This is a genomic window from Streptomyces sp. B8-7 (genome assembly GCF_058833805.1).
Map to the genome: position 1 here is coordinate 974668 of NZ_JBYRRL010000002.1, position 57296 is coordinate 1031963.

Below are 57296 nucleotides of genomic sequence, written 5' to 3' on the forward strand. Positions count from 1 at the left end.
ATCCGCGCGGCGTGCTGCCCGCGGACCACCCGGCAGGCGGCCCGCGCGGTGGCTCCGGTCGCCACGCCGTCGTCCACCACCACGACCGTCCGCCCGGCGAGCGGGACCGGCGGCCGGCCGGCCCGGTAGGCGCGCACCCGGCGCTCCAGCTCGGCCCGTTCGGCCTGCTCGACCTCCGCCTGCTCGGCGGGGCTGACACCGGTCGCGGCCACGACGTCGTCGTTGAGGACCCGCACCCCGTGTTCGCCGATCGCGCCGAACCCCAGCTCCGGCTGCCACGGCACCCCCAGCTTCCGCACCACCAGCACGTCCAGTGGAGCGCCGAGGCCGCGGGCCACCTGGTGGGCGACCGGCACACCGCCGCGCGGCAGCCCCAGTACGACGGTGTGCTCGCCGCTCCTGCCGCTCCCGCCGCTTCTGCGGCCTCTGCCGGTCCCGCCGTTCCTGCCGCTGTCGCCGCTCAGCCCCCGCAGCGCCTCGGCCAGGCGGCGTCCGGCGTCCACCCGGTCCTCGAAAGCCATGGGTCACCTCCTGTGCGTGCCCCGGGGGCCGTGCCCCCGCGTTCCGGGCCGCCCGGCCGGCCCCGCGCTGCACCGCGCGCGGCCGGCGGCGGGCCCGGCCGGCCGGCCCGCCGCGGTCGGCGCCGTCAGCCCGTCCGGTGACCGCCCCAGCGCGGGCCGACGAGTTCCCACTCACGGCTCCACAGCTTCAGACGGTGCCGGTCGAGCACCCATCGCGCGACGGCCCCGGCGCCCACCACGGCTCCGGCGAAGGCGACCGCCGCGGCGACGCCCAGCATCGCCGCCTCCACGGAGGCCTCGGCGGCGGTCGGCGGCTGCGTCGCGAGGGCGCCGTCGGGATCCTGCCAGACCACCACGTCGGAACCGGCCTTCAGCCCGCCGGCCACCATCGTGGTGCCGGTGCGGATCGCGCCGTCCGACGCCGTCCAGCGGACCTCCGCCCGGACCTCGTCGGCCACCGAGCCGGCCCGCGGCCCGTCCGACGGCAGGATCGCGACGACCTCCGCCGTGACCGGCGCGCGCTCGGCGCGCTGCTGGGCGAACGAGCCCTCGGCGGCGTGCGAGGCCACCAGCCCCACGAGAATGCCGCCGACCAGCACCACGAGCCACACCGCCAGCACGATCCAGGCCTCGACGATGTCGTCACGCCGCCGTAGCGGGTTGTGCCGCCACCGCCAGAACCTGCGCTTGGGATATCCGCTGCCGTGCATGGATCCGTACCTCTTCACCAGGGTCACACTCCGACGGTGACGGCGTCGAGTCCTGGGCGGCAGGGGCCGACCATCGGCAGTCGGGGGACCGTCCGGCCCCGGCCGGGGGACCATCGGCCCGTACGGCGGCGAGGAACCGCGTGCCCCTGCGGCGCGGGCCGGGTCAGGCCGTGACGGGGCCCGCCAGCTCCACGATGTCGTCGGCGGCCACGTCGTGCAGCCGGATGGCCAGGTCCTCCAGGGCCCGGCTCGCCGCGAGTTCGTCGCCGATCTCCGGCACCGGCCGGTCGGTGGGGTTGCGCCGGGCCCGGCCACGGCCGGTGATCTCCTCGGCGCCGTCCGTGACCAGCACGGCACGTGCCTGCGTGTCGTCGCCGTCCTCCGTGAGGTGGATCTGCACGGTCCACTGCTTCGCTCGCATCGTGATCACTTCCGTACGCGTGTCTCCGGCCGCGGTCTCTACGTGCCAGCCTGCGCCTCGACGGCCGAAGGGGCCAGCCGGTCCACCCTGCCGGAACGCCGGAACGCCGGAACGCCGGAACGCCGGAACGCCGGAACGCCGGAACGCCGGAACGCCGGAACGCCGGGGCGCCGGGGCGCCGGAACGTCGGGGCGCACGGACGTCCCGGGCTGCCGTGTGGCCGCCGCACCGCGCTCTCCGCCGGACGTGCCGCGGTACGACGCGCCGGCCGGCCGCGGCGCCGTCGCGGCCGGCCGCGCGGTTCCCCGCGCCCCTTCGGGGCGCTGCCGGACCGCCGCGGGCTCCGCCACGCCCTAGACTCCCGGTGCCGGACGCGGCCCGAGCGGCCGCGGCGGCGGAGGGGCTGCACTGCCACCGGGTACGGCATCCCCGACGGCGACCGCGGGGGCGGCCCGCTCCGGCGCCGCAGACCGGGGGGACGTTCCGCTCCGGTGCCGAAGGGAGTCCGCCCGTGACGGCCACCGCCCCGCCCGTGACCCTCGACGACGTCCGCGCCGCCGCGGCACGCCTCGCGGGCGTCGCCCACCGCACCCCCGTCCAGCACTCACGCACCCTCGACGCGCTGACCGGCCGCGAGGCCCTCCTCAAGTGCGAGAACTTCCAGCGGGTGGGCGCGTTCAAGTTCCGTGGCGCCTACCACGCGGCCTCCCGGCTCACCCCCGAGCGGCTCGCCCGCGGCATCGCGGCCTACTCCTCCGGAAACCACGCCCAGGCCGTCGCCCTCGCCGCCCGCGAACTGGGCACCCGCGCGGTGATCGTGATGCCCGAGGACGCTCCCCGGGCCAAGCGCGCGGCGACCGAGGGCTACGGCGCCGAGATCGTCACCTACGACCGCTACACCGGCGACCGGGTCGCGCTGGCCGAGGCGCTGGCCGCGGAGCGCGGCCTGACCCTGATCCCGCCGTACGAGCACCCCGACGTCATGGCCGGACAGGGCACCGCCGCGCTCGAACTGTTCGCCGAGGCGGGAGAACTCGGTGAACTGGTGGTGCCGGTCGGCGGCGGCGGGCTGATGGCGGGCAGCGCCACCGTCGCCAAGGGACTGCACCCCCGGATCCGGGTCGTGGGGGTGGAGCCGGAGGACGGGGACGACACCTTGCGCTCCCTGGCGGCGGGCCGGCGCGTCACCGTCCCGGTGCCGCGCACCATCGCCGACGGGCAGGCCCTGTCCACGCCCGGTGAGTTGACGTTCTCCGTCAACCGGCGGCTGGTCGACGAGATCGTCCTGGTCGGCGACGACGAGATCCGGGCGGCGATGCGGTTCGCCTTCGAGCGGCTGAAGATCGTGCTGGAGCCCAGCGGGGCCACTGCGCTGGCCGCCCTGCTGTCCGGCCGGTGCGGCACCGCGGCCCGCCGCACCGGGGTGATCCTGTCCGGCGGGAACATCGACACGGCCCGCTTCACGGAGCTGACCGCCGCGGGCGGGTGAGCCCCGCCCGAATGGCGGGGCGCCGCCCCCCGGGCGGACGATGGGAGCAAGGGCCCGGCCCCCGCCGAGGCACGTTCCCGGCCGGGGAACGGCGGACGGGAACCGGACCCGGCCGTCCCCGGCGGCCGGACCAGCGGTCGTCCCCGGCGGCCCCGAAAGGAGGGCGTCATGCTGGAAGTGAAGGCGCTCGACAGGGCGGACGATCAACGGGACTTCCCCCACGGGCACATGACCGCGGTGCACCTGCCGGGCTGCGACTTCGCCCTGGCCACCTTCGAACCGGGCTGGCGCTGGTCGGAGTCGGTCGGACCGATCGCCGGCACGGAGACCTGCCAGATGAACCACAACGGCTACGTCGTCCAGGGCCGGCTCCACATCCACATGGACGACGGCACCGAGAACGAGATCGGCCCCGGCGACGTGTTCGTGTGCTCGCCGGGCCACGACGCGTGGGTCGTCGGCGACGAGCCCTGCATCACCTTCGACTTCGAGGGCCAGACGGCGAAGGAGTACGCGAAGGACGCGGAGAGGCAGAAGTAGGGAAGGCGGGGGGAGCGGACCGGGGTGCGGGGGAGCGGCGGAGGACGGCCGGCGGCGCACGCCGCCGCTCACACCGGCAGCAGCCTGCCCACGATGTCGCCCAGCTGCCGGGCGTTGCGGCACTCGTGCATCTCCACCAGCTCCGCGTACTGCGGTGCGACCGAGTCGCCGGTGCCCCACTGTGCGCGCGGCTCGGGGTTCAGCCAGTACACCCGCCGGGCCAGCCCCGCCAGCCGCCGCAGCGCGGGCAGGTTCGGGTCGGCCTGGTTCGTGCGCGCGTCACCCAGCACGAACACGGTGGTACGGGGCCCGACCGCGTCCCCGTGCAGCTCGCCGAACTCGCCCAGCGCCAGGCCGTAGTCGCTGCTGTCGTGCCAGCCGGTGACGCGGGCCTCGCCGCCGATGCGGGCGCCCAGTCCCTCCGGATCGGCGTGCCCGTGCACCAGCAGGCCGGTCACCTCGTCGACCCGGTTGACGAAGGCGAACACCCGCACCTTGCTGAACTGGTCGTGCAGCGCCTGCACCAGCAGCATCGTGAAGTCGGAGAAGCCGGACACCGAGCCGGACACGTCGCACAGCAGCACCAGTTCGGGCCGGGCCGGGCGGCGGCGCCGCAGCACCGGGCGCATCGGCACCCCGCCGGTGGACAGCGAGCCGCGCAGGGTGCGCCGCAGGTCGATGGTGCCCCGCTGGGCGCGCCGCCGCCGCGCGGCCAGCCGGGTGGCCAGCTTGCGTGCCAACGGCCGTACGGTCCTGCGCAGTTCGGCGAGCCGGTCCTTGCCGGCGTAGAGGAAGTCGACCCGGTCGGCGGTCGGGGCGACGGCCCTTTTGGCGATCTGCTCCCGGCCGCGCCGCTCGGCGACCCGGCGCCGGGCCTCGGCCGCCACCTGCCGGCGGAAGTCCTCGATGCCGCGCCGGATCTCGTCCTCCAGCAGCCGGTCGGCGAACCCGGTGCGGCCGCCGCGGGCCCGTACCTCGTCGCGGACCCGGGCCAGCAGCGTCTGCGGGCGGATCCGGTCCAGCGCCTGGTACGAGGACCAGCCGTCCGAGCCCGCCGTGCCGCCGTAGCCGCCGAAGCCGTCGACCGCCTCCACCGCGAGCCGGGCCAGGGCGGCCCCGTCGCCGGCGGCGAGGGCGTCGGCCAGCCGGTCGCGCAGCTGCTCCCGGTCCGCCGTCGCGCCCTCGGGGCCGCCGACCGCGCGCGGGAAGTACAGGTCGAAGACCGGGTCGAACACCTGCCGCTGGGCGGGGGTGTGCAGCAGGGTCGCGGCCAGGCCCTCGCGCAGCAGCTCGCGGTCGGTGAAGCCGAGTTCGGCGGCGGCGCGCGCGGCGTCCACGGTCTCGCCGGTGCCGATCCGCAGCCCGTGCGCGCGCAGCGCGCCGACGAGGCCGGTCAGCCGGGCGGTGACGGGCGACGGGGCCGTCAGTCGGCGTCCGGACGGGGCCGTCACACGGCGTCCAGGTCGAGCTTGGCGGCCGCCTTGAGGACGTCGTCGTGGTGCTTGAGGACGACCCCCAGGGTGTCCCGCACGACGCTCTCGTCGAGGGTGTCCACGCCCAGCGCGAGCAGGGTCCGGGCCCAGTCGACGGTCTCCGCGACCGACGGCACCTTCCGCAGGTCCATGGCGCGCAGCGCGCCCGCCACCCGCACCACGGACGCCGTCAGCGCCTCGTCCAGCTCGGGCACTCTCAGCCGGACGATGCGCCGCTCCAGTTCCTCCTCGGGGAAGCCGATGTGCAGGAACAGGCAGCGGCGGCGCAGCGCCTCCGACAGCTCCCGGCTGGCGTTGGAGGTGAGCACGACGAACGGGCGCCGGGTCGCGGTGACCGTGCCCAGCTCGGGGACGGTGACCTGGAAGTCGCTGAGCACCTCCAGCAGCAGGCCCTCCACCTCGACGTCGGCCTTGTCGGTCTCGTCGATCAGCAGCACCTTGGGGTCGTCGCCGCGGATGGCGGTGAGCAGCGGCCGGGGGAGCAGGAACTCCTCGCTGAAGACGTCGGTGCGGGTCTCGTCCCAGCTCTCGTCGCGGCCGGCACTGATCCGCAGCAGCTGCTTGGCGTGGTTCCACTCGTACAGGGCGCGGGACTCGTCCACGCCCTCGTAGCACTGGAGCCGCACCAGCCGGGCTCCCGCCACCGTCGCCACCGCCTTGGCCAGCTCGGTCTTGCCGACACCGGCCGGGCCCTCCACGAGCAGGGGTTTGCCGAGCCGGTCGGCGAGGAAGACGGTCGTGGCCACGGCCGGGGAGGCGAGGTAGCCCGCCTCGGCGAGGCGGGTGGAGACGTCGTCGACGGAAGTGAACAACCGGGCCTCCGGCGGTCATGGGCGTGCGCGATCCTGGCCCCTCTATCTAAGCGCTTGTTCAGCACCTGTGTCACCTGCCGGCCGGCCCGAAGCGCGGGCCCGCACCGTCGGACCGCACCGCGGGCCGGAGCCCGACCGGGCGGCGGCGCGGTGACCCCCCGGGGGCGCCGCGGGGACGCCGTCGGCCTCAGCCGCCCGCCAGGACCACCTCCAGCGTGCGCGGCCCGTGCACGCCCTCGACGCGGTCCAGCTCGATGTCGCTGGTGGCGGACGGGCCGGAGATCCAGGTCAGCGGGCGCCGCGGATCGAGGCGTCCGAGGGCCTGCGGGACGGACGCCACGACCTGGTCCGGCACGCGGACGACGCAGACGTGGTGGTCGGGGACGAGGGTGATCCGGCGGCGGCCCTGGTCGGGGGAGCCGTCCAGGACGACGGTGCCGGTCTCGGCGATCGCCACCGCGCACCCGGTCACCACACTGTCGACGCGGTCCAGTGCGTACGGGGTGCTGTCCGCGCGGTCGGCGACCTGCTCCACCTCGCTCTCGGCGAGCCAGCCGGGGTCCAGGCCGGGCGGCACCAGCACCGAGCGCGCCGCACGGGCGGCCAGCAACCGCGCGACGAGGGCGGGCAGTCCGGCGGCCGTGCAGCGGTGCACCACCGCCCGGTAGTCGGCGAGGTGGTCCGCGAGGAGCTCCACCGTCGCGTCGGCGTCACGATGCCCGTGCTCGCGCGCGTAGTCGCGCGGCACCGCCCGCTCGTACGCCACCGCCCGCTCGTACGCCGACGCCTGTTCGTGCGGCACCGCCTGCTCGTACGACGGTGGCTGTTCGTGCGGCACCGCCTGTTCGTACGCGGGCCCCTGCCCCGTCCGCGCGGTGTTCTCGTCCCGGCGTACGTCGGCCAGGGCCCGCCGCACCCGGCCCAGGACGCGCTCCCGGTCGCTCACCGCGCCGTGTCCTTCCCGCCGTCCCTGCCGCTGTCCTCGTCGCCGTCCCTGCCACTGTCCGTGCCGCTGTCCGTGATGCGGTCCGTGCCGCTGTCCGTGACGCGGTCCGTGCTGCTGTCCTTCCCGCCACCGGTCCGCCGCCACCAGTCGCGGAACGGTTCCGGCGGCGCCTGGGGCAGGTCGCGGGCGTCGGTCCAGGCCCGGCCGGGGCCGGGCAGCGTCCGCGGGTGCAGATGCCGGGTCCGGGACGCCAGGCGCTGCCCGGCGCGCAGGGCGCCGGGCCGGGTCAGCGCCCAGCGGGCGGCCCGCATCACCACGCGCTCGGCGGACCGGTCCCGGGCCGGCCGGAGGACGACCTTGTTCCCGGCCCGCACGGCCGGACCGCCCTGGACGACCCGCTCCCGCAGGTGCACCAGCACCTCGGGGATGTCGATCGCGACCGGGCACACGTCGTAGCACGCGCCGCACAGGGTGGAGGCGAACGGCAGGGAGGCGTCGAGACCGCTCGCCGTGCCCCGCAGCTGCGGGCCGAGGACGGCGCCGATGGGTCCGGGGTAGACGGAGCCGTAGGCGTGGCCGCCGGCCCGCTCGTAGACGGGGCACACGTTCAGACACGCCGAGCAGCGGATGCAGCGCAGCACCTGCCGCCCGACCTCGTCGGCGAGCGTGTCGGTGCGGCCGTTGTCCAGCAGCACCAGGTGGAACTCGCGCGGCCCGTCCTCCCCGGTGGTGCCGGTCCACATCGAGGTGTACGGGTTCATGCGCTCCGCCGTCGAGGAACGGGGCAGGGTCTGCAGGAAGACCTCCAGGTCACGCCAGGCGGGCACCACCTTCTCGATGCCGACGACCGAGATGAGCGTCTCGGGCAGCGTCAGGCACATCCGCCCGTTGCCCTCCGACTCCACGACCACCAGCGTCCCGGTCTCGGCGACCATGAAGTTCGCCCCGGACACGCCGACCCTGGCGCGCAGGAACTTCTCCCGCAGATGCAGCCGCGCGGCCTCGGCCAGGTCGGACGGCGTGTCGGTGAGTCCCTCCGGTGCCGGGCGGCCCCACCGTCCCATCTCGGTCCGGAACACCTCCCGGATCTCGCCCCGGTTGCGATGGATGGCCGGGACCAGGATGTGCGAGGGCCGGTCCCGGCCCAGCTGCACGATCAGCTCGGCGAGATCGGTCTCGTACGCCCGGATGCCCGCGGCCTCCAGCGCCTCGTTCAGGCCGATCTCCTGCGTGGTCATCGACTTGACCTTCACGACCTCCCTCTCGCCGGTCGCCCGCACCAGACCGGTGACGATCCGGCCCGCCTCGGCGGCGTCGGCCGCCCAGTGCACGGTGCCGCCCGCCGCCGTGACCGACTCCTCCAACTGCACCAGGTAGTGGTCCAGATGACGCAGTGTGTGGTCCTTGATCCGCCGGCCGGCCTCGCGCAGCTCCGCCCAGTCGGACACCTCCGCCACCGCCGCGGCCCGCCGGGCGCGGATGGTGTGCGTGGCGTGCCGCAGATTGGCCCGCAGCGTGGTGTCGGCGAGTGCGGCCCGCGCGGCCCGCGGAAAGGCCGGCATGCCCACGAACGTCCCGCTCATGCCCCGGACGCCTCCTCCGCGCCGGCCAGGATCTCCGCCAGGTGCACCGGCCGCATCCCGGTGCCCAGCCGGGACATCGTGCCGCCCAGGTGCATCAGGCAGGAGTTGTCGGCCGCGCACAGCACCTCCGCGCCCGTCGCCGCGGCCGCCCGCACCTTGTCCTCGCCCATCGCCGCGGACACGTCGGCGTTCTTCAGCGCGAACGTGCCGCCGAACCCGCAGCACTCCTCGGCCCCCGGCAGCTCCACCAGCTCCAGGCCCCGCACCGCCGCCAGCAGCCGCCGGGGGCGGTCGGCGAGGCGGAGGCCGCGCAGCCCGTGGCAGGTCGGGTGGTAGGCCACCCGGTGCGGGTAGCTCGCCCCGACGTCGGTCACACCGAGCACGTCGACCAGGAACTCCGTCAGCTCGTACGTCCGCGGCACCACCGGCGCCAGCGTCGCCGCGAGGGCGGAGCCGCGCCCCTCGGCCCGCGCCCGCTCGCCGAGGCGCGGGTACAGCTCCCGCACCATCGCCCCGCACGAGGCGGACGGCGTCACGACCGCCTCGTAGCCGCCGAAGACCTCGGCGAAGTGCCGGGCCAGCGGTTCCGTCTCGTGCCGGTGGCCGCTGTTGTAGTGCGCCTGCCCACAGCAGGTCTGGCGGGCCGGGAAGTCGACGTCCACGCCCAGCCGGGTCAGCAGCCGCACCACCGCGCGCCCGGTGCCGGGATACAGCGTGTCGTTGACGCACGTCAGGAACAGGGCGACCCGCATCGCGGCTCCTCGTGATCGGCCGTGGGACGGTTGCAGCGTAGAGCCTGCCCGCCCGAGCCGTCCGCAGAGCCGGACCGGACACGCCCTCCCCGGTCCGGCCCCGGGCCCCGGGCGCCGCTGAGCGACGGTTCAGTAGAGCCTGGTGATCCCCGGGGTCGGCAGGCACGTTCCCATGTGCTGGACTGGGACATGATCAGCCCTCCGACCGCACCGGGAGCACCGTTGACCGTCAGCTACCGCCAGCCCGGCGTCGTCCTCACCGACCGCCGCTTCACCGTGCCGCTCGACCACGGCGACCCGCAGGGGGAGACGATCGAGCTGTACGCCCGCGAGGTCGTGGCGAGCGACAAGGCCCGGCAGGACCTCCCGTGGCTGGTCTACCTCCAGGGCGGCCCCGGCTTCGGCGCGAACCGCTTCGTCGGCCGGGCCGCCTGGCTCGGGCGCGCCCTGAAGGAGTTCCGGGTGCTGCTGCTCGACCAGCGCGGCACCGGCCACTCCACGCCCGCCAACCGCCAGACCCTTCCGCTGCGCGGCGGCCCCGCAGAGCAGGCCGCGTACCTCACCCGGTTCCGCGCCGACTCCATCGTCCGCGACTGCGAGGCGATCCGCGCCCAGGTGACCGGCGGGGCCACCTGGACCGTCCTCGGGCAGAGCTTCGGCGGCTTCTGCGCCGTGCACTACCTGTCGGCCGCGCCCGAGGGCCTGACCGCCGCCCTGATCACCGGCGGCCTGCCCTCGCTGGACGCCCACGCCGACGACGTGTACCGGGCCGCGTACCCGCGCGTCGAGCGCAAGGTCGCCGCGCACTACGCCCGCTACCCGCAGGACGTCGAGCGCGCCCGCCGCATCGCCGACCACCTGCTCCGGCACGAGGTGCGCCTGCCCAACGGCCACCACCTCACCGCGGAGGCCTTCCAGTCGCTCGGCATCCTCCTCGGCAGCGGCGACGGCACCCACCGCCTGCACTTCATGCTGGAGCACGCCTTCGTGCCCACCCCGCAGGGCCCGGCCCTGTCCGACGCCTTCCAGGAGGAGGTGCAGGGCCTGCTCTCCTACGCCGGACACCCGCTGTACGCCCTCGTCCACGAGGCGATCTACGGCCAGGACGCCCGTCCCACCGACTGGTCGGCCGAGCGGGTCCGCCAGGAGTTCCCGCAGTTCGACGCCGCCAAGACGCTCACCGGCGACGGCCCCCTGCTCTTCACCGGGGAGAGCGTCCACCCGTGGATGTTCGACTGCGACCCCGCCCTGCGCCCGCTCCGCGAGACGGCCGGTCTGCTCGCCGCGCACACCGGCTGGCAGCCGCTCTACGACCCGGCCCGCCTGGCCGCGAACGAGGTCCCGGTGGCGGCCGCGGTCTACCACGACGACCTGTACGTCGACACGGCCCACTCCCTCCGGACGGCGCGGTCAATCCGGGGCCTGCGCACCTGGGTGACCGACGAGTTCGAGCACGACGGCGTACGCGCCGGCGGCCCGCGCGTCCTGGACCGCCTGCTGTCCCTCGTCCGCGACGAGGCCTGACCCCACGGCGCACGGGCCGGCTCGCCGGCGGTCGCGGGGCGAGCACGGACTCACGGTCGGTGATCTCCGTGGCCGGCGCCCTCCGGCCGCGCCCCGCGGTCGTCGCGCAGCAGTGAAGCGGTGGCCAGAAGCAGATCGAGGTCCGTCGGCCCCGGGGCCTCCCGGCGGGTGGCCGGGTGCCCCTGGGGCCGTGTGCGCAGCTCGGCCCAGACGGTCTTGCCCGGGGCTGTGAGCCGGGGGCTGACGCCCCAGTCGTCCGCCAGGGCGCCGACGAGGAGCAGGCCCCGGCCGGACTCGGACAGCGAGTCGGTCGCCGGGGCACTGGCCGCAGGCCGCTTCTCGGCGCGGGTGTCGGTCACTTCGATGCGGAGGGTGTTCCCGGCCAGGGTGAGGCGGACGTGGAAGTCCCGGCCGGGGACGTGGCCGTGCCGCACGGCGTTGGCGGTGAGCTCCGCGGTGATGAGGGTGAGCGTCTCGTTGGCCGGGGTCGTGTGGGGGTGGCCCCAGTCGTGCAGGCGGTGCGAGACGAGCCGGCGGGCGAGGCGGGCACCGCGCGGCGTCGAGGTGAAGCGCATGGTGAACTCGTGTTCGGGTGCGGGGTGTTGTGGCATATGCCCGTTCGGGGGAGTTGCTGACTTCATGGGGTCGACCATTGCGGACTCTGCGTAGCGTTGAACAGGAGTGATCCGCGGACGGGTGCGGGCTGTACCCGTCGGCGGTGCGCCTGTACGTGGTGTCGGGCGTGACCGGTTTCCGGGCTGCGGGTTGGCCGGGTGGAGTCCGGTGGCTGTGGTGGTGGTACGGGAGGAGTCGTGGCGTGGACGACGGGGTTCAGCAGCCGGAGCACGAGGTCGGGACGGGCATCCTGTGCGTGTTCGGGCGGCAGTTGAAGCTGTTCCGGGAGCGGGCGGGGATGGACCGCGCCGGGCTCGGGTCGCTGACCGGGTACTCGGCCTCGACGATCGCGTCGTTCGAGCAGGGCAGACGCATCCCGCCGCCCAGGTTCATCGACCAGGTGGACGAACTGGTCGGGGCGGGAGGCGTGTTGAGCGCGGGCAAGGAGGAGGTGGCTCGCGCCCAGTACCCGGCGTTCTTCCGGGACGCGGCCAAGTTGGAGTCCGAGGCGGTCGAGCTGCACGTGTACGCCAACCAAGCGGTGCCTGGACTCCTTCAGACGGAAGAGTATGCCCGGGCTGTCTTCATGATGATGCGGCCGCCGATGGATGACGAATTGGTCGAACAGCGGGTGGGCGCAAGGCTGTCGCGGCAGGAGATCTTGTCCAGCCGTGATGCCCTGCTGGCCAGTTTTGTCATCGATGAGGCTGTCCTGAGGCGTCCCATTGGAGGACGAGGCGTGCTGCGCGGTCAGCTTGAGCACCTGCTTCTGACGGGGGAGCGGCGGAACGTCGAGATCCAGGTGATGCCGCTCGACCGTGAGGAGAACGCCGGTATGGCTGGTCCCTTCACCTTGATCGAAACGAAGGAAGGGCGCAGGATCGCGTACGCCGAGGTGCAGAACGTGAGCCGCCTGCAGACGGAGCGGGCACGGGTCCGTGTGCTGGAGGCCAAGTACGGGATCATCCGGGCTCAGGCCCTGACGCCCCGTGAATCGTTGGCGTACGTAGAGAAGTTGCTGGGAGACCCATGAATGCGCACGTACATCAGCCGCCCATAGACCAGTTGGTATGGCGCAGGAGCAGCTACAGCAGCGAGGAGGGCGGCGAATGCGTCGAGGTCGCCATCCGTCCCGGCCGGGTCCACGTCCGCGACTCGAAGGACACGACCCGTGCCGCACTGGCCGTGGAACCCACGGCCTGGGCCGCGTTCGTCGGGTTCGCGGCGCTCTGACGGGGCGGGGTCCTCGGCAGCCGTGTGGCTGCCGAGGACCCCGCACTCGCATGACGCCGCCGGGCCGGGTCGACGGGGTCCCTGCCGACCCATGGCGAAGCGGCTGAAGAAGCACCTCTCCGACGCAGGCGCCGGGGACGTCCGTACGCGTCCGTACGGCTCGTGGGCCCGCTCGCACGGCACACCGGAGGCGTCGATTCACCTGGCCCGTACGCCCCTGCGGGCCAGGTGTGCCACCCGGGGCGAGTCGCGCACGGGGTGACCCGGCCCGGAGCTGCCTGCGCAGGTGCCGGTCGGTGCTCTGATCACCGGGGGCCGGGCGCGCACGCCCAGGTGTTCGGGACTCTTGGCGGTTCGAGCGGGAGGATTTCCCGGTCGAAGAACGCGTGGAACCCCTCGGCGCGCTCGTAGAGCGCGTCGAAGCCACGGGACGTTTCCCGGATCAGTTCCCGGTCGGTGAAGCGGTTGGCGCCCGCCGCGTTCCCGTCGTCGTAAACGACTTCGTACATGACGACATCTCCGAGGATGACGACCTCGGGGGCCGGACGGTCCTTCTCGATGTCTCTGATATTCCGGGCGTCGAGTACTTTGATGCTGTCGCCCTGATCGACTCTCACGCGAAGCACGAACATCTCCCACTGCACGTACGGCGTGACGGGGAGTTCCACGATGCGAAGGCGACGGTGTGAGATCCCCAGGCGTTCCGCGTTCCGGAGTTCCTGTGCGTAGTCGTCGCGCCTCTCCTCGGCCAGGGACAGCGCTCGCGTCCAGTCGCCGGCGGCGAAGGCCTCCCAGCTGGCGAAGCCGCGTTCCTTGAAGCGCTGTCCGCGTTCGAGCTTGTTGAGGAAGCCGATGCCGCTGGTGTAGTTCCGGCCGAAGTCCCGGTGGTATGCGGGGCGGTCCATCCGCTCGGAGACGCCGTCGGGGAAGGAGTCAAACACTGGGGATATCCGGCTTCGCCGCGACGAGCATGTTCCGTGGGATGACGACGAGGCGTTCGTCCGAGCCGATCGAGACGCCGTCGGGCAGGTTCCTGCCGAGTGACCGGGTGAGATCCCGGCCGATCACGGCGATGTCGCCGTTGGTGAGTTCCCAGATGTCGGGGCAGTCGGGAGTTCCGGTTGTATCCCCGAGTTCCTGGGCTGATTTCCCTAAACGCTGTTTGAAACCGGCTTCCGGATCGGCTTCCCATGGTCTGGCCATCTTCTTCGCCCCCTCGGTCGGCTCGGATTGCGCCACTGTAGCCTGCATCAGGAGTGTTTGACCATGTGTTGCACGCGGGTGAAGGGGGTATTGGCGTGGATTGGTTGCTCCTTGTCCGGCGCCGTTCGTGAGTGCGGCGATATTGATCGGGAAGAAAATCATGTAAACGCCTGGCAGCTGGGACGTTTTTTCTGTGCTGTAGGGAAAAATGCGAATGGAGGGGTACAAGTGGACCCGGAAGTGACGTCGCTCGCACAGAGCGCGGGAACCACCTTGGTCACGTTGATGGCGGCCGACGCCTGGCACCGCACGCGGGACGGGCTCGTCCGGCTCTGGCTCCGTGTGCAACCCGAGCGGGCCGAGACCGTGGCCGCCGAGTTGGAGGTGGCTCGCGAGGACGTTCTGGCCGCCACGGCCGCCGACGACCGGGAAACCCTGGAGGAGCTGCGAGCGCAGTGGCAGGGGCTGGTGCGGCGTCTGCTCGTCGCCCGGCCCGACGCCCGAGAGGAATTACGCAGACTGCTGAACGAACTCGATCCCGGTGTCCCGGCCGCCCGGCCGACCACCCAGCACGCCACGGCGTCCGGTCAGGGCCGGGTCTACCAGGCCGGCCGGGACCAGCACATCACCGAGCGATGACGGGCGGGACGGACGGCCACGCCGAGGACCAGGGGCGTGTCTACCAGGCATCGGGCGATCAGCACATCAATGAGCACCACCACTACGGCGGTGACGGGCCGGGATCCGGTGGCCCCGACTCGGTGCGCCGCCCGGCGGTGGGCCGGCCACCCCTGGTCCTGCGCGACCGCAGCGAAGTGATGGAACGCCTGCGAGCGAGCGTCCGGGCGGAGCGCGGTGGCGAGGTCTACGTGCTCTACGGCATGGGCGGATCGGGCAAGACGGCGGTCGCGTGCACCCTCTTCCAGGAGATCGCCGACGCACCGGGCCGGGTCGCCCTGTGGGTCAACGCCGCCGACCGCGCGAGCCTGCGCGGCGGCATGCTGGCCGTGGCCGCCGACCGGGGGGCGGGCGACGGCGAACTGCTCGCCGCCCGCAACGGCCTCCGCCCCGCGGCCGATCTCGTCTGGCGGTATCTCGACCGCTCCGCCGAGCCCTGGCTGCTGGTCCTCGACAACACCGACGAGCCGGAGATCCTGCGGGACGGCAGCTGGCTGCGCACGAGCCCCCGCGGTGTCGTCCTGGTGACCACGCGGCGCGCCGCAGCCCGCTGGTGGCCGGGCGCCGAACTGCAGCACATCGGCGTACTGCCGCGTGAGGACGCGGCGCTGGTGCTGTGCGACCTCGCCCCGGCCAGTGGTACGCGCGAGCAGGCGGCACAGATCGCGGACCGGCTCGGGCGGCTCCCTCTCGCCCTCACCCTGGCCGGCGGCTTCCTCTCCCACCAGGTGCTCGACCCCTGGACGATGGACGCCTACGGGCACCACCTCGACGGAGACGAAGGGGTTCGGCTGATCGACCGGGGAGCGGACGCGCTGTCCGGACCGGACCCACGCCATCTGGTCGGCCTGACCTGGCAGCTGACGCTCGACACCTTCGAGGCACGCGGCTTGCCTGAAGCGGCCACGCTGCTCAGGCTACTGGCCCGGTTCGCCGCCGAACCCCTGCCGATCAGCCTGCTCCACCACGCCGGCATCGACGGCGTCCTTCCCCGGGCCCGTACCGAGACAGCCCTGAGAGCCCTTCTCGACCAGTCGCTGTCCGAACTGGTCGACGTCGTCGGAGCGCGCTGCGTGCAGAGCCATGGAGTGCTGCTCGACAGCGTCCGGGCAGCGACCCCGGCAGACCTGCTGCCCGTCCTCGACACCACGGCCGTACGGCTGCTCGACGCGGCAGTTCCCCTCGTGCCCGACGCCGGCCCGCACGATCCGCGGTGGCGACTGCTGGTGCCTCATGCGCTCGCCCTGGTGCGACGTACCGGCGAGCCCCCGGCCGCCGCCCACGCCCTGGCCGTCGCGACGCGCCTATCGGTCGCCCTGCACCGCACCGGGGACTACCTTTCCGCCTGGGAGACCTCCCGTACCGCGGCGGACCTCGCACAGCGACGGCTCGGCCGGGACGACCGGCTGGTCCTGGCCGCCCGTTCCAGAACCGGCCGGGCCCTGTTCCGGCTCGGCAGGTACGCCGAGGCCGAGTCGGTGCTCCGCACCGTCCGCACCGCGCAGGAAGGCCTGTTCGGGGCCGACGACCCCGACACCCTGGACACCTCCTACGGGCTCCAGCTCGTGCTGGCGAACCTCGGCAGGCGGGAGGAGTCGGTCGCGCTGCTGCGCGCCACCGTGGCCGGCCGGCAGGCGCAGTTGGGTCCGGCCCATCCGCTGACCCTGCGCGCCCGTGCCGGCCTGCTGGAGATGCTGCCCTCCGCCGAAGCGGCCGTCGAGGAAGGCGGCGCGCTGCTCTCCCTGCCTGCGGAGTGCGACCGGCTTCTCGGCCCCGACCACACCGTGACCCTGGGCGCCGGGCACAACCACGCATGGGCGCTCTACCAGCTGGGCCGGTTCGCCGAGGCCGACCGTGAGATCAGGCTGGTCGCCGACGGGTATGTGCGGCGCTTCGGTCCGGAGTACCCGATCGTGCTCGCGGCCGGGCAGCTGCTGTCCCGGACCCGGGCCGCGCTCGGCCATGTCGACGAGGCGATCGAGCTCATGGCCGACGTCGTCGCACGGCGGGAACGCGGACTGGGCCCCGAGCACCCCTTCACGGTCGCGGGCCGCCGGCTCCTGGACGAGTACCGGTCGGGCCGGTGGCGCCCGCCGCAACCGCACCCCGTCTAGAAGATCACTGAAAATCTTCGGTTCTGGCCCCGCGTGTGCTGACGCGGGGCCAGACTGTTGTGTGTGCAGGGGGAATGGGCCGGGGAGCCGGTCGGGCCGGATGTATGGGAGACCTGCCGGGAGCTGATCCCGGCGGGGAGTGTGTTCGCGTTCCTGGCCGAGCACCGCGAGCGGTTGCTGCCGCCGGAGATGTTCGCGGACATGTACCCCTCGGCCAACGGCCGGCCGTCGTTGCCGCCGCAGGTGCTGGCGGCGGCGGTGGTGCTGCAGAGCCTGTAGGGACCTCGGACGTGGAGACTGTGCTGGAGCTGCGGTGCGACCTGCGGTGGAAGGCGGCATGCGGGCTGGGCCTGTACGACACCGCGTTCGACCCCTCGCTGCTGACCTACTTCCGGCGCCGTCTGCAGCGCTCGGCGGACCCGGGGCGGATCTTCACCCGGGTCAAGGAGGTCGTGGCCGCCACCGGCATCCTGCGCGGGAAGCGGCGCCGCGCGCTGGACTCCACGGTGTTCGACGACGCGGTGGCCACCCAGGACACGGTCACCCAGCTGATCTCGGCCATCCGCCGGGTGATCCACGAGGTGCCCGGCGCCGGCCAGGTCGCCGCCACGTACTTAGCCGCGCACGACTACGCCGATGCGGGCAAGCCGAGGATCGCCTGGGACGATGAGCAGGCCCGCGCCGAGCTGGTCGACGCGCTGGTGAGCGACGCGCTCAACCTGCTGGGCCGTCTGCCTGAGCAGGAGCTGGGCGAGCGGGCGGCGAACGCGGTCGGCCTGCTGGCACTGGTCGCCGGCCAGGATGTCGAGCCCGCCGAGGACTCCGACGGCCGCGACGGCCGCTGGCGCATCACCCGCGGCACCGCCCCTGACCGGGTGGTCTCCACCGTGGACCCCGAGGCCAGACACATCCACAAGAACCGCACCCGCCACCAGGAGGGCTTCAAGGGCCACGCTGCCGTGGAGCCGGAGACCGGCCTGTTCACCGAGGTCGCCCTGGCCCCCGGCAGCGGGCCCGCCAACCACGAGGCGAGAGTCGCCGAGGACCTCCTGGCAGACGAGACCGAACCGGTCGAAGTGCTCGGCGATTCCGCCTACGGCACCGCCGGCCTGCGCGAACACCTCGAACAGGCCGGCCACGACGCGATCCTCAAACCGCCGCCGCTCCGGATGGCGGTCCCCGGCGGCTTCACCAGCGACGACTTCCACATCGACACCGAGACCAGCCAGGTCACCTGCCCGGCAGGGCACACCCTCCCGCTCGGCAAGCCCCTGAAGGGAGGGTTCCGTCAGGCCCAGTTCAAGACGCTGTGCACCGGATGCCCGCTGCGCGAACGCTGCACCACCTCCAAGACCGGCCGCGTCCTGCGGGTCCACCCCCAGCACCGGCGCCTGGCCGACGCCCGTGCCCAGGCCGCCGACCCCGTCTGGAAGGACACCTACCGCCGCTGGCGGCCACCCGTCGAACGCGGCATCGCCTGGCTGACCGCCAAAGGCAACCGCAGACTCCGCTACCTCGGCACCCTCAAGAACGACACCTGGCTCCGCAACCGAGCCGCCGCCCTCAACCTCCGCCGACTCATCAACCTCGGCCTCGAACCCGCCAACGACGGCACGTGGACCCTGACCCCGGCCACACCATGAAGCACGGAGGGCGGCCCCGCCACCGGCGGAACCACCCTCACAGCAAGATTTTCAGTGATCTTCTAGGGCGTGTTTCGAAAGTAGCGTCGTCTGCCCGAAGGGCAGGCCTGGCGGCGTCTGGTGCGTGCGATCGCAAGGCGGAGGGTCGCCCCGATACTGGATGTATCGGGGCGAGCCCGACAACGCGGCGAGCGTGCGTGCCAGACGCCGCCAGGCAGGCGGGACTTTCGAAACACGCCCTAGTCCGACCCGGTGCTGACCCCACAACACCTCGCAGCCGAACGCGAGTTCACCAGGCGCTTCACCGGTCGCAACCTGTGGCGCGAGACGCGGCGCGGCTCCGGCTGCCCGCTGGGGACTTCTCGACGTTCATATGCCCGTTCGGGGGAGTTGCTGACGTCATGGGGTCGACCGTCGCGGACTCTGCGTAGCGTTGAACAGGAGTGATCCGCGGACGGGTGCGGGCTGTACCCGTCGGCGGTGCGCCTGTACGTGGTGTCGGGCGTGACCGGTTTCCGGGCTGCGGGTTGGCCGGGTGGAGTCCGGTGGCTGTGGTGGTGGTACGGGAGGAGTCGTGGCGTGGACGACGGGGTTCAGCAGCCGGAGCACGAGGTCGGGACGGGCATCCTGGGCGTGTTCGGGCGGCAGTTGAAGCTGTTCCGGGAGCGGGCGGGGATGGACCGCGCCGGGCTCGGGTCGCTGACCGGGTACTCGGCCTCGACGATCGCGTCGTTCGAGCAGGGCAGACGCATCCCGCCGCCCAGGTTCATCGACCAGGTGGACGAACTGGTCGGGGCGGGAGGCGTGTTGAGCGCGGGCAAGGAGGAGGTGGCTCGCGCCCAGTACCCGGCGTTCTTCCGGGACGCGGCACGGTTGGAGACCAAGGCGGCGGCCCTGCATGTGTATGCGACCAAGGCCGTACCGGGGCTCTTGCAGACGGAAGAGTACGCGTGGGCGGTGTTCTCCATGTGGCGTCCGCTGCTGGACGAGGAGACCATCAATCAGCGGGTCGCGGCTCGCCTTGCACGCCAGGAGATCTTCGCCCGGCCCTTGTTGCCCACCGTCAGCTTTGTCGCCGAGGAGTTCGTTCTGCGACGTCCCCTGGGTGGATGGACGGTGATGCAGGGCCAGTTGGAGCAGATGCTGTTGCACGGGCACCGGCGCAACGTGGAAGTCCAGGTGATGCCGATCGAGCGGGACGAGCATGCTGGGTTGGAAGGCCCTTTCACCTTGATCGAGACGCACGAAGGACAGAGGATCGCCTACGTGGAGGCGTACAAGGACAGCCGCCTCTACACGGAGCGGAGGCAGGTACGGGAGATCGAGGAGCAGTACGGCATCCTTCGGGCCCAGGCCCTCACTCCGCGTGAGTCGCTGACCCTCATCGAGAAGTTGCTTGGAGAGAGATGAACGCCCGACAGCTCATACATCCGGTACCTGAATCGGCCTGGTTCAAGAGCAGTTACAGCACGGGCTCGGGCGGCGAATGCGTCGAGGTCGCCCCCCGCCCCGGCCGGGTCCACGTCCGCGACTCGAAGGACACGAATCGTGCCGCACTGGCCGTGACACCGACGGCCTGGACCGCGTTCGTCGAGTTCGCGGCACTCTGACGACGGGGCCCTGGGCGGGCGGGTGCTCGCCGAGGACGTCAGGTGTGTTGCCGGCGCGTCCTCCATGAGGGGACCGCCCCCGCGCGCGGAGTGCGACCGCCGGCAGAGTGTCGTACTCCGCGCACCACCTGCCCGGCGGCTCGCTGACTGCGTGCCCGCTCGCGAGGCGCTGTGCCCCAGGCGCATGCTCGTACCCTCGTCAACGCGCGTTCAGGGTCCGGCGGACCGAGTGGATGACGTTGTGGGCCTCGGCCCCGTGCACCGCCGACCGGCTGAGGGCCCTCCGGGCCGTCTGGTGCAAGGCGATGCTGTCGGCGTCGTCCAGCGGCGGCTCCGCATGCCGGTCCTCGGCGCTGGCGAGCGTCGTCAGGAGTTGGCCGGCCGCCGGCATCCCTGTCCCGGCCGTTGAGCCGGGGCCCGCTTCGACCGGTCACAGGCCGGCGACGTCGCGGGTCTTCCTGAGCGCGGAGTCGAGTACGTCCACCACGCCGTCGAGCCGCTTCGCCCGCGCCGCGCGGTCCGCCGGCACCAGCCGCTCAGCGGCCTGCACGGCGTAGGCGTCCGGGTCGCCGAAGGCGTCCCGCGGGTGCTCTCCCGTGTCCGCGCAGTGCCCCGTGACCTCCTTGACCGCCCAGAGCACGACTGCCCGGTCCACCCCCGGCTGCATGGCCAGCCGTACCTGGAAACGCGCCATCCACTTCTCGCGGTCCCTCTCCCCCGTCGCGTCCGTCGTCCGGCCCTTCCTCGTCATGTGCTCTCCCGGTGATCGGCAGTCGTCCGTCATGGAGTTGGACGCAGGGGCGTCGAAGTAGGTTGCGCAGGCGCGAATCTGACGAGGCTTCGCGAGCATGCGGGGGCGGCGGAACACGTCCACTGCCGAGGCGGTCGTGCGGGCGGAGCCGCGGACCGTCGCGAACGACCTGGGCTGCACCGGAGACCCGCTGTTCGTCGACATCGACGGTGCCGGCGACGAGGACCTCCTCGCGGAAGGGAAGGCTCAATTAGGTCACGGTGGACGGTTCGCTGTCGGACAGCCGGAGTTTCAGCCATACGTGAGGAGGCCGGCCCCGCGATGGGGGGCCGGGCTCCGGTGACGGTGGGTCCGGACGTCCGCAGCTTCCGGGGCCAGTGGCAGTGGCCGCCGGGGGAGCAGGGCGAGCGCTGAGCGCGTCCTTCTCCCCCGGAGGCCAGTCGGTCGCGGAGCCGTCGCTCTCGATGGCTCGCGCGGTGCGCATGACGGGGCCGTTTTTCCTGCGGCCGATCTCAGGGGTGTGGTGGAGGAGCCGACCGGCGATGTGCCTGGTGCAGAAGCCGGCGTGGTCGCGGGTGGCGAGGATGAGAGCGGGACACGCGGGCGGTGCCCGGAGACGACCGCCGGTTCCGGGCGCCGGCGGCCTCCTCGGAAGTCCCGGGGGCGCGCGCTGGGCGTATCGCGGGAGCTTGTGCTTCCTTTTCGTCCTATTCGGGCATGTGCGCGTGTAAGTGGTGTTCTGGGCATATGCGTGGGGCAGGGTGGCGGTCGTGGACGAGGTCCCGGTCGTCGGGGCTTTGCCGGACATGAAGGAGCAGAATGCGAGGCTTGAAGGTTCTCGGGGCGGGTGCGCTGGCGGTGGCACTGGTGTCGGGCGTGGGCTGGGCGGCGCAGGCGTCCGGCAGTCAGCCGGCCCCGCAGAGCGGGCAGGTGTCCCGGGCCGCGGCGGTCGACGGATACCAGCTGGTGAAGCTGCCGAACGCGAACGTTCCGAACTTCCAGCGGCGGACGGTGTACTGCCCGGCGGGCAAGGTCGCCATCGGCGGGGGCGCGGAGGCGCAGGGCAACGACGCCATGCTGGTCGGGTCGTTCCCGACGGACGACGGGCGGGGCTGGATCGGCCTGGGACGTCAGAACGCCTACAGCAGCGTGGGCATCTCGGTGTACGCGATCTGCGCGAACGCCTGATCCTCCGCTCACCGCTGCGCCCCGCTCTGCTCCGGGAGCGGGGCGCGGCGCCGCCCGGCGGCCGCCGGCCGTTCCGGCTGGGCCCGCAGCGCGGGCCACTCGGGCGGGTGCGGACCGCCCGGCCCGGGTACCGCGCGCCGTCGGGGCGTCGCGGCAGGGGCCCGAGCACTGCCGGGAACCCGAGCACCGCCGGGAGCATGCCGCCGACGGCCGGGAGGCGCGGCCGCACCGCGTGTGCGGCCCGTGACACACGCGTCGACGGCGCCCGTACCCGGACGGTGCCGGGCCGAAGGCAGCGTGCACCGCTCGTGAGGCCGCGCCCGGCGGCGTCCGGCCGGGGAAGCGGGGCGGGCACTACGCTGCCCCCATGGACGAGACCACTGCGCTGCAGCCCATGCCCGAGGACTGGACGCGCGCCCTCGCGGTCGTCGCGCACCCCGACGACCTGGAGTACGGCTGCGCGGCCGCGGTCGCGGGATGGACGGCGCAGGGCCGCGAGGTCGGCTATGTGCTCGCGACCCGCGGTGAGGCGGGCATCGACACCCTCGACCCGGCCGAGTGCGCTCCGCTGCGGGAAAGGGAGCAGCGGGCGAGTGCGGCCGTGGTCGGCGTGCGCAGTGTGGAGTTCCTCGACCACCGGGACGGCGTGATCGAGTACACCCCTGCCCTGCGCCGTGACATCGCGGCCGCCGTGCGCCGCCACCGGCCCGAGCTGGTGATCACCCTCAACCACCGGGACACCTGGGGCGGCGTCGCCTGGAACACGCCCGACCATGTGGCCGTCGGCCGGGCCGTGCTGGACGCCGCCGCCGACGCGGGCAACCGCTGGATCTTCCCCGAGCTCCGCGCCGAGGGCCTGGAGCCCTGGGACGGCGTGCGCTGGGTGGCGGTGGCCGGCTCCTCCCGGCCCACCCACGCGGTGGAGGCCGGACCGGGCATGGACCAGGCGGTGCGCTCGCTGCTGGAACACCGCACCTACATCGAGGCGCTGACCGACCGGGACCCGGAGACCTACGTACGCGAGTTCCTCACCGGCAGCGCCGAACGGAACGCCGGCCGCTTCGGCGGACGCCCCGCGGTGGCCTTCGAGGTGTTCCCCCGGGGGTGAGCAGGGCCGTCCGGCGGCTCAGGAGCGGGTGCGGATCCCGGTGGGGGCGCCGCCCGGGGCGGGAGCGGTCCTGCGGCGCAGGTGCAGCCGCAGCCCCTCCGGCATCAGGGTCAGCCGCTCGGTGACCCGGAGCCGGTAGCCGGGGTCGGGCAGCAGTTCGTAGCGGCGCAGCAGCAGGCCGAGCACCAGGGTGGCCTCGTGCAGGGCGAACTGCCGGCCGATGCAGGCCCGCGCACCGGTGCCGAACGGCTTGAAGGCGTGCGGCGGCCGGGACCGTACGGCGGCCGCGTCGAAGCGGTCCGGGTCGAACCGCTCGGGGTCCGGGCCCCACACCTGCGGGTCGCGGTGCAGGGACGCGGTCAGGACCAGTGCCCACGCGCCGCGCCGCATCGGGTGGGTCCCGGCGAGCACGGTGTCCTGGCGGGCCTCGCGGGCGAATGCGGGTGCGGTCGGCCACAGCCGGAGCGACTCGTCGAGCACCCGCCGTACGTAGCGCAGCCTGGCCACCTGCTCGTAGCCCGGGGTGTCCGCGTCCCCCCAGACGCGGTCCGCCTCGGCGCGGGCCCGGGCGGCGATCTCGGGGTGCAGGGCCAGGTAGTGCAGGGCGAAGGAGAGCGCGCCCGAGGTGGTCTCGTGGCCGGCGACGAGAAAGGTGATGACCTGCCGGCGGACGTTCTGTGCCGACAGCCGCTCACCGGTCCGGGGGTGCGTGGTGCGCAGCATCAGGTCCAGCAGGTCACCGCCGCCGCCCGCCGCGCCGCCCGCCCCGCCGCCCGCCGCGCCGCCCGCCGCGCCGCCCGCCCTGCCGCCCGCCCCGCCGTGCGCGCGCCGTGCCTCGACGAGGCCGTCCACCGTGCGGTCGAGGAAGGCGATGTCGGCGCGGTTGCGGCGCGCCGCGCGCCGCAGCAGCAGCGCCGTGGGCACGGTGTTGAGGCGCTGGGCGTGGCTCAGGGTGCCCACCATGGCGGTGACGAAGGGGTGCGGGCGGCTGCGTTCGAAGGAGCCGAAGTCATGGCCGAAGCCGGTCCGGGCGATCGTCTCCAGAGTCAGCTTCGTCATGTCCCCGGGCACGTCGACGGAGTGGCCGGCGGCCGCCGCGGCGTCCCAGTGACCGGTCAGCCGCGCGGCCACGTCCAGCATCATCGGGTGATAGCCCGCCATCGCCTCGCGGCTGAACCCGGGCGCCAGCACGTCGTGCGCCAGCTGCCAGTTGGGCTCGTGGTTGTACGCCGTGAACAGCCCGTCCCCGGCGACCGGCCGCAGATTGGCCACGCCGAGCCCGACGTGCTTGGCGAACCGCGTCTCGTCGGCCAGGTCGGCGACGAGGTCCGCGCCCGACACGAAGACGAACTCCCGGCCGAAGATCCGCCGCCGGAAGATCGGGCCCAGCTCGCGGGCGTGGCGCAGCGAGTCCTGGATCGGGCTGGAGCGGCTCGCCCCCAGCACGTCGCCCAGCAGGGGCAGACGGCGCGGCGGGTGGGGGATGCGGTGCAGCTCGGGCCAGCCCTCGGCCGCACTGCGGAAGCCCTTCGGCGGCCCGGCTTCCGCGGCCGGGGTCGCGGCGGCGACCGTGGCCGCCGCTGCGGCCGACGCCGCCGCCCTTCCGGTACCCGCTGTCTCCGCCATGGCGTGATCCCCCTTGGTGCACCGCCGGACCGACCGGTGTTGTACGTGGGTTCAACAACCGTCCCAGTCTCGGCCCGCTGCTGAATCCACGTCAAGTACCATGCGCGCATGGCCTCGGACCACGGGGGGCGTACGCGCCGCCGGCTCAGCACGGAGGAGCGCCGCGCGCAGCTCCTGTCGGTCGGGGCGCGGCTGTTCTCGGAAAGTCCCTACGACGAGGTGTGGATCGAGCAGGTCGCCGAGATCGCCGGGGTCTCCCGCGGTCTGCTGTACCACTACTTCCCGACCAAGCGGGACTTCTTCGCGGCGGTCGTCGAGCGGGAGAGCGAGCACATGCTGCGGATGACCGCGGCCGTGCCGGGCGTCCCGGTGCGCGAGCAGCTCACCGCGGGCCTCGACGCGTTCCTCGCGTACGTGGAGTCCCACGCCCATGGCTACCGGGCGTTCCACCGCGCCGACGCGGCCGGCGACGAGGTCGTGCAACGCGTCTACCGGCGCGCGCTCGACGCCCATGAGCGGCAGATCCTCGCCGCTCTGGCCGCCGACCCCGAGTTCGGGCCGGCCTTCGCCGGCAGGCCCGAACTGACCCTCGCCGTCCGCGGCTGGCTCGCCTTCACCACCGCGGTCTGCCTGGAGTGGCTGCGCGGCCCCGGCCCGAGCCGGGAGCAGGTGCGGGACCTGTGCGCGCGGGCGCTGCTGGGAGCGGTGCCGCCGCCGGACCGCCGCTGAGCGCGCACCGCGCGACCCGGCCCGCCGCACAGCTGCGGCGGGCCGGGTCGCGCTCCGGCGGGCCGGTCAGCCCAGCGCGGCCGGCCGGGTCCACTCCGTGCCCTCGCCGGCCTCGTCGATCACCTTCCGGGGGCTGCCGTGGGCGGCGCGGCCGCCGGGGTAGACGTAGACGTTGCCGCTCTTGAACATCACCCAGATGTCGGGGATGTCGTCGCCGTCCGAGTCCGGTGTGCCGACCAGCAGCGGGATGTTCCCGGGTTCCCAGGCCGACGCGCCGTAGACGGCGTCGGCGCCGGTGCGGGACGTGGAGGCCAGCCCCAGGGAGAGGATGTCGGTCCCGGTGCCGTCACCGTCCGGCTTGCCCTCCCGCAGGTAGAGACGGCCCGACCCGTAGGTGCGGAAGACCAGGTCCGCGGTGCCGTCCCCGGTGACGTCGTCGACGAGCACGAGGTCGCGGCCGTCCCAGGCGCTGTTGGTCATCTTGTGGGCGGTGGCGAAGCTGCTTCCGCTGTAGCCGGTGAAGATCCACAGCTGGGCGCCGTAGTTGGCGAACAGGTCGGGGCGGCCGTCCCCGTCGACGTCGCCCACGGAGAGGATCTGGGTGAGCTGGTCGGGGGAGGGAGCGTTGTCGGGCAGCAGGACCTGCTGGCGCCGGGTGACGTCGAAGCCGCTGTAGCCGTCGCCCGGGTACACGTACAGCCCGCCGTCGCTCGTCCGGGCCACCAGGTCCTGGACGCCGTCGCCGCCGAACCAGTCGCCGTTGTGGGTGATCAGAGCATCGGTCCAGTACCCGTCCGGCGTCGGCGAGGTGGTGCCGTAGTCGGTGGCGTACGAGGCGTCCATGCCGGAGTGCAGGTCGCCGCGGTCGCTTCCCGGGTAGGCGCGCAGTCGTCCGGTGCCGGTGACGACCAGCAGGTCGGGATGCCCGTCGCCGGTGGTGTCGCCCGCGGTGTCCAGCTCGCTGCGGGGTGACACGTAGAAGCGGTAGGCGGTGGGCTTCGAGGTGTTCGAGACGCCGTCCACCGCGCGGACGTAGAGGATGTTGGGGCCCGCCTGCGGCGGGGTGACCGTCAGGGTCGCCGAGCCGTCGGAGCCCGCGGTGGCGGTGGAGCCGTACCCGGTCCAGTTGAAGCTGTACTCGTACTTCTTGACGTCGCCGGAGGAGGCCAGGCGGAAGGAGCCGGAGGTGCCGAACCGGACCGTCGACCACGTGCTGTCCGTGCCGTCGGCGGCGGGGAAGTCGGTGGAGGTCACCGTCGGCGACGGGGGTGCCTTCTGGTCGACGGTGAAGCGGCAGGGCTCACTGCCGTCCGGGGCGAAGTAGGACACGGCCCCCTCGGCGTCCTTGGAGCGGACGTCCCAGGCGTAGACCTTGCCGTCGGTGAGCTTCTCCCAGGGCACGGGGGCGGTGTTGGCGTAGCCGTTGCTGTCGGTGGTGAGGTAGGTGTCGAGCAGCCGGTGTGCGAAGTCGCCGTCCGGCCACAGGCGGAAGTGCAGGTACTTGAGGTTGCCGTCGGGGTCCGAACCGCGGGCCCGGAACACCAGGTCGGACTTGCCGACCGAGGAGTACGGCGCGTTCAGGTCGCAGTCCGGGCCCGGGGTCATGGTCTGTCCGGTGGGCTGTGCGGGCTTGCGGTTGTACGTCGTCTCGATGTACGGGGAGTTCTCGCCGTTGGCGCGGAACTTCTTCCAGGAGTTGCTGTCGGACTCGTTGTCCGCGCGCAGCCCGAGCGTGATGCTGCCCCACTCCTTGTCGGCCGCCTCCTGGGCCGCCGACTTGATGTCCATCTTGACCCAGCTGTCCGGGCAGCTGCCGGACTTGTAGCCGTGGCCGTTGGTCGCGCTGGACAGGACTCTCGACCAGTTCGGCTGCTTGTTCCAGGTGTTGGAGCCGGAGACGGGACCGGTGAGCCACAGGTTGTACTTGCGGGCGGAGCAGCCCCAGGAGTACGTCTGCAGCACGCGGAAGTACGAGGACTTCACGGTCGCGCCGTCGAGCGAGCTGGAGTGCTCGAAGGTGAAGACGGAACGGGAGAGGCCGCCGGTGGTCGACTCGTAGCCGACCCGGGCCTCGTTGGTGCCGTCGTTGAAGTTCTGCCCGTTGTAGAAGCTGGTCGTCGGGTACCGCTTGTAGAGCAGCGTCCAGTTCTTCTTGTGGCCCTTGAAGGAGGGGTCGATGAAGACGGGGTAGACCGTGTCCGGGCTGTCCAGGAGCGCGCGGTCGGGTGTGACCGCGAGGATGCGGTCGCGGGCGGGGGAGCCGCCGCCGTCCGGTGCGGCCCGCAGGGCGGTGTCCAGCACCGCGTCGTGGGTGCCCGGCTGGGGGCCGGCCAGTCCGGGCAGGCCGAAGGTCCGGTGGACGGATGGTCCGGTCGGTTCGGGCGTCTCCCCGATGGTGACGGCCGGGCGTCCGGCGGAGTCCCAGGCGTAGGGCGTGGGGCTGGTCGCCACCTCCCCGCCGCGGCCGTCGACCGCGCTGACGGTGCGCGACTCCTTGTCGATCCGGAACCTCAGGTCGGGGGACGACAGGCGGTACTCGATCTCCTTGAGCAGCGGGTCCCGGGCCGCCTCGCGGTCGTGGACGACGAGGACGTGGGAGTAGCCGCTGTCACGGGCGGTGAGCAACAGGTCGATGCCAGGCCGGACGTTGCGGTACAGGGCACGTGGTCCGTCGACCACCGGTTCCGGCAGGGCGCCCGGCCAGTCGACGGTCAGCTCGTGGCCCGCCGAGGTCAGCCGGACCATCCTGGTCCAGCGGCCGTCGTCGCCGGTGCCGTCGGTGCCGGGCGACTGGGCGAGGGCCTGCCGAGTCCCCCGGGACGAGCGGCCCTGCGGGGCGCCCGCGCTGAACACCACGGGGTCGTTCACGGCCTTCGCCGCCCAGCCGTCCGGGGTGGACCTCAGCGAGGGGTCGATCTTCTTCCACACACCGTCCACGCGCGCGCGGACGGTGTCGCTGTAGGTACGGGTACGGAGCAGCCCGTCGGGCTGGGCCCAGGTGGTGGAGTCGGGCGTGCGTTCGGCGGTGACCTCGACGTCGGTGCCGGTCTCCCGCGCCTTGCGGGACGCCTCCTCGGCCGTGAGCGGGTGCGGCTTCCGGGCCGGGGCGGGCCGTTCGGCCGTCGCGCCCGGCCGCGCGTCGCGCGTCAGATGCAGTCCCAGCGGCAGGGCCAGCGCCGCGGCGGTCAGTGCCGCGCAGACCGCGGTGAGCCTGCGCCCGCGCCCCCGTCTCGGGCGTCCGCCCGGCACCGGTCTCCTCCGCCGGGTCCCCGGGTCTGCCGCGTCGGGCGGATCCTGCGGATTCTGCTCGTCCTGCGGATTCTGCCCGTCCTGTGGACGCTCCGATTCCGCCGCGTTCCGCGTGTCTTGCGCGTCGGGCGCGTCCGGCTCCTTCATCGAATTCCGCGCACTTCCTTCCGCCGCGGCTCCGTTCGTACCCCCACGGCTGTTCGGCCCCGGCGGAACCGTGCCATCCGGTGAGCTGTCGGAAGCTGTGCCCGGCGGTTGCTCCGGGTCCGGCGCAGCCGGCCGGCTCTCCGGTTCCCGCTGGTTCTTCGAGTCCTTCGAGGCGTCCACTTTCCCTCTCCCCCCTGGGCGCCCGACCGCCGCTCGGACAGCGGTCGGTTTCCGGCCGCGCCCCCGGTCCTGCGTCGTGCCGCGCCCGCGTCCGCCGAAGCGGCCGGCAGCTCCGCCGGTTCCTGCGCGAGTGCCGCTGCGGTGCCAATTTGTGCCAGCAGAGCATGTCTCATCCCCGGGGCGGTCCGCCACGCGGGAGGCGCCGGGCTCCAGGGCGCCCGGTGGCCGGTTCCCGGCGCGGGCGGGAGGCCGTGCGGGCCTGTGACGCCGCTGTGCGCCCGCCTTGGTGACGAGCACGCAGCCGAAAAGCGGGGCAAACAGGACGCGGTGTGTCCGAAAAGTTCTGTGGCGCACCCGAAGTGACGCCCTGTGGGAAATCTGCTGGATGAATTGATTCGATCTTGTTCTTTCGTGATGTCATGTCAGTTCCCCATATGGCGCCGGAGTTCGCTGTCGATCATGTGATTGAAGTCACCGGAGTGGGGGTTCGGCTGGCTTTCGGGGCGACACCCTGCCCAGAATCTGTGCGCAATTTGTCAATTCACTGTGGCCGTTGTGTGGTTCGCAGTGGCTGTGGGGGGAGCCGTCATGCTGCCGTTCTTTCCGGCGCACCCGATGCGTGGATCCGGGGGCGGACGACGCCCCGGAGGCGTGAGAGGAAGACCCGGCGGGCTACGGGTACGCCGGCCCGGCAGACGGGCGGGTGCCCGCCGGACGGGCGCCGTACTCGCCCTCGCGATCGCGGCCTCCGTGCTGCCGGGCAACGCCTGGGCGGTGCCACCGGTCGTGCCGCGCAGCGACGTGCCGCTGACGGCGTTGCAGGAGGACGCACAGGCCCCGCTGGACGAGTCGGCGGCGGCCGGACTCGGCGACTGGGAAGGCGAACTGACGCCGCCCCCCGAGTACAACCCCTCCAGGACGGCCCCGCCCGCCGGGGGCGCGGCGAGCGTCGCCCTGGACGCCGCCGGAACCGACCTCGTGCAGGCGGGCGACCTCCCGGTGCGGCTCGGCCGGGCGTCGCCCACCGAGGCCGACCCCGAACCGCCCGCTCCCACCGGCACCTGGGACGTCGCGGTCGAACCGCGCGCCGGCACCGAGGACGCCGAGGTGGACGGTGCGATCATCACCGTGACCCCGCCGTCCGGCGGCGCCACACCGGTCGATGTGGAGCTCGACTACGGTGAGTTCGAGGATCTCTACGGCACGGAGTGGTCCTCCCGGCTGAAGCTGACGCAGCTTCCCGAGTGCTTCCTGACCACCCCGGAGCTGGAGGAGTGCACGACCGCCCAGGACGTGCCCAGCAGCAACGACCCCGGCGCGGAGACGGTCCGGGCCACGGTCGACCCGGCGACGGCGCAGACCGAGGGCCTGAGCACGCAGGCGGGCGGCGGTCCGGTGGTGCTGGCGGCCACCGACTCCGCCTCCGGCGCGGGCGGCACCTACCGGGCGACACCGCTCGCCCCGTCCGGCACCTGGACCGCCGGAGGCAGCAGCGGCGGCTTCAGCTGGACGTATCCGCTTTCCGTGCCCGCGCCGCCGGCCGGTCCGGCACCGGAGATCTCCTTCACCTACTCCTCGCAGTCGGTGGACGGCAAGACCTCGGTCGCCAACGGCCAGGCGTCCTGGATCGGCGACGGGTGGGACTACCACCCCGGATTCATCGAGCGCCGGTACCGCACCTGCGCCGACGACCGCGCGGACCACCCCAACAACGACAACGCCAAGGACAAGAAGAAGGCCGACCTCTGCTGGGCCGCCGACCGGGTGGTCATGTCGCTCGGCGGTTCCACCGTCGAGCTGGTCCACGACGACACCACCGGCGACTGGGTCGCCGCCACCGACGACGGCTCGCGGATCGCGTACAAGAGCAGGAGCGGCAGCGACAAGAGCGAGCAGACCGGGGCCTACGACGGCGAGTACTGGGTCGTCACCACCCGCGACGGCACCCGCTACTTCTTCGGCCGCAACGACGTCGACGGCTCCGGTACCCGTCCCGTCACCAACTCGGTGTTCACCGTCCCCGTGTTCGGCAACCACTCCGGCGAGCCCTGCCACGCCACCGCGTACGCCGACTCCTCCTGCACCCAGGCCTGGCGCTGGAACCTCGACATGGTCCAGGACGTCCACGGCAACGCCATGGTCGTCGACTGGGCCAAGGAGACCAACCACTACGCCAGGAACGGCAAGTTCAAGAAGCACGTCTCCTACGTCCGCGGCGGCCACCCCCAGCAGATCCTCTACGGCCTGCGCTCCGGCGACCTCGACGGCGACCCCGCCGCCAAGGTCGTCTTCTCCGTGGCGCAGCGCTGCGTCGCCGAGGGCGGGACCGAGTGCTCGGACGCCGAGTTCACCTCGAAGAACTACGAGGACAAGCAGCCCTGGTGGGACACCCCCTCCACACTGAACTGCACCGCGGACGCCAAGAACTGCTACGTGTCCGCGCCGACGTTCTGGACCCGGCAGCGGCTGTCCGCGGTCACCACCTACGCACAGCGCACCGAGGGATCGACCGACCTGTCCAAGGTCGACCGGTGGACCCTGGAGCAGTCCTTCCCCCGGCAGCGGACCGACACCCACCCGCCGCTCTGGCTGGAGTCCGTCACCCGCACCGGCTACGGCACCGACGGCGGCGCCACGACACTCCCCCCGGCGGTCTTCCTGCCCAACGTGGTGGACATGCCCAACCGGGTGGCGCGCTCCGCGGACGACCCGACCCCCGACTTCGACCGGCTGCGGGTGGAGACCATCCGCACCGAGACCGGCGGCGAGATCCAGGTCAGCTACTCCGCGCCGTGCGCGATCGGCACCGGGCCCGACCCGAGGACGAACGGCACCCGCTGCTTCCCCGTCCACTGGTCCCCGGACCCGGACCTGGAGAAGCCCCAGGCCGAGTGGTTCAACAAGTACGTCGTCACCAAGGTCGTCGAACGCGACCGGGTGGCCCGCCAGCCCGACGCCGTCACCACCTACACCTATGAGGGCGACGCGGCCTGGGCCAAGGACACCGACGAGTTCACCAAGCCCGCGCTGCGCACCTACAGCCAGTGGCGCGGCTACGCCTTCGTGGTCGTGAAGAAGGGCCTGACCGCAGGAACCGGCACCGCCGACGCCACCGAGCAGTCGCAGACCCGCACCCACTACTTCCGCGGCATGTCCGGCGACGGGGGCCGGGCCAAGGTCACCGTCAAGGACTCCAAGGGCGGGGAACTGGGCGAGGACCTCCCGCCCTACCAGGGCCGCGCCGCGGAGGAGATCGTCTACACGAAGGCGGGCGGCACCGTCGTCTCCCGGACCGTCGCCGTCCCCTGGTCCGAGAAGACCGCGGCACGCGCCCGGGACGGGCTGCCCGACCTGGAGGCCTGGCGCACCGGCACAGCCCGCTCGGACACCTCACAGACCGTCAGCTCGGGTCACGAGCGCACGGTCCGCACCACCAGCACCCACGACGACACCTACGGCCTGCCCGTCACCACCCACACCCTCACCCTGACCCCCGACGACGAGGGCGACCTCACCACCGGCGACGAGCGCTGCACGACCGACACCTACGTCCACAACCAGGCCAAGCACCTCATCGGCCTGGTGCAGCGCACCCGCACCACCCTCGGCGACTGCGCCGCCGCGGCCACCGCCACCGGCAACCAGGTCGTCGCCGACACCCGCACCTCGTACGACGCGCTCGACGCCTTCGGAGCCGCCCCCGACCGGGGCCTGGCCCGCCAGGTCGACACCGTGGAGGGCGACGGCGAGGGCTGGATCACCTCCTCCCGCGCCACCTACGACGAACTCGGCCGCGTCCTGTCCACCACCGACGCGGACGATCACCGCACCACCCAGCACTACAGCCCGGCCACCGGGGCGGTGTTCACCACCACCGTGACCAACGCCGCGGGGCACACCAGCACCACCCGCGTCGACCCGGGCCGCGGCACCACCCTGTCGGTCACCGACCCCAACGGGCGCAAGGTCAGCAGCTCCTACGACGACCTGGGACGCGTCACGGCGGTGTGGACGCCGTCGCGCCGGCAGGGCACGGACGACCCCGCCTACCGCTACGCGTACGTGGTCAAGGCGGACGAGGCGCCCACCGTCACCACCCGCACCCTGCGTGACGACGGCAGCTACGCCGTGTCGGTGGAGATCTACGACGGCCTGCTGCGCCCGCGCCAGACACAGAGCGAGGCGGCGGGCGGCGGGCGGATCGTCTCCGACACCCTCTACAACGCCTCCGGCACGGTCCGGCTGACCCACAACGGCTACCTCGCCGAAGGGGAACCCGGCAAGGACATCTTCGTGCCCGAGTCGGTCTTCCGGATCCCGAACTCCACCAAGACCGCCTACGACGGCCTCGGCCGCCCGCTGCGCACCACGACCCTCTTCGAGGGCGAACCCGACCACTCCACCGTGTACAAGTACGGCGGGGACTGGACCCTGGTCTGGGAGGGAAAGACCGGTGACGCCTCGTCCACCCGCCTGGGCAGCCGTGCGATCAAGACGTTCACCGACACCCTCGGCCGGACCCGGGCGGTCCGCCACTACACCACCGTCGGGCTGACGGCGGGACGGAACACCCACTACACCTACGACGCGGGCGGCCGCCTGGCCAAGGTCACCGACCCCGAGGGCAACGTCTGGACCTACACCTATGACGTCCGCGGCCGGGTGACCCACCAGACCGACCCCGACATGGGTGAACTCTCCTTCGGCTACGACCGCCTCGACCGGCGCGTCTGGTCCGAGGACGCCCTCGGGCGGCGCCAGTACAGCACCTACGACGACCTGGGCCGCCGCACCGAGCTGCGCGACGACGCGGCCGACGGCCCGCTCGCGGCGAGCTGGACCTACGACACCCTGCCCGAGGCCGCAGGCCGGCCGGTGGCGTCCACCCGCTACTACGACGGCGCCGCCTTCACCACCGAAGTCACCGGCTACGACACCGAGTACCGGCCCACCGGCACCCGGATCACCATTCCGGACACCCCGGACACCAAGGGCCTCGCCGGCAGCTACGCCTACCGCTACGGCTACACGCCCACCGGCAAGCTCCGCAGCGTGGAGCGGCCGGCGACTCCCGGCGGACTCGCCGCGGAGAAGGTGCTCACCCGGTACAACGCCGACGGCCTGCCCGTCGCCACCTCGGGACTCGGCTACTACACCGCCGACACGGCGTACAGCCCGTTCGGTGAAGTGCTGCGCGCCGTCTCCGGGGAGGCCCCGCACCGGGTCTGGTCGACGAACGAGTACGACCCGAACACCGGGCTGCTGGACCGCACGGTCACCGACCGCGAGGCGGAGGGACCGCACCGGGTCCGCGACACCTGGTACGGCTACGACGTCGTCGGGAACGTCACCTGGATCACCGACGTGCGTCCCGACGGCACCCGTGACCGGCAGTGCTTCTCGTACGACCCGATGGGCCAGCTCCGCCACGCCTGGACCGCGGCCACGGGCGGCTGCCCGAAGGAGAACGGCGGCCGCGGGGCCGGCCCCGACCCGGACGACGTCACCGCCGGACCGGACGGTGACGGCTACTGGACGTCGTACGACTTCGACGCCCTCGGCAACCGGACCGCGACGGTCGCCCACGACCTGACCGACCCGGCGCTCGACGACACCTTCAGCTACACCTACGGCGTCACCGACACCAACAACGGCACCCAGCCGGCGAGCACCGTCAAACCGCACGCCCTGACCCGGGTGGACGGGGAGATCAGGACCGCCGCCGGCACCACCTCGTCCGTCGTCACCTACGGCTACGACCCGGCCGGCAACACCGTCCGGCGGAACCTCGACGGCGACGTCCAGACCCTGGACTGGGACCGCAGCAACAAGCTGAGCACCGTCACGGGCAACGGCAACGGCCGCACCACGCTGACCGGGCCGTCCGGCAAGTGCCTCGACGTCGAAGGGCGCCGGACCGCCGACGGCACCCCCGTCCAGCTGTACACCTGCAACGACACCACGGCGCAGGAGTGGCAGCTCACCGGGGACACCGTCAGGGCCTTCGGCAAGTGCGCCACCGCCGACGGCACCGCCCTCGTCCTGAAGAGCTGTGACGGGTCCCCGGCCCAGACCTTCACCCACGGGCAGACCGACGGCTCCCTGAAGAACCCCGCGAGCGGCCACTGCGTGGAGGTGCCCGGCAGCGCTCCCGCCAACGGCACCGACGCCCGGCTCGCGTCCTGCGACGGCACCGAAGCCCAGCGCTGGACCGCCGGGGACACCACCGGATACCTCTACGGAGCCGACGGCAGCCGGCTGATCGAGAAGACCGCGACGACCCGGACCCTGCGCCTCGGCGAGGCCGTCATCACGGTGGACCTCGACGGCACCCCGCTGCACGCGGAGCGTTACTACGGGCAGACCGGAGCCCCGGCGACCGTCCGCGCCACCCGGGGCAAGGCCACCGGCCACACCCTCACCGTGCTGGTCACCGACCACCACAACACCGCCACCGCGGCGGTGGGTCTGGACGGCGGCCAGGACGTCACCCGCCGCAAGTTCGGCCCCTACGGCACCCCGCGGGGCGCCCTGCCGACGGAGTGGCCGGGACGTCAGGGCTTCCTGGGCACGGGCGTCGACGACGCCGCGACCGGGCTGACGCACATCGGCGCACGGGAGTACGACCCCGTCACCGGACGCTTCCTCAGCGTCGACCCGGTCAACGACCTCAGCGATCCGCTGCAGATGAACGGGTACGCCTACGCGGGCAACAACCCGGTCACCCTGTGGGACCCCACCGGTCTGCTGTGGGGCTGGGTGGAGGACTCGATCGACGCGGTCTCCGACTTCGGGGCCGGCGTGTGGAACGGCGCGGTCGACGGCTACTACGACTTCGCCGAGGGCGTCTACTCGATCACCGACGGGCTGGGCTGGACCGAGGGCAAGGCCCAGCAGGTGCGCAACGACCGCTCGGGCAACGGCCCGCTCGGCTTCAGCGTGTACGACACGGTGCGCGGGGACGACCGGGACAGCACCGCCTACAAGGCCGGCCACTTCGTCGGCCGGACGTTCTCCCCGTACATCCCCATGCCGGCCGCGGCGGCGCCCCGGCTCGCCACGGCCGCGGCCAAGAACTCCGGCCGGCTGAGCAGGCTGTTCACGAAGGTCGTCACCAAGATCTTCCGTGAGGAGGTCAAACCCACCACCGTCCGCATCCCGGCCGTGCCCACGGTGGAGAGCGGGCTCTCCTCGGCCACCCGCGGCGGCCTCACCCGCGGCCACGCCCCGCCGCCCACCTTCGGCAAGGGCGTCAGCAACGGCGACCCCATGGTGGTGCGCTGGCCCGGCGGCCGGGCCGACCGGCAGCACGTGGTGTCCGGACACGGAACCTGGGACGTCGTCAACGGCGAGCGGACCACCGTCCCCCGGGGCACCTGGTGCGTGTTCTACTGTGCCGACGGCGCGAAGCTGTCCGACGGGGCGGGCCTCGCGGTGGAGCAGGGCCTGGACGTGGCCCGGTTCGAGACGGTGAAACCGGGCGCGGAGATCCGCGACCTGACCATCCATCCGCCGCGGAGTACCGTGCCGGGCGAGACCATGGTCGTGATGGAGGGCTCGGTCACCACCTCGGAGGCCACCTCGCTGAGCAGCATCCTCAAACCCGACATGGGGCCGGTGCACATCGCGACCTGCCGCGAGTGGTGCTAGGACGACAGACGCGAGAGAGACCAGGGGCAGAGCATGACGTACTACGCGGACCTGACGCCGTACACGTACGACGAGACCGACCGGGACCGTCTGAACGTGGGCTGGCTGGACGACGGGCACCCCTTCCCGGCGGGGCCCGCCGACGAGGAGCTCGGCGGGGCGCTCGCGCACCTGCTGCGCTTCCAGGTCAACGTGACGCGGGGCATGCAGCCCTGTGTGTTCTGCGACCGGGACTTCGTCGAGTTCACCGACGGGGACGGGAACACGTGCCTGCTCGGGGCCGGGGAGATCCACGTCGACGGCGAGGACGGCGCGGCCTTCGCGGCGCCCTCACTGATCGTCCACTACGTCACCGGGCACGGCTACCGCCCGCCGGAGGCGTTCCGCAGGGCCGCCCTGGACTACGCCCGCTACTACGGGCACGGCATGCCGTCCACGGCACCCGGCGGCCGCTGAGCCGGCACCGCACGCCGCGCCCGCGCCGCATCCGCGACGGGCAGGAGCCCCCGGGCCCCTTCACACGAAGGGGCCCGGGGGCTTTTGGCGTTCCCCGGGGCGCCGACGCGGTGGCCCGCCCCGGCGCCGCGATGCGGGCGCGGCGCCGGCACGCTTCCCGCGCCGCGGCCCCCGGCGGGGCCGGCGCCGGAGGCCCGCTCCGCCCGGTGCGCGGCGGGGAACGTACGGCCGAGGGGTGAACCGCGCTTGGCGGCAGCCGTGATCTCGGATAGGTTAGGCGAGCCTTACCTAAGGAGGAGTTCGGATGGGTGACAGCCACCACTGGACGGCCGCGCCCGGCGCGGCGGAGCAGGCCCGGTCGGTGCCGGTCGCGGCCTGGTCGTGCACCGTGACGGCGGAAGGCGGCCGCGAGGAGCTCGTCGGCGCGCACACCGTCACCGAGGACGGCCGCACGCTCCTCAGACTCCCCGAGGACAGCCCGCTGCGCGCCGCCGCGATCTGCGCGCCGCGCGGCGAGCCGTCCGCCGTCCTGGAGTTCGCCGACGTCGCCCCCGTCCCCGTCCGCCACCGCGTCCGCGCCCGGCTCTGGATCGCCGGCCGGCTCACCGGCGAGGACGGCGGACTCGCCCTGCTGCCCACCCGCGTGGTGCTGCGCCGCGCGTCCGGCGCCGAACTGGTCGCCGTCGAGGACTTCGCGGGCGCCCGGCCCGACCCCCTGGCCGCCGCCGAGGCCCAGTTGCTGACCCACCTGGCCGACGCGCACGCCGACGCCGTGGACCGGCTCACCCGCCTCGTCGCCCCCGACAGCCTGCACGGCGCGGTCCGGGTCCGCCCGCTCGCCGTCGACCGGCACGGCCTGACCCTGCGCATCGAACGCGCCCGCACCCACGGCGACGTACGTCTGACCTTCCACCGGCCCGCGGACACCGTCGCCCAGCTCACGGAGCGCATGCACGTCCTGCTCGCCCAGGCCGCCGCGGCCGGCTGCCCCCGCACCCTGCAGCGCCACCGCGCGGACGGCGACGGATGACACCGCCCGGCGGCCCGCCCGGCGGCCCGCCCGGCGTCCTCCGCCGCCGTCCACGCGGAACACGCCCGCCGTGCCCGGCCGCCGGCTCGCCGGGCACCAGGGCCGGCGCCCGTGCGGCGGCGGCGCGGACCGCCTGCGCAAGCCCCGCCCCGCCCCGCCCCGCCTCGCCGAGCCGGTGCCGACGGCCTCGGTGCGGCGCGCCGTGCGGCGGGAGAGGCCGCCGTGGCCCCGGCCGGCGGGGCGGACGCACACGCCGGTCCGGGTGGCCGCGAACCGCGCCGGACGGTCCGTGCCCGCGCCTCACCAGTCGCCGTCGGCCACCGGCTTGCCGGGTGCGTCGCCGAGCGGTGTCACCTGCTGCGGGGCGGGCGGCTGCCACGGATCGTGGTCGTCGCCCAGCCAGCCGCCGACCGGCCCGACCGACCCGAGGGCGTCGGCGGGCGGCAGGTCCTCCGCCGACTCGTCGTAGTAGTCGAACCACGGCAGCCCCGCACGGGTGTACGCCGCCCGGTCCACCGGCGAGGGCGGCGGCTCCTCGCCGGTGATGCGACGCCAGTCCGGCGCGGTCACCAGATGCACGAAGACCCGGCCGGAGGCGTCCGGAGCCCAGTCCCCGGCCGGCCGCTCGTCCCGGTACACCTCCTGCCGCATCGAGCCGCCCACGCCCAGGCCCATCGCGGACGCGCGCCGCGACCGCGCGGCCGGGGCCCCCGCGGGGCCCGCCGCCGCGCGAGGCGCCGCTCCCGGAGCCGGTACGCCGCCCGGCGCGGGCGGCGCGCTCAGCGGCACCGGTGCTCCGAAGCCCCCGCTCGTCCGCTCCGCACGGCGCCGCTCGCGCTCGCGCTCCTGCTCCCGCCACGCGGCGAGCGCCGCGGGGGCCAGCGGGAACGCCCGCAGCTGCACGCCGCCCCAGGTCTCCTCGCCGGTGACCTGGCCCTCCACGGTGGCTCCCAGGCCCAGCGGCACCGCCACGAACTGCCGGACGGTGCCCCTGCCGGAGTTGATCCCGTCCAGCCACGGCTGACGGGGCAGCACCAGGTAGTTCTGCGGGGCGCGGGTCAGCCGGTCGCTCCACGGCTTGCCCGACACCGCGCACACCTTGCCCACCCCGACCTGGAGCGCGGCCGGTTCGGTCGTGCCCGCGAAGCCCAGCCACATCGCCTCCCGCAGATACACCGGGAGCATCACGCCGCCGCGCTCCAGCCACGGCCCGGGCGCGGTGTCCGGGTAGTCGGCGACCCGGCGCAGCGGGAACTCCCCGAGCCCCGGCGGCAGCGGATGCGTGCCCTGCTCGGGCAGGCGCAGCGTGCGGACGAACCGCACCGCCACTCCGCCCGGCAGCCGTAGCGTGTTCCCGTCGATCCGCACACTCATGCGCAACCCCCTCCAGGTGCCGCGCCCCGGGCACGCGGCGCGGCCGGCCGGGGCGTTCGTCAGGAAGAACGTCCGCGGACCGCCGCCCGGTTCCGTCGCAGCCGGTTCTTCACCGCCCGGCGCAGCAGCCGCCGGCGCTCCTGCAGCCGGGCCAGCCACGGACGCCGTTCCCGCTGCTCACGGGCGACGCGGTCCAGCTCCTCCAGCAGCCGGCGGGTGCGGTGCTCGGTGTCCATCTCGTCGAGGATGCGGTTGACCTCGGTGAGCACGGCTCCGTGCAGCTGCCACTGCGCCGCGTCCAGGCGTACGTCGTCCAGCAGCAGGTCCGCGAGCTTGTCGCGGGTGGTGGCCGCCTGGCGCAGTTCCGCGCTGAGCCGGGCCTCGGCGGACTCGGCGGAGACACTGACGTGCGTGGTGACCAGGACGGCGAAGCTGACCACCGCGTCGGCGATCTCCGACAGCAGCTGCTCCAGGACGGCCCCGGTCTCCTGCCGGAACAGCGGCTCCGGCTCCCGCGCCTTCGCCAGGTCGGTGAGGGTGCGGGCGAGCACACGCAGCACGACCGTGCAGATCTCCAGCGTGTCCAGGCCGGTGCGCAGCACGATCCGGTAGAGCAGGCCCTCCCGTACACGGGGGTTGAGCCGCAGGCTGTCCTCCGCCTGCCGCAGCGCCGCGTCCACTCCGACGATGTCGTGGTCCAGCCGGCGCGCCTCGTGCAGCCGGGCCGCCGCCCGGGCGTGCGGGGTGCGGCCCGCGGCCTCCTCGCCGAGGCGGAGCATCAGCTGGCGCACCCGGCGGGCCAGGCCCTCGATGGACTCGCCCGCCTCGCCCACCCACACCGGCGGCGCCATCAGCAGGTTGACGGACAGTCCCACCACGGCGCCGATCAGCGTCTCCACCACCCGCGCCCAGGCGGTGTCGCCGACGGTGGTGACGCCCAGCACCAGCATGGCGCTGATCGCCACCTCGGGGACGTACTCGTCGACCCGCACCAGGTGGCCCACGCCCAGCGACGCCACGATCAGCAGCGCCAGACTCCACCACGTCAGGCCCACGAGCAGGCTGAACGCGATGGCGATCAGGACCCCGGCGACGACCGCGTTCACCCGGCGGATGCCGTTGGTGAGCGTGGCGTAGAGGGTGACCTGGACGACCAGGAGCGCGGTCAGCGGTGCGGTGAGCGGCAGCCGTTCGGGACTGAGGTGCAGGGCGATGACGTACGCGATCGTCGCCGCGGTGGCCGACCGCAGCGTCTGTACCACCACGGGCTCCCGGCGCCTCCTCGCCATGCGCACGAGGGGCGCGGGCCACTCACGTACCTCGCGCATCCCTGTGGCCATTCCCCGTAGCGGCGCCCGGCGAACGCCCTCGTGGCGTGATTCAGACGTACAGCTTGTCCAGGAACGCGGCGAGGTTGCCGGTGGTGCGCGCGATCTGCTCCTCCAGGGTGAGGCTCTCCTCGAAACGGGCGCCGGGCGCCGCCTGCTTCCTCCCGCGTACGTACAGCGAACACGCCAGGTCCGTGCACATGTACAGGCCCACGGAGTTGCCCTCGCGTCCCGCGGCGCCCGCCTTGCGCGCGGTCATCAGCGACACCCCGCCGCCGGGGTGCGTGGTCAGGCAGAGTCCGCACATGCTGCGGCGCAGGAAGCCGCGCTGCGGGGGCGGGTAGCGCAGCGCGACGCCCACGAGCCGTCCCCCGCGTTCGGTCACGAGATAGCTGCGGTCGGGCGCCCCGGGATCCCGCCAGCCGAGGAAGTCCAGGTCGTCCCAGGGCTGCCCGGCCAGCTCCCGCGGCACCGTGAGCCGCTTGGCCTCGCCCTTGGAGCAGTTGACGAAGCAGTCGCGGATGTCTTCTTCGGTGAGTGACCTCATGGCGGCAGCCCTTCAGAAACCTAAAGCCTTTAGGAACTGTCCTAGGCTAGGTAGCCGTGCGGAGGCGAGTCCATCGGATTGTCCCGCGCCCCGCTTCTGTCAGTGCGTGGATCAAGGGCCGTCGGTGGTCGCGCCCGGTCCGGTCGCAGGGGTATGTTGCGGCTCGGGCACGGGGGGTGAAGGGAGCCGCATGGCGGGGCGGAACGGGCGCACGGTGCGCGATCTGCGGCGGGCCAGCCGTGCGGCCGTGCTGCAGCGGCTCTACTTCGACGGACCGCTCAGCCGCTTCGAGCTGGGCCCGGTCACGGGCCTGAGTTCCGGCTCCGTCAGCAACGTCGTCGCGGACCTGGTGGCCGACGGGCTGGTCGAGGAGGCCGGCAGCGTCGACTCCGGCGGCGGCCGCCCGCGCACTCTGCTGCGGGTCGCCCGCGGCAGCGGCCACATGATCGGCGTGGACGTCGGCGAGACCGGCGTCCGGGTCGAACTGTTCGACCTCGCCCTCACCGAACTCGCCCGCACCGAACGCCCCCTGGAGCCCCGGCACCACGATGCCGACGTGGTCGCGGGCCACATCCGCGACGGCGTCGGCGAGGTCCTGGAGGCGGCCGGCCTCCCCGCCGGCCGGCTCCTCGGTGTCGGCGTCGGCGTGCCCGGCATCGTCGAGCACCGGCCGGCCGGCGGGGCCGTGGTGCACGGCCAGACCATCGGCTGGGACGCCGTGCCCCTGGAGGCGCGGCTGCGGGAGGGCTCGCGCCTGCCGGACGGCGTGTCCTTCTTCATCGACAACGGGGCCCGTACGCTCGGCCAGGCGGAGATGTGGTTCGGCGGCGGCCGGGGCGCCCGCAACGCCGTCGTGGTCCTGCTCGGCTCCGGGGTCGGCGCCTGCATCGTCACCCCCGAGGCGGAGCACGGCCGGGCCGTGGAGTGGGGGCACCTGACCGTCCGCGTCCGCGGCCGCCGGTGCCGGTGTGGCGCCCTCGGCTGCCTGGAGGCCTACGCGGGCGCGCAGTCGCTGCTCGAACGCTGGCGGGAGGCGGGCGGGCGGCCGCCCGAGGGCGCCGACGAGGAGACCGCGCTCACCGCCCTGCTCGCCGCCGCCCACCCGCCGTCGGGCACCGCCCCCGACCCGGTCGCGCTGGGCGTCCTGGAGGAGACCGCGGAGTATCTGGGCGCCGGGCTGTCCGGCCTGATCAACCTGTTCCAGCCCGAGCGCATCCTCATCGGCGGCTGGGCCGGTCTCCGGCTCGGGCCGCACATCCTGCCCGCCGTGCGCCGGCACGCCGTGTCCTACGCCCTGCGGTACCCCGCCGAGAAGGTCGGCGTCGACCTCGGCCGGCTCGGCCCGGACGCGGTCACCGTGGGCGCCGCGATGCTGCCGCTGGCCGACTTCTTCGCCCGCGGCGGCCGGCGCCGGGACCCCGTGCCCGAGGACCCGGAACCGGCCTGGCGCGCGGCGCTGGAGGAGCGCGCGCTGCACTGAGCCACGGCCGTGCGCCGGGGCGGTGCCCGCCGCGGGTAGGGTGCCGACGTGGCACTGTGCTGGGACGAAGGAGCGGGGCCGTCGGCGGTCCCGCGGACGGGTACGACGGGTGGTCCGCGGTCCGCGGCGACCCGGACCGAGACCGAGGCCGGGCCTGCCGGGGCGGTGCCCCGGTGACCGGCTTCGACGCGATCGACGCGCTCCTCGCGAGCGCGCGCCAGGAGGTGCCGCTGCCCCCGGCCGAGGAGCGCCGCCCGCTGCGGGAGGCGCTCGGGCTGTCCCGCGCCCAGGTGTCCCAGGTCCTCGGAGTGAGCCCGTCCACGGTCGCCGGATGGGAGACCGGGCGCGACCCCGCCGGTGAGGTGCGGGAGAAGTACGCGTACTTCCTCCAGGGAGCCCGCGCGAAGCTGGCGGAGCGGGCCGGGGAGCCCCCGGCCACCGGTCCGGAGGCCACCGGACCGGAGGCCGCCGCACCGGAGGCCACCGGACCCGCCGCGGCGGCGTCCGCCCCGGACCCGGAGGGGACCGGCACCGTGACCGACGGCCCCCGCGGGGCCGCGGCCGCCGGCGACCGCCCCCGCGACGCCTCCCCGGGCAGCCGGCCTGACGTCGCCGGTGACGACGCCCACGACGGCGAACTCCTTGCGCAGCCGCGCCCCTGCGTGCTGTGCGGTGCGCCCGCCCGGCACCAGGTCGCCGGCTTCCCGCAGCACCTCGACCCCGCCGACTGCGGCACGGCTGCGGCGGCCGGCCGGGAGGCCGGGCGCACCCCGGACCACCCGCCCGTCGCCGCGCCCGCCGCCCCGCCCGCTCACCACGGCCGGGAGCACGCGACTGCCGGCCCGGAACCCGGAACCGGTACCGGACCGGCGGCCGGGCGGCGCGGTGCCGGGGCCCCCGCGGGGGAGTCCCGCCCCTCCCGGCAGGGGTCCTCCGGGCGCGCCGGGCCCGCTCCGGCCCGCGCGCGGGGCACGGGCGCCCGGGGGCAGGACTCCGTGCGGCTGGTCCCCGTCGGCCGGCGGATGCGCACCGCCTCCGCGGACGGCCCCGACCTGATCGGCGAGGCCGTGTCCGCCGCACTGGCCAAGCACGGCGGAGACCTGGAGGCCGCGACGGCGGCCCTGGTCAAGCGGGCCATCCCGGACGCCATGGCGCTGCTCGACGAGTCCCGCAAGGGCGGCCGGTACGACGTCGTGGCGCATCCCTGGATCCCCGACATCCTGCGCAAGCAGACCGCGCGCGGCGCCGACCAGATCTGGGAGGCCCGCCCGAAGTGGGCGCGCCCCGCACTCCCGCCCGGCGCGCACGAGGTCACCGCGCTGGACGTCAACGGCGCCTACCTGTCGGCGCTGAAGACGCACCTGCCGATCGGCCGGCTGGAACACACCACGGGTCCCGGACACGACCGGCGCCGGGCCGGTGTCCACCTGATCACGCCGCCCGCCTGGGAGCACGGCGAGGAGCTGCCCCATCCGGTCGGCAACCGCGACGAGCCCGGCCCGCTGTGGGTGACCGAGCCCACGCTGCGCCTCCTGCTGCGGCTGTCCGGGCCCCGCTACGGGCTGTGCGACCCGCCGGAGATCCACGAGTCGTTCACCTCGGGCGCCACCGAGAGTCTCCTGGAGAAGTTCCGCCTCGCGCTCAAGGTGGCCCGCGACCGGGCGCTCGCCGAGGAGGACGAGGTGACCCTGGAGTACGTGAAGGCGATGTACTCCAAGTTCGTGTCGACGATGGGGGAGTCGAACTACAACCGGGAGCTGTACCGCCCCGACTGGATGCACATCATCCGCTCCCAGGCGTTCGCCAACCTCTGGATGAAGGCGTACAAGGCCCATGCGGAGGGCCTGCTCGTGGTGCGTGCGATGGGCACGGACGAACTGCACCTGGTCGGGGACTGGCGGCGCGTCTTCCCCGAGGGGCGGGGCGTGTCCGAGGTGAAGATCAAGGACGTGTACACGCTGGGGGAGGACCCCGCTCCGGAGGCCGCGGGGGAGCCGGAGGACTGACGGCCGCCGCGGGCGGGCCGGCGCCGGACCGCCCGCGGCGGCGCCTCAGGACGGAGCCCCGGCCGCGAGGGGGGATCGCGGCCGGGGCGGCTCGGGAAGGGGTGCGTCGGCGGGAGCCTTACGGCGCTCGGACCCCCGCGTCCTCACGTCCGTTCGACCGTCCCCATGTCTGTTCAACGCAGAACCACCAGTTCGGGTTCCCGCGCCCGCCCGGGGCGCCCCCGTGACGTCCGTCACCGCCCCCGCGCCCACGCCAGCAGCCGCTGCTCGGGCCAGGTGTTCACCACGCGCTCCGGCGGCACCCCGCACTCCTCGGCCCGCGCGCAGCCCAGGATCTGCCAGTCCAGCTGGCCGGGGGCGTGGGCGTCGGTGTCGATCGCGAACAGCGCCCCCGCGTCGACGGCCCGGCGCAGCAGCCGGCGCGGCGGGTCCAGCCGTTCGGGCCGGCTGTTGATCTCCACGGCCGTGCCGGACTCCGCGCAGGCCGCGAACACCTCGTCGGCGTCGAACCGCGACTCGGGCCGTCCGCGCCCGGTGACCAGCCGCCCGGTGCAGTGCCCGAGGACGTCCGCGTGCGGGTCGCGCACGGCCCGCACCATGCGACGGGTCATCGCCCGCGCCTCCATGCGCAGCTTGGAGTGCACCGACACCACGACCACGTCGAGCCGGCCGAGCAGTTCCGGGTCCTGGTCCAGCGAGCCGTCGTCGAGGATGTCGCACTCGATGCCGGTGAGCAGCCGGAACGGCGCCCAGGTGCGGTTGAGTGCGGCGACCGTGTCGAGCTGGTCGCGCAGGCGCTCCGCGGACAGGCCGCGGGCCACCGTCAGCCGGGGCGAGTGGTCGGTGAGCACGGCCCACCCGTGGCCGAGCGCCGCGGCGGCCCGGCCCATCTCCTCGACCGTGCCGCCGCCGTCCGACCAGTCGGAGTGCAGATGGCAGTCGCCCCGCAGCAGTGCCCGCAACTCCTCCCCGCCCTGGTGGGGTGCGAGCGGGCCGGTCTCGTCCCGCAGCCTCACCAGGTAGGCGGGCACCTGCCCGGCCAGCGCCTCCCGCACCACCTGGGCGGTCTTCGGGCCGAGGCCCCTGAGGGACTCCAGCGTGCCCGCGGCGGACCGCTCCCGGGTCGCCTCCGGCCCCAGAACGCGCACGGTCCGGGCGGCGGTGCGGAAGGCGCGTGCCCGGTAGACCGGTGCCGCCGACCGCTCCAGCAGCGCCGCGATCCGCTCCAGCGCCTCCACGGGGTCCATGCCCACCTCCCATGCCCACCTCCCCTGCCCGCCGCCGCGTCTTCCTCCAGGGTTCCGCGTGGCCGGCCGGCTCGCACGGCGGCCGCGGGCGAGGACCGGGCGGGCCCCGGGCGGGCCCCGGGCGGGCCTCCCCCCGCGGCCGGGCCCAGGCCGCAGGGGGAGGCCCGCCCCAGGCCGCACGTGAGAACGGATCAGGCCATGTCGGCCGGATCCGCTCTACGCTCTATGACATGACCGAAATCGGAAGCCCGCACATCTCCCGCCCCCGGATCATGGTGCTCGGTGTTCAGCCGGGCACGCCGCCCTTCCGGATCATGGAGATCGACGGAGAGGTCGTCGGTGAGGTCCGGGCCATCACCGACGTGCTGGAGACCGCCGCCGCCTTCGGCATCAGCGTCCACGACCTGGACGACCCGGACGTGGTCCGCTGGGTGGGCGGCGACAAGTTCACCTGGACCACGCGCTGAGGACCCTCACGTCGCCCCGCACCCCCGCGGCGCCCTCCACCCCCGCGGCGGGCCTCAGACGTGCCGCCGCCGCGCGTGCCCGGCCCGGACGGCGCCCCGGCAGCAGGTGGCCGATCAGGACCCCGGTGGTGTTCAGCAGCACGTCGTCGACACCGAAGGCGCGCCCGGTGACCGTCGCACCCTGGACGAGCTCCACCAGCAGCATGACGGCCGCCGTGAACAGCAGCACCCGCCGCGGTCTCAAGCCCGGGTCTCCCGGACGCGGTGGGCGGCCGGGTGGCTCCGGCACCGGCTCCGGGCGGGCCGGCGGTCAGGCGCCGTAGGTGACGCTCACCCGGGTGAAGCCCGGCGAACGCAGCAGGCCGCGCAGCATGCCGGTGGTGTTCCGCTCGGCGCGCGCGGCCGGCTCGCTCTCCTCGGCCGTCTCCGCGATGTGCCGGGCCGCGAGCCGCTGCACGGCCTGTTCGCTGTCGGGGTTGTCCGAGAACAGATCGCCTGTCCGGTCCAGCAGCCCGCGGTGCTTGGAGACGGCGTAGGAGCGGTCGGGGTCCAGGGCGGGCCTGCCGAGCGCCGCGTGGGGCAGCCGCAGCGTGGCCGAGGTGCGGTCCTCGTTCACGGAGATGTCGTCCTCGCCGGGCCGGCCCAGGTCCACGTAGGCGTCGACGGTGCCCGCACCGACGTACAGGGTGCGGGTGCCGCGGATCGCGTCGGGCACGAACCTCGTGTCCCTCTCCAGGTCCACGACCACCTGGAACGAGCCGGACGCGGCGTCGTGCCGGCTGATGTCCCGGATCGACTCCAGCAGTGCGGGGCCGGAGCGGTCGTGCGTCTCGGTGCCGAAGACGTCCTTCAGTCCGGTCAGGATGCTCAGGCCCAGCCCGGCGGCCGGCAGACCGAGCACCGGCACCACGGTGGCCGCCGCCGGGGCCCGGCGGGGTGTCCGGCGGCGCACGCCTTCCCGGGTTGTCGTCCCGGGGATCCCCTTCCGTCGGTGCCTGTCCGATTGCCCGCCACCGCCCGTTCCAGACACGGAAGTCGGCGGCGGGAGCGGACGGCGCCCGCGGAGCGGGTCGTCCTCGGGGGCGGGCCGCACGGGGGAGGCGGGGCTCAGAGTGCGCCGGACGGGGGAGGCGGGGCTCAGAGTGCGCCGCACGGGGAGGCGGGGTTCAGAGCGCGCCGGACGCGGCCTCCGGCTGCTCCAGCGCCGAGTCCACCGTGGGCCAGGGCGGCAGCAGCCGGGCCATGCCGGTGATCCGCAGCACCCGCAGGGTCAGCGGATGGGTGCACACCAGGTGCACCCGGCCGCCGCCGTCCAGCGCGCGGGTCCGGGCGCGGGCGAGCAGGCGCAGCCCGGAGCAGTCGAAGAACTCCACCCGCCCCAGGTCGATGACGAGCCGGGCCCCGGGCCGGGACGCCGCGGCGTCGAGATGGGGCTGGATCTCCGCCGCCGCGGCGATGTCGATCTCGCCGCGGAACTCCAGGACGGTGAACCCGCGGTCCGCGCGGACGCGGAGATGCCGGGTGAGCGGCGGGGGATCGTGCTGCACGACGACTTCGCCTCCAACGCGAACCGGGCCCAATTCGGTTCCCTGCCCTGCAAGTTACCCTCGAACACCCGCATTGCAGCATGTTCGATTGACATATGTCCTCGAATTGCGACCGAGATCGTCCCGGGCGTTCACCCCCGGTTCGGCGGCGCCGCGGGCAGCGGGCCGCGACGCCGCCCCCTGCGCCGGGTCAGTCCTCGTCCTTCTCCGTGTCGCCCGGCCACCTGCCCGTACGGTGCTCCACGGCCTTGGCGCCGGCCCGGTCCACCGCACCGCGCACCGCGGCGAAGATGGCGCCCTGCAGGGCGGCGGCCAGCAGGATCTCGCCCCAGCCGCGGTCGCGGTCGAGCGGGTCGGGGGCGGTGTCCTCGTGCCGGACGGCCCGCCAGGTCCGGCGGAAGGCCAGACCGGCCACCATGCCGCCGGCCCAGCCGAGCACGAATCCCAGGGGCTTGTAGGCGAGCGGCAGCTTCTGCTTCTTCTTCCTGGCCACGGGGGGCTCCTTCGCAATGGGTCTGTTTCCCTGCTCCGGCGCTGGCCGGGTGCCCGGCCGGGCGCGGGCCGCCCGGAGTGCCGGGAGGCGTCCGGCCGTGGTGTCCCGCCGCCCGGGGCGCCGCGGACCGCTGCCGGCGGCCGACGGGAGCGCCCTGCGGCGCAGCGCCACCCGGGTACCCGCCGGCGGGCCGGACCACGCGAGGACCCCGCCGCGACGGGGGAGCGCGGCGGGGCCTGACATCCGCATGCCCCACCCGGCTCGGTTCATGCGCACGAGGCGGGCGCAGCGCCGTGTCCGGCCCGGGTCAGCGCTGCGCGTCGACCGGTTCCAGGACGAGGACGGGGATCACCCGGTCCGTCTTGCGCTGGTAGTCGGCGTACGTCGGGAAGGCGGCCAGCGCGCGCTCCCACCAGGCCGCCTTCTCCTCACCGGTGACCTCACGGGCCTTCATGTCACGTCTGACCGGGCCGTCCTGAAGCTCCACCCGGGGGTCGGCCTTGACGTTGCGGTACCAGACCGGGTGCTGCGGGGCGCCGCCCAGCGAGGCGACGACGGCGTAGCGGCCCTGGTGCTCGACCCGCATCAGCGGCGTCTTGCGGATCTTTCCGCTCTTCGCCCCGCGCGTGGTGAGGATGACGACCGGCAGGCCCGTGTCCCGGAGGGTCGTCCCCTCGGTGCCGCCGGAACTCTCGTACAGCTCCACCTGTTCGCGGACCCACTGGGTGGGGCTGGGCTCGTACTCGCCCTCAAGAGGCATGGCAACTCCCTTCCTCGTCGCGTGCGGGCGCACGGCACGCCGCCGCGGCGGCGTGCACGCCCGGGTCATGCCTACCGCGCGGGCCGTGCGGCGCAACCGGAACCGGCCATCGCGACACCCTGCCGGCGGCGCCGCACGGCGGCGCGATCACCACCGGGCCGATCGCGCCGGGAGGGGCGGGTCGGGCACAGTCGTGATCACCGAGTGCGAGACCGGACGAAGGAGAGCGAACGCCATGACCGCGACCACCGACCCGACGACTCGCGCAGTCGTCGAGGAACTGCTGCGCCGCATCGGCCAGGGTGACCCGGACCGGGTCGCCGAGCTGTACGCCGAGCGTGTGGACTGGCGGCTGAACTGGCCGGAGGCCGAGCACGGCCGGGCGGACACCCCCTGGATCCGGCACCGCGGCACCCGCGCCGACGCGGCCGCGCACTACCGGGAGCTAGCCGAGCACCATGTCGCCGAGCAGGCGGCCACCCGCGTCGAGCGGATCCTCGTGGACGGGTCCGACGCGGTGATCGTGGGCGAGATCCGGCAGACCGCCAAGGCCACCGGGCGTCCCTATCGCGCCAGATTCGCCCTGCATCTGACGGTGGAGGAGGGCCTGGTCGTACGCCACCACGTCTACGAGGACACCCTCGCCGTCACCCGCGCCTTCGAAGCCGCCCGCTGAGCCTGCCGCCCGCCGCCGAGCCCGCCGCCCGCCGCCGAGCCCGCCGCCCGCCGCCGAGCCCGCCGCCGGGGCGCCGTGCGGGCCTGGTCGTACGCCACCACGTCTACGAGGACACCCTCGCCGTCACCCGCGCCTTCGAAGCCGCCCGCTGAGTCCGCCGCCCGCCGCCGAGCCTGCCGCCCGCCGCCGGGGCGCTGCCCGCCGCCGGGGCGCTGCCCGCCGCCGGGGCGCCGTGCGGGCCGGGGCGTGCTCCGCCCGGCGGCCCTCAGCCGGGCGCCACCACCATCCGCACGGCCAGCACGGTCATCACCCCGCTGGACACCAGGGCCGTCACCAGCCGGCCGCGCCGGCCGGTCAGCGCCCGGCCGAGCAGCGCACCGCCGCCCGCGAGCAGCAACTGCCAGCTCGCGGAGGCGACGAACGCGGCCAGCACGAACACCGACCGCCCCAGGACGTCCCCGTCCCGGACGTCGCCGGCCCCCAGCACCAGAGCCGCGAAGTAGATCACCGTGGTGGGGTTGAGCAGGGTGACGCCCAGCAGGCCCAGGTACGCCCGGCCGGGACTCGGCGGCGACGGATCGCGGCGCAACTCCGGGCGGTGTCCGCGATGGCGGCGCACCGCGCCGGCCGCGCCGAGGGCCGCGAGGCTCAGCAGTACCAGCACCGACACCCAGCGCAGCGGCACCAGTGCGGGCCGCAGTACCGCGGCCAGGGCGGAACCGCCGAACGCGGCGCACAGCGCGTACAACCCGTCGGCACAGGCCACCCCGAGCGCGGCGGCCGCTCCCGTGCGCAGGGTCGTCCGCGCGGCGAGGGAGACCAGGTAGGCGCCGACGGCGCCGACGGGGATCGCGATGCCGAAGCCCGCGACCAGGCCGGCGACGATCGTGCCGGTCACGGGCGTCGCGGCGTCGCGCCCTCCGCCGGCCGGGCCTGCTGCCGGGCACCCGCCGTCGGGGCGGCGGTGCGGGCGGGGGGCAGCTGCGTCGTGGTGTCCATGGCCCGGATGCTGCGGCCCACGCGCCCCCGCGGGCAAGCGAATAACGCGGTCCCGGCCGCGCCGGACGGGGACCGGCCGCGCCGGTCCGCCGACGGCGTGACGGAGTCCCGGCCCCGGCCCTGCCTGCCCCGCCTGCCCTGCCCCGGCCGCCCGGCCGCCCGAGAAGCGGCCTGCCACCGGGTCTCATCGCAGTGCACGCGCTTCAGGCCGGTGGTGAAGCGATTCCGAGAAGTGCTCTGGCCCGCGCTGTGCGCACGGGCCCGCACCGTCGGCCTCAGCGCGCGAGGTGGGCGTCCTTGAAGAGAGGCGGCCGGTACCGTCGCGGCGGCCCGCACCGACTGCGCGTCGGTGATCCCCGCCGGTGGGCTCTCCTCCACACATCTGCGCTGAGTGCCTGGGCACTTGACGCCACATGTGGCTCACCTGCACTATTCCATCCCGAAGACCTCAGGAGAGACAGCAGCCGTTACTCGGGACAGAGAGGTCCACGTCGGCCCAGTCAACTCATCCTCAGGACAACCGCCTCGGTGAGGAACACATCGGGCGCCGCTGGCGTGCCCTCCCTCTCCAACAAGCACGACAGGCAAGGCAAGCACCAGCGCTTGTGTACATGCACGAGGAGCACCTGACCCCGATGGCCGCCAACGACTCCCTGCTCCTGCGTGCCTTCCGCAGTCTGCATCCGACCGCACAGGCAGCCCTGTGCCCCGAACTGGCCGGGACGTCCGAAGACGCCACATCCGCTTCCGTGGACGACACGAGGAGCATCAGCGCCGTCTCCGCGCGACGCCAGTTGAGCGAGGCGTATGTGAGGTCCTACGCGGCCGAGGCCCCCAGCCGAACCTGCCGCCACCTCGCCGCCGTGATGGACGACTCGGTGCGAGGCGGCGTCTCCCACCGCTCCCAGGACCTCGATCTGCACGCCGACTCCTGCCAGAGCTGCTCTCGTGTCCGCGCCGAACTCACCGTTGTCCAGAGCGCAACCGTGCACGTCCTCACCAGAGTTCTTGTCGACGCCGCGACCGCCGCTGCGGTCGCCGCGCAGGCGGAGGACCGCGACGAGGACCCCCCAGCCCCCGGGCAGCGGACGCCGGGCGCCACCGTGTCTGCAGGGCGGACCAGTGCACCGGGCCGGGCCCGTCGACTGCGGACGCTGGTCGCGGCCTCGCCGTCGCGCGCTGCGGCCGTGGCGGGAGTGGCTGCGACCGCGCTCACAGCAGCCTTCCTCGTCTTCCCGCGCCCCCTCGGCGAGGACACCAGAAGGCCGCTGGCCCTCGCGACCGTCGCGCCTTCGGAGCCGGCTCTCCCCACCGCCGAGCCGTCAGCCGTCGCGCCGTCAGCTTCCTCCCGGCCTTCCGCCGCCACCTCCGGGCCGGCGACACCGCGTCGCACCCCGGTCGCTCCCGCCAGCACCTTGGCGCCGACCACCGCTGCCAAGGCCAAGGCGCCCGCCACCCCCGCCGGGCGCACACCAACCCGACCACCGGCCGGCTTCCAACTCGTCAACAGGAGCACCGGACTCTGCGTGGGCGTGCAGAGCGAAGCCGCCGGAGCGATGTTGCGCCTTGAGGACTGCAACGCGAGCACCTGGCAGCGATGGGAGACCCTGGAGGCCGGGTACGCCGCGTATCAGATCCGCAACGTAGGGACGTACAGGTGCCTCGACGGCACCGGCGGCGGCGGAAACGTCGTCAGGGTCGTCCAGAACGACTGCCGCGACCGCCAGTCCGCCCAGCGCACCGTCCAGCTCTGGATGATCGAACCCCAGGCGGACGCAGGAGCCTTCCGCCTGCTGTTCGTGCCCCCGGTCCCCGCAAGCGACTATTCCTCGCACCTTCTCGGACCGGAGGACTGGTGGAGCGAGAACCCGCCCAGGAGGGGGTCCTATCTCGCCCAACTTCCCAACTACTACAACTCCGAGAGTTTCGTCTTCGTGATGAACCGGAGTTCGTGACGTCTCGTCACCCCGCTCCGCGACACACACGAGGCGGCGCAGGCTTCGACACTTCGAGGATCAGCCGGTGGTCGTTCGTCCACACGGGCACCCCGATGCCGGAGCAAACCTCCGGATCAGTCGAATCGAACCCGTACACCACTTCCCTGGAGCACACGCCACGACGCCACCCCGCATCTCGGGCACCGTGCCGACGACGCCACGGAGTGAGCGCAGAACGTGACCCTTCCTGCCGTACGCTCGATCGACGACCACCACACCGGACAAATGCGGTAGCAACCGCCCCAGACCCCTGAATCGCACACCCGGTGGATGCCCGGTTCAGACTGGGTACGTCACAGGATCTCCGACAGAGCCGAACTGCGGCGCCGGCCAAGCCGCGTACTCGGCGGTCACCCTGGCATCGATCATGAAGGGCTCCTGTCGAAGGCAAGGACGGCCCGCCGCAGTGCGTCTTGGCGCGGCGGGCCGGCCAGTCCGAGATGGTAGAGATGCAGCTCGTCGGCGCCGGCTGCGGCGAGTTCTGAGACATGGGCAGGCTCTGGGCCGAGGCAGGTGACATATGCCCCGATCGAGACGTCGCGGTCAAGGGCACACCGTGCCGCGCGGACACGCTCCACGGATCCCTCGTCGACCGGCCAGCATGAGGTGACCAGGGCCGCCACCGCCGGACTGCCGGTGAAGCCGGGAAGCGATCCCGTCGACCACGGATCCGCGTCGCCGTGCAAGGTGACCCTCAGGTCGCCGGCCGCGGCCAGGACGGCCTCCCGGAACCCATCGGCCGTGCGGTGCCGCGCTGCGAGCAGCTGCTCGGCAAGGCCTTCGTCCAGTGGCGCCTCCCCACGCACCGCGGCTCGCAGAACCGCGCGAACCCTGTCGGGATCGTCGTTCCAGCCACGCGCACAAGCGTCGCAGCAGCACACCGACAGCAGGCTCATCGTGTGCGGGTCGAATGCTCCACCGATCTTGTCGTGGTGACCGCCGTGCGCGACGCCGAACTGACCGCACGCCTCCAGACAGACGCCTGCCAGCGGCAAGTCGCGAACGGTCTCAGCTACCAAGGTGGCGGAGTACTCGACGACGTCGTGGTGTGCCGGGCACAGGGCGTACGGGTAGTGGTCACCGAAGCAGTTGCGGACGGTCAGGTCCGGATGGGCGGCGCCGAGTGCGGTGTTGTGGGTGAGCACCACCCACGCCGTGACCGGCATTCCTTCCGCTGCCAGCGACCGCGCGGCGCCGCCGAAGGAATCCGCCGACCGGGTCCACGGTGCCCTTGACGGAACGAGACGTCCCCACGCCCGGGATCGCACGGGCCGGTAGAACGCGGCCCAGGAAGCGTCGACCATCACGTGGTGGGGATGCCAGGGGGTCGCCGCGCGCACCGTGTGGTAGCTCGCCGCGATCGCCACGTGGTCCACGCCGATCTCTGCTGCGCGGGGGGCGAATCCGGGATCGTCGTTGACGTCCCAGGGATACGCGTAGCCGACGATCACAGCGTGCCCCGATGGGGGTGGTATCCCGAGTCGAGCGAGCGCATGTAGGCGGTGTCGTCGCGATATCGCACACCGCATGAGAGGTACTGCTCGTGGAGCCGCGCAAGGGCGTCGCGGTCCAGTTCAACGCCTAGTCCGGGCCCGTCCGGCACCCGAATCGCGCCTCCCTCGAACTGCAGCGTTCCGGGCTTGATCACATCGTCGTCCTGCCATGGCCGATGTGTGTCGCACGCGTAGGAGAGATGTGGAGTTGCGGCGGCGAGGTGGACCATCGCGGCCAGGCTGATGCCCAGGTGGCTGTTGGAGTGCATGGACAGCCCGATGCTGAAAGTCTCGCACAGTGTGGACACCGCCTGGGTGAGTCGCAAGCCGCCCCAGTAGTGGTGGTCGGACAGGAGTACACCGATCGCGCCGAGCCGCACAGCCTCGGGAATGTGCTCGAACGCGACGACGCACATGTTGGTGGCCAGCGGCATCGGCGCTCGGGCCGCGACCGCAGCCATACCGGGAATGCCGGGCGTGGGGTCCTCCAGGTACTCCAGAACGCCTTCCAATTCCTCGACAACCTTGAGTGAGGTCTGCACGCTCCAGGCCGCGTTGGGGTCGATCCGCAATGCGCAGTCCGGAAATGCCGCGCGCAGTGCGCGGAGGGCATCGATCTCCTCTTCAGGCGGCATCACCCCGCCCTTGAGCTTGATCGACCCGAACCCGTACCGGTCGACCATTCCCCGTGCCTGGGTGACGATGCCGTCAGGGTCCAGCGCCTCACCCCATATGTCCGGCTCGGCGCCCGGATGCGCGGCCCACTTGTAGAACAGATAGGCACTGAAGGGCACTGCCTCGCGAACCGCGCCGCCCAGCAGGTTGGCGACGGGCCGTCCGAGGGCCCTGCCCTGGGCGTCCAGGCAGGCCACTTCAAAAGCGGAGAACACGGACAGCAAGGTCTTGGACGCGGTGGAGCCACCGGTGAGTCCGTGGTTGTCGGTCACCTTGCCTCCGGACTCTGTGACAATCCGGCGCAGCCCGTTCAGATCGAACACGTCCAGACCGGGGAGCCGGACGGCGATGGCACGCAGCCTCTCAAGGAATGCCTCATCGCCGTACGACTCGCCCAGGCCGGTCACCCCGTCCTCGCAGACCACCTCGATCACGCTGCGCAGTGCCCAGGGCTCATGCACACCCACAGCGTTGAGCAGTGGTGGGTCTGCAAAGGCGACCGGGGTGATGACGACGTCACGGATGATCATCGCGCCTCCGTAAGTTGTTAGGCGGCCCAGAGGGCCGGATGTGGCTGATCGTGGCTTGCCTTCAGTGGCTTCCGAGGAGTGGCCGTCCGGTTCTCCGGGGTGCCCTGCCTGCTGATGGAGATGGTGCCGCCTGGTGCTGTCGCCGATTACGGAGCGTGTACGAGGCGTCGGCGCAGTTGCCGCGACCGCGCTGGAAGCTGCCCAGGCCCGGCGAGCCGCACTGCCCGGCAAAGACGTCGCCGCACGGATCCTGGCCCTGGACGACCGGATCAAGCCCATGGACAAGCAGACCAGAGAGACGTTCCGCCGCCACCCACAGGCGGAGATCATCGAGTGCCTGCCCGGCATGCGCCCGATCCCCGGCGCCGAGTTCATCGCCGCTGGCGACCTGACCGCCTCCGCGGACCGCGGCCACGTTGGTTCGGCGGCCGGGCCCGTGCCTGCGCCACGCTACTCCGGACGGCGGACCGGCCCCCTTCACCGGCCGAGGCGCTGCAGCCGCCTCCTGCGCAGGGTGCTGTATCTTTCTGCGCAGACCAGCATCATCCACGACGTCCCGGACCGGGACTCCTGCCTCGGAAAGAGTGGCGAGGGCTACGAGCACGGGCAGGCCATCATCGATCTGGCTCGCCGACGAGCGAGTGTCCTGTGGGCACTCCTGCTCGACAACTGAGACTTCACCGCCGCCCCGCCGGTCACGCAGGCGGCCTGACTTCGTCATGGAGACTCCTTGAGCGCGGCGCGTCCCGCCTCGATCAGCTCCCCAAGCCGCTCGACGTGTTCCGGAGCGGCATCCACCAGCGGCGGACGTACCCCGCCCAGGCTGGGCCCGGTGAGGCCGGCGCCCGCCTTGACCAGAGCGACTGCGTAGCCGGGGACGGCGTCGCGCAAGTCGGCGAACGGCAAGTAGAACGAGGTGAGCAGCCGCTGGATCATCCCATGATCGTCGGCGTGCAGGGCCTGGTGGAAGGCATGTGCGATCTCGGGGGCGAAGCAGTGCACGGCGGAGGAGTAGCCGGGTACCCCGATTCCCCGGTAGGCCAGGGCCGACAGCTCCGCGGTGGGCATGCCGTTCAGGAAGGAGAACTCGCTCGCCCGTTCGTGCCCGCTGCCTCGGATCGCGGTGACGATGCGCAGCAGGTTGTCAATGTCACCGACGCCGTCCTTGAGGCCGGCCACCTCGGGTATCTCCAGCAACTTCCTGGCGGCAGAGGGGGTGAACACCGCATTGGCCCGCTGATAGGCGATGACCGGGATCGGGGAGCGGGCCACGGCATACCGCACATGGTCGAGCAGCCCCTCCGGGGTGCCGGAAACCAGGTACGGGGGGAGGAGCAGCACGCCATCGGCGCCGCACTCGGCCGCGGCGGCCACGCACTCACGGGCGAGCGCGGGTCCGCCGCCTGCGCCCGCGTAGACCGGTACGCGCCCTGCTGTCGCCTTGATCGCGGCCGCAACGATCTGGCGATGCTCGCGGAGGTTCAGTGCGCTGAACTCCCCTGTCCCGCACGCAACGAACACGGCCCCAGCGCCTGCTTCCACCTGGCCCTCCACGTGGCGGGTGAAGGCGTCGAGGTCGACCTGAGTGCGGTTTGCGGTGAAGGGAGTGAGCGGGAAGGAGAGAAGTCCTTGAAGATTCATCGAACCGCCCGTATTCATATAGGTGAACATCATTC

Annotated in this window: 49 protein-coding genes and 2 pseudogenes (2 of these 51 only partly in view); 23 read left to right on the top strand and 28 right to left on the bottom strand. The window is 73.4% G+C overall.

The window, feature by feature from the left end; translation table 11 throughout:
* From AC5K6T_RS12880 to AC5K6T_RS12890, 3 genes are all read right to left on the bottom strand, one after another.
* Positions 1-521, bottom strand: the start of a protein-coding gene (locus AC5K6T_RS12880) for a phosphoribosyltransferase family protein (RefSeq protein ID WP_493208579.1). It extends 865 nt beyond the left edge of the window; the window shows 521 of its 1386 coding nt (coding positions 1-521); the start codon lies at positions 519-521; its stop codon lies beyond the left edge, outside the window.
* 125 nt (positions 522-646) lie between these two features.
* Positions 647-1258 carry an Rv1733c family protein gene (locus tag AC5K6T_RS12885; RefSeq protein WP_493208580.1) on the bottom strand — a complete coding sequence of 204 codons (612 nt, stop codon included), beginning with the start codon at positions 1256-1258 and terminating at the stop codon, positions 647-649.
* A 136-nt stretch (positions 1259-1394) separates the two neighbouring features.
* On the bottom strand, positions 1395-1652 hold the full coding sequence (locus tag AC5K6T_RS12890; RefSeq protein WP_493208581.1) for a DUF1876 domain-containing protein: 258 nt from the start codon (positions 1650-1652) through the stop codon (positions 1395-1397).
* A gap of 511 nt (positions 1653-2163) precedes the next feature.
* Between AC5K6T_RS12890 and AC5K6T_RS12895 the strand changes: the two genes are divergently transcribed.
* On the top strand, positions 2164-3141 hold the full coding sequence (locus tag AC5K6T_RS12895; protein ID WP_493208583.1) for a threonine/serine dehydratase family protein: 978 nt from the start codon (positions 2164-2166) through the stop codon (positions 3139-3141).
* A gap of 168 nt (positions 3142-3309) precedes the next feature.
* A complete protein-coding gene (locus AC5K6T_RS12900; protein ID WP_493208585.1) occupies positions 3310-3681 on the top strand; it encodes a cupin domain-containing protein in 372 nt (123 codons plus the stop codon).
* A 68-nt stretch (positions 3682-3749) separates the two neighbouring features.
* Here the strand turns inward: AC5K6T_RS12900 and AC5K6T_RS12905 are convergent, their stop codons facing one another.
* The 5 genes from AC5K6T_RS12905 to AC5K6T_RS12925 all read right to left on the bottom strand — a co-directional run bounded on the left by AC5K6T_RS12905 (position 3750) and on the right by AC5K6T_RS12925 (position 9267).
* Positions 3750-5132 (bottom strand): vWA domain-containing protein, encoded by a 1383-nt coding sequence (locus AC5K6T_RS12905; protein WP_493208587.1) that lies wholly within the window; start codon positions 5130-5132, stop codon positions 3750-3752.
* Positions 5129-5986, bottom strand: coding sequence for an AAA family ATPase (locus AC5K6T_RS12910; RefSeq protein WP_493208589.1), 858 nt, complete (start codon positions 5984-5986; stop codon positions 5129-5131). Before AC5K6T_RS12910 ends, AC5K6T_RS12905 begins: the two co-directional genes overlap by 4 nt.
* A gap of 187 nt (positions 5987-6173) precedes the next feature.
* Complete coding sequence (locus tag AC5K6T_RS12915; protein WP_493208591.1) at positions 6174-6932, bottom strand: LutC/YkgG family protein; 759 nt, start codon at positions 6930-6932, stop codon at positions 6174-6176.
* Complete coding sequence (locus AC5K6T_RS12920) at positions 6929-8515, bottom strand: lactate utilization protein B (RefSeq protein ID WP_493208593.1); 1587 nt, start codon at positions 8513-8515, stop codon at positions 6929-6931. Before AC5K6T_RS12920 ends, AC5K6T_RS12915 begins: the two co-directional genes overlap by 4 nt.
* Positions 8512-9267, bottom strand: a complete 756-nt coding sequence (locus AC5K6T_RS12925; protein WP_493208595.1) for a (Fe-S)-binding protein — start codon at positions 9265-9267, stop codon at positions 8512-8514. The genes AC5K6T_RS12920 and AC5K6T_RS12925 overlap by 4 nt, the downstream gene beginning before the upstream one ends.
* Positions 9268-9489: 222 nt before the next feature.
* Here AC5K6T_RS12925 and AC5K6T_RS12930 point away from each other — a divergent pair, with 222 nt between their 5' ends.
* On the top strand, positions 9490-10791 hold the full coding sequence (locus AC5K6T_RS12930) for an alpha/beta fold hydrolase (protein WP_493208596.1): 1302 nt from the start codon (positions 9490-9492) through the stop codon (positions 10789-10791).
* Between the two features lie 50 nt (positions 10792-10841).
* Here the strand turns inward: AC5K6T_RS12930 and AC5K6T_RS12935 are convergent, their stop codons facing one another.
* A complete protein-coding gene (locus AC5K6T_RS12935) occupies positions 10842-11402 on the bottom strand; it encodes an ATP-binding protein (RefSeq protein WP_493208597.1) in 561 nt (186 codons plus the stop codon).
* Positions 11403-11608: 206 nt separating this feature from the next.
* On the opposite strand from AC5K6T_RS12935, the gene AC5K6T_RS12940 reads away from it, so the two are divergent.
* Positions 11609-12439, top strand: coding sequence for a helix-turn-helix domain-containing protein (locus tag AC5K6T_RS12940; RefSeq protein WP_493208598.1), 831 nt, complete (start codon positions 11609-11611; stop codon positions 12437-12439).
* A complete protein-coding gene (locus AC5K6T_RS12945; protein WP_493208600.1) occupies positions 12436-12639 on the top strand; it encodes a DUF397 domain-containing protein in 204 nt (67 codons plus the stop codon). Before AC5K6T_RS12940 ends, AC5K6T_RS12945 begins: the two co-directional genes overlap by 4 nt.
* A 305-nt stretch (positions 12640-12944) precedes the next feature.
* On the opposite strand, the gene AC5K6T_RS12950 is transcribed toward AC5K6T_RS12945, so the two are convergent.
* Together AC5K6T_RS12950 and AC5K6T_RS12955 are read right to left on the bottom strand one after the other, a co-directional pair.
* Positions 12945-13580 (bottom strand): DUF6879 family protein, encoded by a 636-nt coding sequence (locus AC5K6T_RS12950; RefSeq protein WP_493208602.1) that lies wholly within the window; start codon positions 13578-13580, stop codon positions 12945-12947.
* Positions 13573-13842, bottom strand: a complete 270-nt coding sequence (locus AC5K6T_RS12955; protein WP_493209335.1) for a hypothetical protein — start codon at positions 13840-13842, stop codon at positions 13573-13575. Before AC5K6T_RS12955 ends, AC5K6T_RS12950 begins: the two co-directional genes overlap by 8 nt.
* 228 nt (positions 13843-14070) lie before the next feature.
* On the opposite strand from AC5K6T_RS12955, the gene AC5K6T_RS12960 reads away from it, so the two are divergent.
* The 5 genes and pseudogenes from AC5K6T_RS12960 (at position 14071) to AC5K6T_RS12980 (ending at position 19887) form a co-directional block, all read left to right on the top strand.
* Entirely contained in the window at positions 14071-14481 is a 411-nt protein-coding gene (locus AC5K6T_RS12960) for a hypothetical protein (RefSeq protein WP_493208604.1), read from the top strand.
* Positions 14478-16634 (top strand): tetratricopeptide repeat protein, encoded by a 2157-nt coding sequence (locus AC5K6T_RS12965; RefSeq protein ID WP_493208605.1) that lies wholly within the window; start codon positions 14478-14480, stop codon positions 16632-16634. Before AC5K6T_RS12960 ends, AC5K6T_RS12965 begins: the two co-directional genes overlap by 4 nt.
* Positions 16635-16697: 63 nt before the next feature.
* Positions 16698-18277, top strand: a pseudogene (locus AC5K6T_RS12970) (IS1182 family transposase).
* Between the two features lie 579 nt (positions 18278-18856).
* The gene (locus AC5K6T_RS12975) at positions 18857-19687 is read left to right on the top strand and encodes a helix-turn-helix domain-containing protein (protein WP_493208606.1); all 831 of its coding nucleotides are present in this window, start codon (positions 18857-18859) and stop codon (positions 19685-19687) included.
* Positions 19684-19887, top strand: coding sequence for a DUF397 domain-containing protein (locus AC5K6T_RS12980; RefSeq protein WP_493208607.1), 204 nt, complete (start codon positions 19684-19686; stop codon positions 19885-19887). The genes AC5K6T_RS12975 and AC5K6T_RS12980 overlap by 4 nt, the downstream gene beginning before the upstream one ends.
* Before the next feature lie 199 nt (positions 19888-20086).
* On the opposite strand, the gene AC5K6T_RS12985 is transcribed toward AC5K6T_RS12980, so the two are convergent.
* Positions 20087-20278: a hypothetical protein gene (locus tag AC5K6T_RS12985; protein WP_493208609.1), complete on the bottom strand. Its 192-nt coding sequence runs from the start codon at positions 20276-20278 to the stop codon at positions 20087-20089.
* Between the two features lie 39 nt (positions 20279-20317).
* Positions 20318-20638 (bottom strand): hypothetical protein, encoded by a 321-nt coding sequence (locus tag AC5K6T_RS12990; RefSeq protein WP_493208610.1) that lies wholly within the window; start codon positions 20636-20638, stop codon positions 20318-20320.
* Between the two features lie 819 nt (positions 20639-21457).
* Here AC5K6T_RS12990 and AC5K6T_RS12995 point away from each other — a divergent pair.
* On the top strand, positions 21458-21826 hold the full coding sequence (locus AC5K6T_RS12995; RefSeq protein ID WP_493208612.1) for a hypothetical protein: 369 nt from the start codon (positions 21458-21460) through the stop codon (positions 21824-21826).
* Positions 21827-22193: 367 nt separating this feature from the next.
* Positions 22194-22934 carry a PIG-L deacetylase family protein gene (locus AC5K6T_RS13000; RefSeq protein ID WP_493208614.1) on the top strand — a complete coding sequence of 247 codons (741 nt, stop codon included), beginning with the start codon at positions 22194-22196 and terminating at the stop codon, positions 22932-22934.
* Positions 22935-22952: 18 nt separating this feature from the next.
* Here AC5K6T_RS13000 and AC5K6T_RS13005 read toward each other — a convergent pair whose 3' ends face one another.
* Positions 22953-24560: a cytochrome P450 gene (locus AC5K6T_RS13005; RefSeq protein WP_493208615.1), complete on the bottom strand. Its 1608-nt coding sequence runs from the start codon at positions 24558-24560 to the stop codon at positions 22953-22955.
* Positions 24561-24668: 108 nt separating this feature from the next.
* Between AC5K6T_RS13005 and AC5K6T_RS13010 the strand changes: the two genes are divergently transcribed.
* The gene (locus AC5K6T_RS13010) at positions 24669-25289 is read left to right on the top strand and encodes a TetR/AcrR family transcriptional regulator (RefSeq protein WP_493208617.1); all 621 of its coding nucleotides are present in this window, start codon (positions 24669-24671) and stop codon (positions 25287-25289) included.
* A gap of 66 nt (positions 25290-25355) precedes the next feature.
* On the opposite strand, the gene AC5K6T_RS13015 is transcribed toward AC5K6T_RS13010, so the two are convergent.
* A complete protein-coding gene (locus tag AC5K6T_RS13015; protein ID WP_493208618.1) occupies positions 25356-28538 on the bottom strand; it encodes a DNRLRE domain-containing protein in 3183 nt (1060 codons plus the stop codon).
* Between the two features lie 978 nt (positions 28539-29516).
* On the opposite strand from AC5K6T_RS13015, the gene AC5K6T_RS13020 reads away from it, so the two are divergent.
* The 3 genes from AC5K6T_RS13020 to AC5K6T_RS13030 all read left to right on the top strand — a co-directional run bounded on the left by AC5K6T_RS13020 (position 29517) and on the right by AC5K6T_RS13030 (position 38001).
* Positions 29517-36515: a ricin-type beta-trefoil lectin domain protein gene (locus AC5K6T_RS13020; protein WP_493208620.1), complete on the top strand. Its 6999-nt coding sequence runs from the start codon at positions 29517-29519 to the stop codon at positions 36513-36515.
* Positions 36516-36548: 33 nt separating this feature from the next.
* The gene (locus AC5K6T_RS13025) at positions 36549-36971 is read left to right on the top strand and encodes a DUF7919 family protein (protein WP_493208621.1); all 423 of its coding nucleotides are present in this window, start codon (positions 36549-36551) and stop codon (positions 36969-36971) included.
* A 304-nt stretch (positions 36972-37275) separates the two neighbouring features.
* Entirely contained in the window at positions 37276-38001 is a 726-nt protein-coding gene (locus AC5K6T_RS13030) for a DUF2470 domain-containing protein (protein ID WP_493208623.1), read from the top strand.
* Positions 38002-38301: 300 nt separating this feature from the next.
* On the opposite strand, the gene AC5K6T_RS13035 is transcribed toward AC5K6T_RS13030, so the two are convergent.
* From AC5K6T_RS13035 to AC5K6T_RS13045, 3 genes are read right to left on the bottom strand one after another with little or no spacing between them, the layout of a single operon-like run.
* Positions 38302-39375 carry a hypothetical protein gene (locus AC5K6T_RS13035; protein ID WP_493208625.1) on the bottom strand — a complete coding sequence of 358 codons (1074 nt, stop codon included), beginning with the start codon at positions 39373-39375 and terminating at the stop codon, positions 38302-38304.
* Positions 39376-39434: 59 nt separating this feature from the next.
* On the bottom strand, positions 39435-40703 hold the full coding sequence (locus tag AC5K6T_RS13040; protein ID WP_493208627.1) for an FUSC family protein: 1269 nt from the start codon (positions 40701-40703) through the stop codon (positions 39435-39437).
* A gap of 52 nt (positions 40704-40755) precedes the next feature.
* Positions 40756-41250 (bottom strand): FBP domain-containing protein, encoded by a 495-nt coding sequence (locus tag AC5K6T_RS13045; protein WP_493208628.1) that lies wholly within the window; start codon positions 41248-41250, stop codon positions 40756-40758.
* A 190-nt stretch (positions 41251-41440) separates the two neighbouring features.
* Here AC5K6T_RS13045 and AC5K6T_RS13050 point away from each other — a divergent pair, with 190 nt between their 5' ends.
* Both AC5K6T_RS13050 and AC5K6T_RS13055 read left to right on the top strand, forming a co-directional pair.
* The gene (locus AC5K6T_RS13050; protein WP_493208630.1) at positions 41441-42730 is read left to right on the top strand and encodes an ROK family protein; all 1290 of its coding nucleotides are present in this window, start codon (positions 41441-41443) and stop codon (positions 42728-42730) included.
* 173 nt (positions 42731-42903) lie between these two features.
* Complete coding sequence (locus AC5K6T_RS13055) at positions 42904-44736, top strand: helix-turn-helix domain-containing protein (RefSeq protein WP_493208632.1); 1833 nt, start codon at positions 42904-42906, stop codon at positions 44734-44736.
* Between the two features lie 233 nt (positions 44737-44969).
* On the opposite strand, the gene AC5K6T_RS13060 is transcribed toward AC5K6T_RS13055, so the two are convergent.
* Complete coding sequence (locus AC5K6T_RS13060; protein WP_493208634.1) at positions 44970-45983, bottom strand: PHP domain-containing protein; 1014 nt, start codon at positions 45981-45983, stop codon at positions 44970-44972.
* A 230-nt stretch (positions 45984-46213) separates the two neighbouring features.
* On the opposite strand from AC5K6T_RS13060, the gene AC5K6T_RS13065 reads away from it, so the two are divergent.
* A complete protein-coding gene (locus AC5K6T_RS13065; RefSeq protein ID WP_493208636.1) occupies positions 46214-46450 on the top strand; it encodes a hypothetical protein in 237 nt (78 codons plus the stop codon).
* Here the strand turns inward: AC5K6T_RS13065 and AC5K6T_RS13070 are convergent.
* From AC5K6T_RS13070 to AC5K6T_RS13090, 5 genes are all read right to left on the bottom strand, one after another.
* The gene (locus AC5K6T_RS13070; RefSeq protein ID WP_493208638.1) at positions 46431-46694 is read right to left on the bottom strand and encodes a VanZ family protein; all 264 of its coding nucleotides are present in this window, start codon (positions 46692-46694) and stop codon (positions 46431-46433) included. The two genes, AC5K6T_RS13065 and AC5K6T_RS13070, sit on opposite strands and share 20 nt — an antisense overlap.
* 66 nt (positions 46695-46760) lie before the next feature.
* The gene (locus AC5K6T_RS13075) at positions 46761-47402 is read right to left on the bottom strand and encodes a DUF4230 domain-containing protein (protein ID WP_493208640.1); all 642 of its coding nucleotides are present in this window, start codon (positions 47400-47402) and stop codon (positions 46761-46763) included.
* Between the two features lie 214 nt (positions 47403-47616).
* Positions 47617-47997, bottom strand: coding sequence for an anti-sigma factor antagonist (locus AC5K6T_RS13080; RefSeq protein ID WP_493208642.1), 381 nt, complete (start codon positions 47995-47997; stop codon positions 47617-47619).
* Positions 47998-48187: 190 nt separating this feature from the next.
* Positions 48188-48490: a DUF4235 domain-containing protein gene (locus tag AC5K6T_RS13085; RefSeq protein ID WP_493208644.1), complete on the bottom strand. Its 303-nt coding sequence runs from the start codon at positions 48488-48490 to the stop codon at positions 48188-48190.
* A 307-nt stretch (positions 48491-48797) separates the two neighbouring features.
* Positions 48798-49250 (bottom strand): nitroreductase family deazaflavin-dependent oxidoreductase, encoded by a 453-nt coding sequence (locus AC5K6T_RS13090; protein WP_493208645.1) that lies wholly within the window; start codon positions 49248-49250, stop codon positions 48798-48800.
* Positions 49251-49485: 235 nt separating this feature from the next.
* Here AC5K6T_RS13090 and AC5K6T_RS13095 point away from each other — a divergent pair, with 235 nt between their 5' ends.
* Positions 49486-49926 (top strand): nuclear transport factor 2 family protein, encoded by a 441-nt coding sequence (locus AC5K6T_RS13095; RefSeq protein WP_493208647.1) that lies wholly within the window; start codon positions 49486-49488, stop codon positions 49924-49926.
* Positions 49927-50191: 265 nt separating this feature from the next.
* Here the strand turns inward: AC5K6T_RS13095 and AC5K6T_RS13100 are convergent, their stop codons facing one another.
* Positions 50192-50824, bottom strand: a complete 633-nt coding sequence (locus tag AC5K6T_RS13100) for a LysE family transporter (RefSeq protein ID WP_493208648.1) — start codon at positions 50822-50824, stop codon at positions 50192-50194.
* Between the two features lie 712 nt (positions 50825-51536).
* Between AC5K6T_RS13100 and AC5K6T_RS13105 the strand changes: the two genes are divergently transcribed.
* The gene (locus AC5K6T_RS13105) at positions 51537-52880 is read left to right on the top strand and encodes an RICIN domain-containing protein (RefSeq protein ID WP_493208649.1); all 1344 of its coding nucleotides are present in this window, start codon (positions 51537-51539) and stop codon (positions 52878-52880) included.
* Between the two features lie 407 nt (positions 52881-53287).
* Here the strand turns inward: AC5K6T_RS13105 and AC5K6T_RS13110 are convergent, their stop codons facing one another.
* Together AC5K6T_RS13110 and AC5K6T_RS13115 are read right to left on the bottom strand one after the other, a co-directional pair.
* A complete protein-coding gene (locus AC5K6T_RS13110; RefSeq protein WP_493208651.1) occupies positions 53288-54373 on the bottom strand; it encodes a hypothetical protein in 1086 nt (361 codons plus the stop codon).
* Entirely contained in the window at positions 54370-55620 is a 1251-nt protein-coding gene (locus tag AC5K6T_RS13115; protein WP_493208653.1) for a glucarate dehydratase family protein, read from the bottom strand. Before AC5K6T_RS13115 ends, AC5K6T_RS13110 begins: the two co-directional genes overlap by 4 nt.
* A 157-nt stretch (positions 55621-55777) precedes the next feature.
* Here AC5K6T_RS13115 and AC5K6T_RS13120 point away from each other — a divergent pair.
* A pseudogene (locus AC5K6T_RS13120) lies at positions 55778-56293 on the top strand (transposase); the annotation flags it as partial.
* A gap of 44 nt (positions 56294-56337) precedes the next feature.
* Here AC5K6T_RS13120 and AC5K6T_RS13125 read toward each other — a convergent pair.
* Positions 56338-57294 (bottom strand): 5-dehydro-4-deoxyglucarate dehydratase, encoded by a 957-nt coding sequence (locus AC5K6T_RS13125; protein ID WP_493208654.1) that lies wholly within the window; start codon positions 57292-57294, stop codon positions 56338-56340.
* Here AC5K6T_RS13125 and AC5K6T_RS13130 point away from each other — a divergent pair.
* Positions 57284-57296 carry the 5' portion of a hypothetical protein gene (locus tag AC5K6T_RS13130; RefSeq protein WP_493208655.1) on the top strand. The gene runs 293 nt beyond the window's last position, so the window shows 13 of its 306 coding nt (coding positions 1-13); its start codon is at positions 57284-57286; the stop codon falls past the right edge of the window. The two genes, AC5K6T_RS13125 and AC5K6T_RS13130, sit on opposite strands and share 11 nt — an antisense overlap.

Excerpts from the sequence above, each read along its gene's own strand:
- AC5K6T_RS12890 (WP_493208581.1), bottom strand. The coding sequence starts at position 1,652 with ATGCGAGCGAAGCAGTGGACCGTGCAGATCCACCTCACGGAGGACGGC.
- AC5K6T_RS12900 (WP_493208585.1), top strand. The coding sequence starts at position 3,310 with ATGCTGGAAGTGAAGGCGCTCGACAGGGCGGACGATCAACGGGACTTC.
- AC5K6T_RS12920 (WP_493208593.1), bottom strand. The coding sequence starts at position 8,515 with ATGAGCGGGACGTTCGTGGGCATGCCGGCCTTTCCGCGGGCCGCGCGG.
- AC5K6T_RS12925 (WP_493208595.1), bottom strand. The coding sequence starts at position 9,267 with ATGCGGGTCGCCCTGTTCCTGACGTGCGTCAACGACACGCTGTATCCC.
- AC5K6T_RS12935 (WP_493208597.1), bottom strand. The coding sequence starts at position 11,402 with ATGCCACAACACCCCGCACCCGAACACGAGTTCACCATGCGCTTCACC.
- AC5K6T_RS12945 (WP_493208600.1), top strand. The coding sequence starts at position 12,436 with ATGAATGCGCACGTACATCAGCCGCCCATAGACCAGTTGGTATGGCGC.
- AC5K6T_RS12955 (WP_493209335.1), bottom strand. The coding sequence starts at position 13,842 with ATGGCCAGACCATGGGAAGCCGATCCGGAAGCCGGTTTCAAACAGCGT.
- AC5K6T_RS12965 (WP_493208605.1), top strand. The coding sequence starts at position 14,478 with ATGACGGGCGGGACGGACGGCCACGCCGAGGACCAGGGGCGTGTCTAC.
- AC5K6T_RS12980 (WP_493208607.1), top strand. The coding sequence starts at position 19,684 with ATGAACGCCCGACAGCTCATACATCCGGTACCTGAATCGGCCTGGTTC.
- AC5K6T_RS12985 (WP_493208609.1), bottom strand. The coding sequence starts at position 20,278 with ATGCCGGCGGCCGGCCAACTCCTGACGACGCTCGCCAGCGCCGAGGAC.
- AC5K6T_RS12990 (WP_493208610.1), bottom strand. The coding sequence starts at position 20,638 with ATGACGAGGAAGGGCCGGACGACGGACGCGACGGGGGAGAGGGACCGC.
- AC5K6T_RS12995 (WP_493208612.1), top strand. The coding sequence starts at position 21,458 with ATGCGAGGCTTGAAGGTTCTCGGGGCGGGTGCGCTGGCGGTGGCACTG.
- AC5K6T_RS13000 (WP_493208614.1), top strand. The coding sequence starts at position 22,194 with ATGGACGAGACCACTGCGCTGCAGCCCATGCCCGAGGACTGGACGCGC.
- AC5K6T_RS13005 (WP_493208615.1), bottom strand. The coding sequence starts at position 24,560 with ATGGCGGAGACAGCGGGTACCGGAAGGGCGGCGGCGTCGGCCGCAGCG.
- AC5K6T_RS13010 (WP_493208617.1), top strand. The coding sequence starts at position 24,669 with ATGGCCTCGGACCACGGGGGGCGTACGCGCCGCCGGCTCAGCACGGAG.
- AC5K6T_RS13025 (WP_493208621.1), top strand. The coding sequence starts at position 36,549 with ATGACGTACTACGCGGACCTGACGCCGTACACGTACGACGAGACCGAC.
- AC5K6T_RS13030 (WP_493208623.1), top strand. The coding sequence starts at position 37,276 with ATGGGTGACAGCCACCACTGGACGGCCGCGCCCGGCGCGGCGGAGCAG.
- AC5K6T_RS13035 (WP_493208625.1), bottom strand. The coding sequence starts at position 39,375 with ATGAGTGTGCGGATCGACGGGAACACGCTACGGCTGCCGGGCGGAGTG.
- AC5K6T_RS13040 (WP_493208627.1), bottom strand. The coding sequence starts at position 40,703 with ATGCGCGAGGTACGTGAGTGGCCCGCGCCCCTCGTGCGCATGGCGAGG.
- AC5K6T_RS13045 (WP_493208628.1), bottom strand. The coding sequence starts at position 41,250 with ATGAGGTCACTCACCGAAGAAGACATCCGCGACTGCTTCGTCAACTGC.
- AC5K6T_RS13050 (WP_493208630.1), top strand. The coding sequence starts at position 41,441 with ATGGCGGGGCGGAACGGGCGCACGGTGCGCGATCTGCGGCGGGCCAGC.
- AC5K6T_RS13060 (WP_493208634.1), bottom strand. The coding sequence starts at position 45,983 with ATGGACCCCGTGGAGGCGCTGGAGCGGATCGCGGCGCTGCTGGAGCGG.
- AC5K6T_RS13065 (WP_493208636.1), top strand. The coding sequence starts at position 46,214 with ATGACCGAAATCGGAAGCCCGCACATCTCCCGCCCCCGGATCATGGTG.
- AC5K6T_RS13090 (WP_493208645.1), bottom strand. The coding sequence starts at position 49,250 with ATGCCTCTTGAGGGCGAGTACGAGCCCAGCCCCACCCAGTGGGTCCGC.
- AC5K6T_RS13095 (WP_493208647.1), top strand. The coding sequence starts at position 49,486 with ATGACCGCGACCACCGACCCGACGACTCGCGCAGTCGTCGAGGAACTG.
- AC5K6T_RS13105 (WP_493208649.1), top strand. The coding sequence starts at position 51,537 with ATGCACGAGGAGCACCTGACCCCGATGGCCGCCAACGACTCCCTGCTC.
- AC5K6T_RS13115 (WP_493208653.1), bottom strand. The coding sequence starts at position 55,620 with ATGATCATCCGTGACGTCGTCATCACCCCGGTCGCCTTTGCAGACCCA.
- AC5K6T_RS13125 (WP_493208654.1), bottom strand. The coding sequence starts at position 57,294 with ATGATGTTCACCTATATGAATACGGGCGGTTCGATGAATCTTCAAGGA.